General features: G+C 54.3%; 54 protein-coding genes and 1 tRNA gene (2 of these 55 cut by a window edge). 17 read left to right on the plus strand and 38 right to left on the minus strand.

The genetic code is table 11. The features are described 5' to 3' along the window. Both V5T82_RS03560 and V5T82_RS03565 read left to right on the plus strand, forming a co-directional pair. A protein-coding gene (locus V5T82_RS03560; RefSeq protein WP_332894223.1) for a cytochrome b/b6 domain-containing protein crosses the window boundary here: on the plus strand, positions 1-447 show its 3' portion. It extends 234 nt beyond the left edge of the window; the window shows 447 of its 681 coding nt (coding positions 235-681); the start codon falls outside the window, past its left edge; the stop codon is at positions 445-447. Between the two features lie 166 nt (positions 448-613). After that, positions 614-1,768, plus strand: coding sequence for a sensor histidine kinase (locus V5T82_RS03565; RefSeq protein WP_332894224.1), 1,155 nt, complete (start codon positions 614-616; stop codon positions 1,766-1,768). 64 nt (positions 1,769-1,832) lie between these two features. Here V5T82_RS03565 and V5T82_RS03570 read toward each other — a convergent pair whose 3' ends face one another. The 4 genes from V5T82_RS03570 to V5T82_RS03585 all read right to left on the minus strand — a co-directional run bounded on the left by V5T82_RS03570 (position 1,833) and on the right by V5T82_RS03585 (position 4,403). Next, positions 1,833-2,042, minus strand: a complete 210-nt coding sequence (locus V5T82_RS03570) for a hypothetical protein (protein ID WP_332894225.1) — start codon at positions 2,040-2,042, stop codon at positions 1,833-1,835. Between the two features lie 172 nt (positions 2,043-2,214). After that, positions 2,215-2,709, minus strand: a complete 495-nt coding sequence (gene rpsI / locus V5T82_RS03575) for a 30S ribosomal protein S9 (RefSeq protein WP_332894226.1) — start codon at positions 2,707-2,709, stop codon at positions 2,215-2,217. Positions 2,710-2,712: 3 nt separating this feature from the next. Then, positions 2,713-3,177 (minus strand): 50S ribosomal protein L13, encoded by a 465-nt coding sequence (gene rplM, locus V5T82_RS03580; RefSeq protein ID WP_332894227.1) that lies wholly within the window; start codon positions 3,175-3,177, stop codon positions 2,713-2,715. A gap of 266 nt (positions 3,178-3,443) precedes the next feature. After that, positions 3,444-4,403 carry a DUF3137 domain-containing protein gene (locus tag V5T82_RS03585; RefSeq protein ID WP_332894228.1) on the minus strand — a complete coding sequence of 320 codons (960 nt, stop codon included), beginning with the start codon at positions 4,401-4,403 and terminating at the stop codon, positions 3,444-3,446. A 156-nt stretch (positions 4,404-4,559) separates the two neighbouring features. Between V5T82_RS03585 and V5T82_RS03590 the strand changes: the two genes are divergently transcribed. Next, a complete protein-coding gene (locus V5T82_RS03590; protein WP_332894229.1) occupies positions 4,560-5,366 on the plus strand; it encodes an enoyl-CoA hydratase in 807 nt (268 codons plus the stop codon). Then, positions 5,366-5,794, plus strand: coding sequence for a CoA-binding protein (locus tag V5T82_RS03595; RefSeq protein ID WP_332894230.1), 429 nt, complete (start codon positions 5,366-5,368; stop codon positions 5,792-5,794). The genes V5T82_RS03590 and V5T82_RS03595 overlap by 1 nt, the downstream gene beginning before the upstream one ends. On the opposite strand, the gene V5T82_RS03600 is transcribed toward V5T82_RS03595, so the two are convergent. From V5T82_RS03600 to V5T82_RS03620, 5 genes are all read right to left on the minus strand, one after another. Beyond that, positions 5,791-6,093, minus strand: a complete 303-nt coding sequence (locus V5T82_RS03600; RefSeq protein WP_332894231.1) for a hypothetical protein — start codon at positions 6,091-6,093, stop codon at positions 5,791-5,793. The two genes, V5T82_RS03595 and V5T82_RS03600, sit on opposite strands and share 4 nt — an antisense overlap. A gap of 74 nt (positions 6,094-6,167) precedes the next feature. After that, entirely contained in the window at positions 6,168-7,841 is a 1,674-nt protein-coding gene (locus tag V5T82_RS03605) for a methyl-accepting chemotaxis protein (protein ID WP_332894232.1), read from the minus strand. A 234-nt stretch (positions 7,842-8,075) separates the two neighbouring features. Continuing rightward, positions 8,076-10,247 carry a CHASE3 domain-containing protein gene (locus V5T82_RS03610; RefSeq protein WP_332894233.1) on the minus strand — a complete coding sequence of 724 codons (2,172 nt, stop codon included), beginning with the start codon at positions 10,245-10,247 and terminating at the stop codon, positions 8,076-8,078. Positions 10,248-10,458: 211 nt separating this feature from the next. After that, entirely contained in the window at positions 10,459-11,658 is a 1,200-nt protein-coding gene (locus V5T82_RS03615; RefSeq protein ID WP_332894234.1) for an MFS transporter, read from the minus strand. A 22-nt stretch (positions 11,659-11,680) separates the two neighbouring features. Further along, complete coding sequence (locus V5T82_RS03620) at positions 11,681-12,763, minus strand: HD domain-containing phosphohydrolase (protein ID WP_332894235.1); 1,083 nt, start codon at positions 12,761-12,763, stop codon at positions 11,681-11,683. A gap of 240 nt (positions 12,764-13,003) precedes the next feature. On the opposite strand from V5T82_RS03620, the gene V5T82_RS03625 reads away from it, so the two are divergent. The 4 genes from V5T82_RS03625 to V5T82_RS03640 all read left to right on the plus strand — a co-directional run bounded on the left by V5T82_RS03625 (position 13,004) and on the right by V5T82_RS03640 (position 17,796). Further along, positions 13,004-13,438, plus strand: coding sequence for a YbjQ family protein (locus tag V5T82_RS03625; RefSeq protein ID WP_442917189.1), 435 nt, complete (start codon positions 13,004-13,006; stop codon positions 13,436-13,438). A 21-nt stretch (positions 13,439-13,459) separates the two neighbouring features. After that, positions 13,460-15,211: an AAA family ATPase gene (locus V5T82_RS03630; protein ID WP_332894236.1), complete on the plus strand. Its 1,752-nt coding sequence runs from the start codon at positions 13,460-13,462 to the stop codon at positions 15,209-15,211. A 7-nt stretch (positions 15,212-15,218) separates the two neighbouring features. Further along, positions 15,219-16,634 carry a tetratricopeptide repeat protein gene (locus V5T82_RS03635; RefSeq protein WP_332894237.1) on the plus strand — a complete coding sequence of 472 codons (1,416 nt, stop codon included), beginning with the start codon at positions 15,219-15,221 and terminating at the stop codon, positions 16,632-16,634. 124 nt (positions 16,635-16,758) lie between these two features. Then, entirely contained in the window at positions 16,759-17,796 is a 1,038-nt protein-coding gene (locus V5T82_RS03640) for a class 1 fructose-bisphosphatase (RefSeq protein WP_332894238.1), read from the plus strand. Between the two features lie 90 nt (positions 17,797-17,886). Here the strand turns inward: V5T82_RS03640 and V5T82_RS03645 are convergent, their stop codons facing one another. Then, positions 17,887-18,180 carry a hypothetical protein gene (locus V5T82_RS03645; protein ID WP_332894239.1) on the minus strand — a complete coding sequence of 98 codons (294 nt, stop codon included), beginning with the start codon at positions 18,178-18,180 and terminating at the stop codon, positions 17,887-17,889. A gap of 137 nt (positions 18,181-18,317) precedes the next feature. Beyond that, entirely contained in the window at positions 18,318-18,608 is a 291-nt protein-coding gene (locus V5T82_RS03650; protein WP_332894240.1) for a hypothetical protein, read from the minus strand. A 127-nt stretch (positions 18,609-18,735) separates the two neighbouring features. Here V5T82_RS03650 and V5T82_RS03655 point away from each other — a divergent pair, with 127 nt between their 5' ends. Beyond that, complete coding sequence (locus V5T82_RS03655; protein ID WP_332894241.1) at positions 18,736-20,808, plus strand: spermidine synthase; 2,073 nt, start codon at positions 18,736-18,738, stop codon at positions 20,806-20,808. A gap of 1 nt (position 20,809) precedes the next feature. Here the strand turns inward: V5T82_RS03655 and V5T82_RS03660 are convergent, their stop codons facing one another. The 5 genes from V5T82_RS03660 to V5T82_RS03680 all read right to left on the minus strand — a co-directional run bounded on the left by V5T82_RS03660 (position 20,810) and on the right by V5T82_RS03680 (position 26,488). Further along, positions 20,810-22,000, minus strand: coding sequence for a PP2C family protein-serine/threonine phosphatase (locus V5T82_RS03660; RefSeq protein WP_332894242.1), 1,191 nt, complete (start codon positions 21,998-22,000; stop codon positions 20,810-20,812). Beyond that, on the minus strand, positions 21,997-22,743 hold the full coding sequence (locus V5T82_RS03665; RefSeq protein WP_332894243.1) for an ATP-binding protein: 747 nt from the start codon (positions 22,741-22,743) through the stop codon (positions 21,997-21,999). Before V5T82_RS03665 ends, V5T82_RS03660 begins: the two co-directional genes overlap by 4 nt. A gap of 27 nt (positions 22,744-22,770) precedes the next feature. Next, positions 22,771-23,073 carry an STAS domain-containing protein gene (locus V5T82_RS03670; RefSeq protein WP_332894244.1) on the minus strand — a complete coding sequence of 101 codons (303 nt, stop codon included), beginning with the start codon at positions 23,071-23,073 and terminating at the stop codon, positions 22,771-22,773. 47 nt (positions 23,074-23,120) lie between these two features. After that, the gene (locus V5T82_RS03675; protein ID WP_332894245.1) at positions 23,121-25,070 is read right to left on the minus strand and encodes a methyl-accepting chemotaxis protein; all 1,950 of its coding nucleotides are present in this window, start codon (positions 25,068-25,070) and stop codon (positions 23,121-23,123) included. A 350-nt stretch (positions 25,071-25,420) separates the two neighbouring features. Further along, complete coding sequence (locus V5T82_RS03680) at positions 25,421-26,488, minus strand: CNNM domain-containing protein (RefSeq protein ID WP_332894246.1); 1,068 nt, start codon at positions 26,486-26,488, stop codon at positions 25,421-25,423. 136 nt (positions 26,489-26,624) lie between these two features. On the opposite strand from V5T82_RS03680, the gene V5T82_RS03685 reads away from it, so the two are divergent. Together V5T82_RS03685 and V5T82_RS03690 are read left to right on the plus strand one after the other, a co-directional pair. Next, positions 26,625-26,804, plus strand: coding sequence for a DUF1289 domain-containing protein (locus tag V5T82_RS03685; RefSeq protein ID WP_332894247.1), 180 nt, complete (start codon positions 26,625-26,627; stop codon positions 26,802-26,804). 23 nt (positions 26,805-26,827) lie between these two features. Further along, the gene (locus tag V5T82_RS03690; protein ID WP_332894248.1) at positions 26,828-27,217 is read left to right on the plus strand and encodes an SET domain-containing protein; all 390 of its coding nucleotides are present in this window, start codon (positions 26,828-26,830) and stop codon (positions 27,215-27,217) included. A gap of 563 nt (positions 27,218-27,780) precedes the next feature. On the opposite strand, the gene V5T82_RS03695 is transcribed toward V5T82_RS03690, so the two are convergent. Beyond that, positions 27,781-28,698: an Abi family protein gene (locus V5T82_RS03695; protein ID WP_332894249.1), complete on the minus strand. Its 918-nt coding sequence runs from the start codon at positions 28,696-28,698 to the stop codon at positions 27,781-27,783. A gap of 863 nt (positions 28,699-29,561) precedes the next feature. Continuing rightward, positions 29,562-29,637 (minus strand) — tRNA-Glu (locus tag V5T82_RS03700). Between the two features lie 247 nt (positions 29,638-29,884). Here V5T82_RS03700 and V5T82_RS03705 point away from each other — a divergent pair. The 3 genes from V5T82_RS03705 to V5T82_RS03715 all read left to right on the plus strand — a co-directional run bounded on the left by V5T82_RS03705 (position 29,885) and on the right by V5T82_RS03715 (position 32,872). Next, positions 29,885-31,117, plus strand: a complete 1,233-nt coding sequence (locus V5T82_RS03705) for a 6-phosphofructokinase (RefSeq protein WP_332894250.1) — start codon at positions 29,885-29,887, stop codon at positions 31,115-31,117. Between the two features lie 160 nt (positions 31,118-31,277). After that, positions 31,278-31,796, plus strand: coding sequence for a hypothetical protein (locus V5T82_RS03710; RefSeq protein ID WP_332894251.1), 519 nt, complete (start codon positions 31,278-31,280; stop codon positions 31,794-31,796). Between the two features lie 86 nt (positions 31,797-31,882). Further along, the gene (locus V5T82_RS03715) at positions 31,883-32,872 is read left to right on the plus strand and encodes a PDC sensor domain-containing protein (protein WP_332894252.1); all 990 of its coding nucleotides are present in this window, start codon (positions 31,883-31,885) and stop codon (positions 32,870-32,872) included. A 6-nt stretch (positions 32,873-32,878) separates the two neighbouring features. Here V5T82_RS03715 and V5T82_RS03720 read toward each other — a convergent pair whose 3' ends face one another. The 9 genes from V5T82_RS03720 to V5T82_RS03760 all read right to left on the minus strand — a co-directional run bounded on the left by V5T82_RS03720 (position 32,879) and on the right by V5T82_RS03760 (position 43,297). Beyond that, a complete protein-coding gene (locus V5T82_RS03720; protein WP_332894253.1) occupies positions 32,879-33,319 on the minus strand; it encodes a bacteriohemerythrin in 441 nt (146 codons plus the stop codon). Positions 33,320-33,347: 28 nt separating this feature from the next. Then, positions 33,348-33,833, minus strand: coding sequence for a hypothetical protein (locus V5T82_RS03725; RefSeq protein ID WP_332894254.1), 486 nt, complete (start codon positions 33,831-33,833; stop codon positions 33,348-33,350). Positions 33,834-34,191: 358 nt separating this feature from the next. After that, on the minus strand, positions 34,192-35,490 hold the full coding sequence (locus tag V5T82_RS03730) for a cation:proton antiporter (RefSeq protein WP_332894255.1): 1,299 nt from the start codon (positions 35,488-35,490) through the stop codon (positions 34,192-34,194). 38 nt (positions 35,491-35,528) lie between these two features. Continuing rightward, positions 35,529-36,170 carry a DUF3047 domain-containing protein gene (locus V5T82_RS03735; protein WP_332894469.1) on the minus strand — a complete coding sequence of 214 codons (642 nt, stop codon included), beginning with the start codon at positions 36,168-36,170 and terminating at the stop codon, positions 35,529-35,531. After that, entirely contained in the window at positions 36,170-37,990 is a 1,821-nt protein-coding gene (recJ, locus tag V5T82_RS03740) for a single-stranded-DNA-specific exonuclease RecJ (RefSeq protein ID WP_332894256.1), read from the minus strand. The genes V5T82_RS03735 and recJ overlap by 1 nt, the downstream gene beginning before the upstream one ends. Positions 37,991-38,335: 345 nt before the next feature. Then, complete coding sequence (locus V5T82_RS03745; protein WP_332894257.1) at positions 38,336-39,286, minus strand: hypothetical protein; 951 nt, start codon at positions 39,284-39,286, stop codon at positions 38,336-38,338. Between the two features lie 211 nt (positions 39,287-39,497). Then, on the minus strand, positions 39,498-40,790 hold the full coding sequence (locus V5T82_RS03750; protein WP_332894258.1) for a homoserine dehydrogenase: 1,293 nt from the start codon (positions 40,788-40,790) through the stop codon (positions 39,498-39,500). Positions 40,791-40,802: 12 nt separating this feature from the next. Next, positions 40,803-42,026 (minus strand): LL-diaminopimelate aminotransferase, encoded by a 1,224-nt coding sequence (locus V5T82_RS03755; protein ID WP_332894260.1) that lies wholly within the window; start codon positions 42,024-42,026, stop codon positions 40,803-40,805. 146 nt (positions 42,027-42,172) lie between these two features. Then, positions 42,173-43,297 (minus strand): OmpA family protein, encoded by a 1,125-nt coding sequence (locus V5T82_RS03760; protein ID WP_332894261.1) that lies wholly within the window; start codon positions 43,295-43,297, stop codon positions 42,173-42,175. A 215-nt stretch (positions 43,298-43,512) separates the two neighbouring features. On the opposite strand from V5T82_RS03760, the gene phaC reads away from it, so the two are divergent. Continuing rightward, positions 43,513-45,375, plus strand: coding sequence for a class I poly(R)-hydroxyalkanoic acid synthase (gene phaC / locus V5T82_RS03765; protein WP_332894262.1), 1,863 nt, complete (start codon positions 43,513-43,515; stop codon positions 45,373-45,375). Positions 45,376-45,382: 7 nt separating this feature from the next. Beyond that, positions 45,383-45,766 carry a hypothetical protein gene (locus tag V5T82_RS03770; protein ID WP_332894263.1) on the plus strand — a complete coding sequence of 128 codons (384 nt, stop codon included), beginning with the start codon at positions 45,383-45,385 and terminating at the stop codon, positions 45,764-45,766. A gap of 3 nt (positions 45,767-45,769) precedes the next feature. Here V5T82_RS03770 and V5T82_RS03775 read toward each other — a convergent pair whose 3' ends face one another. The 6 genes from V5T82_RS03775 to V5T82_RS03800 all read right to left on the minus strand — a co-directional run bounded on the left by V5T82_RS03775 (position 45,770) and on the right by V5T82_RS03800 (position 51,139). Then, positions 45,770-48,001 (minus strand): ATP-binding protein, encoded by a 2,232-nt coding sequence (locus tag V5T82_RS03775; RefSeq protein ID WP_332894264.1) that lies wholly within the window; start codon positions 47,999-48,001, stop codon positions 45,770-45,772. Between the two features lie 138 nt (positions 48,002-48,139). Further along, positions 48,140-48,355 (minus strand): SlyX family protein, encoded by a 216-nt coding sequence (locus tag V5T82_RS03780; RefSeq protein ID WP_332894265.1) that lies wholly within the window; start codon positions 48,353-48,355, stop codon positions 48,140-48,142. A 4-nt stretch (positions 48,356-48,359) separates the two neighbouring features. Beyond that, on the minus strand, positions 48,360-49,352 hold the full coding sequence (gene meaB / locus V5T82_RS03785; RefSeq protein WP_332894266.1) for a methylmalonyl Co-A mutase-associated GTPase MeaB: 993 nt from the start codon (positions 49,350-49,352) through the stop codon (positions 48,360-48,362). Then, positions 49,349-49,876: a gamma carbonic anhydrase family protein gene (locus V5T82_RS03790; protein WP_332894267.1), complete on the minus strand. Its 528-nt coding sequence runs from the start codon at positions 49,874-49,876 to the stop codon at positions 49,349-49,351. Before V5T82_RS03790 ends, meaB begins: the two co-directional genes overlap by 4 nt. Positions 49,877-49,896: 20 nt before the next feature. Beyond that, entirely contained in the window at positions 49,897-50,595 is a 699-nt protein-coding gene (locus V5T82_RS03795) for an alpha/beta fold hydrolase (protein ID WP_332894268.1), read from the minus strand. 7 nt (positions 50,596-50,602) lie between these two features. Further along, the gene (locus V5T82_RS03800; RefSeq protein ID WP_332894470.1) at positions 50,603-51,139 is read right to left on the minus strand and encodes a hydrolase; all 537 of its coding nucleotides are present in this window, start codon (positions 51,137-51,139) and stop codon (positions 50,603-50,605) included. Between the two features lie 229 nt (positions 51,140-51,368). On the opposite strand from V5T82_RS03800, the gene V5T82_RS03805 reads away from it, so the two are divergent. After that, a complete protein-coding gene (locus V5T82_RS03805) occupies positions 51,369-53,042 on the plus strand; it encodes a DEAD/DEAH box helicase (RefSeq protein ID WP_332894269.1) in 1,674 nt (557 codons plus the stop codon). Between the two features lie 3 nt (positions 53,043-53,045). Here V5T82_RS03805 and V5T82_RS03810 read toward each other — a convergent pair whose 3' ends face one another. The 5 genes from V5T82_RS03810 to V5T82_RS03830 form a co-directional block, all read right to left on the minus strand. After that, positions 53,046-53,978: a diguanylate cyclase gene (locus V5T82_RS03810; protein ID WP_332894270.1), complete on the minus strand. Its 933-nt coding sequence runs from the start codon at positions 53,976-53,978 to the stop codon at positions 53,046-53,048. A gap of 93 nt (positions 53,979-54,071) precedes the next feature. Further along, positions 54,072-55,202, minus strand: coding sequence for a type III PLP-dependent enzyme (locus V5T82_RS03815; RefSeq protein ID WP_332894271.1), 1,131 nt, complete (start codon positions 55,200-55,202; stop codon positions 54,072-54,074). Positions 55,203-55,293: 91 nt separating this feature from the next. Next, positions 55,294-56,325 (minus strand): hypothetical protein, encoded by a 1,032-nt coding sequence (locus tag V5T82_RS03820; protein ID WP_332894272.1) that lies wholly within the window; start codon positions 56,323-56,325, stop codon positions 55,294-55,296. A 71-nt stretch (positions 56,326-56,396) separates the two neighbouring features. Next, positions 56,397-57,020, minus strand: a complete 624-nt coding sequence (locus tag V5T82_RS03825) for a LysE family translocator (RefSeq protein ID WP_332894273.1) — start codon at positions 57,018-57,020, stop codon at positions 56,397-56,399. 13 nt (positions 57,021-57,033) lie between these two features. Beyond that, positions 57,034-57,671, minus strand: partial view of a hypothetical protein gene (locus tag V5T82_RS03830; protein WP_332894274.1) — the 3' portion only. It continues 103 nt past the right edge of the window; 638 of the gene's 741 nt are visible here — the last part of the coding sequence; the start codon falls outside the window, past its right edge; its stop codon occupies positions 57,034-57,036.

The raw sequence follows: 57,671 nt of genomic DNA on the forward strand, positions 1-57,671 counted from the left end.
GTGCTTGGTCCCGGTGCCGTCCTGCGTTACCTCAAATCGCCTACGCAGACCCTAGGGCACAATCCAGTCGGCGCACTGATGGTGCTGGCGCTGCTGTCCTTGATCTTGGTTCAAGGCAGCATGGGCCTGTTCACCACGGACGAAATCCTTGTCGAAGGCCCGCTGGTGCATTTGGTTTCCAGCGATTGGAGCAGCTTGGCCGGAACCATTCACCGCTTAGGATTTTACGTCATCGCCGGGTTCGCCGGCGTGCACGTCTTGGCCGCGTTGTTCTATTTGGTGGTGAAAAAAGAAAACCTGATCGGTGCCATGTTCAGCGGGCGAAAAGTGAACACCCATGTTCCGCCGGGCGAACGACTAAAGCCCGAATCCAGGCTCCGCGCTATTTTCCTGCTGGCCTTCTCTGGCGCACTGGTGTGGTTGAGCGTCAACGTCTGGACGCTCTAGGCCCACCCTATTCTTCCTTGACATCTGGTGCGCTCTCCTTAACTTTTATTAATAAGTAAGACAATAATACGAGAGTGGACCTAATGCATATCAGTCACGCGCTAAGACGCGTCGTTCTTCTTGTGTGCGCCTTCGGCATTGTCTCTCGCTATAAGTTGAGATTTGCATGAACGCAGACACCCTAAACGTCGATACAGAAAAGCTGCTGCAGATTGCCCATGAGCATTCGCCGGACGGCATCACCATTCTACGACCGGTCAGGGACGCACAAGGGGCTGTTGTCGATTTCACCTGGCTCTATCAAAACAAGACCGTTGCCCGCATGAACGGCACCGCCGCCAATAGCGTCATCGGCAAACGTTTGTTGGATCTCTTCCCCGGCCACACGGGCACGATATTTATGGAAAAATACATCCATGTTGCCGAGACCGGAACGACGTGCATCTTTGAAGAGGCCTACGAAGGCGAAAGCATCCCATCAAAAACCTGGTTTCGCATCGTCGTCGTGCCAGCCGATGGCGATATTGCCATCATGGCCCAAGACATAACCCAGCAAAAAGAACTGGAATCCAATCTCACCGAAGCCCTAGCCGAGGCCAAGCGGGCAAACTTAGCAAAGTCCGAGTTTCTCGCCTCCATGAGCCATGATTTCCGTACACCGCTCAATGCGATGATGGGTTTTACCGATATGATGCGCCAACGCGCCTTCGGTCCACTCAACAACGAACACTATGAAGAATATATCGAAGATATACACTCCAGTGGCTCACTGTTGGTGAGCTTGGTCAACGACGTCTTGGATCTCTCCAAGATCGAAGCGGGCAATTATAAGTTAATCGAAGAAAGCGTCAGCCTCAGTGCACTTGTGCAAACGTGTGTGCGCCAAAACACCACCCAGGCACGGCTCAAGACCATCAACTTGGTCGAAGAAATCCCCGACGGGTTCCCGCATCTTCTTGGTGATGAACGGGCTTTGGTTCAGATCTGCAATAACCTGATCTCAAACGCCGTGCGTCACACCCCCAACAGCGGGATGGTCTCAATCTCAGCGAACTTACGACAAGACCAAAGCATCATCTTGCGTATTGTCGACACCGGAAGCGGCATGACACCAGATGAGCTTGAAGATGCGCTCAACCCTTTTGAGCCTGACAAAAGCAAAATCTCCAGACCCAACAAACAAACTGGATTGGGCCTGACCATCTGCAACCATTTGATGGACTTGTTCGGCGGTAAGATGAGCATCAACAGCACCCCAGATAAAGGCACGTCGGTCTGGCTGCGTTTCCCGGCGGATCGCACGTTGGTGGCGGCGGGCTGAATCTCAAAAGTCCGTCTTGCAGCCCCCCGCTCCCAAGGGGAGAAGGAAGCACCCTTGCCTAGGGTTATTCCAAACGGTCTTTGTTTTCATTCACATAGGCATGAAACTCACCGTGCTTAAGCCTAGTCTTATCCAGCTTAGCTTTTAGCTCATCACCCATTTTTTTGAGTTCATCACGATTGGCTTCTGTCTGACGTTTACCAACTTTGCCTAAGTGATAATTCAATTCATGGTCTTCAGAAAAATTGACATATTCATGATCAGAAATGCTCACTGTTTTATCTCCTCTTGAAGCATGGAGTGAGCATGATAGCGTTAGCCTGGATCAAAAATCAACTAAAAGTTGTTTATTGAGAGATATACCCTTAATGGGTTTTTGTGCTTTGTTCAGCAACAAAAAAAGGCCGCTCCGAAGAGCGGCCTTTTTGTCTGTTCGATAAACGCTCTTAACGTTTGGAGAACTGGAAGGAACGACGTGCTTTGGCACGACCGTATTTCTTACGTTCAACAACACGGCTATCACGGGTCAGGAAGCCGCCGGACTTGAGCACGCCGCGCAGGACCGGCTCGTAGTACGTCAAAGCTTTGGAGATGCCGTGACGCACAGCGCCAGCTTGGCCGGACAGGCCGCCACCGGTGACGGTTGCGACGACGTCGTATTGACCTTCGCGCTCGGCCACTTGGAACGGTTGGTTCATCAGCATGCGCAGCACCGGACGAGCAAAGTAGGTTTCTTGCTCGCGACCGTTGACGGTCACTTTGCCGGAGCCCGGCTTGATCCAAACGCGAGCAATGGCGTTTTTACGTTTGCCCGTTGCATAAGCACGGCCCTGAGCGTCAATTTTCGGCTCAGCGGCAACCGGAGCGTCTTCAGCGCCAGCAGCTGCAGTTGCAACTTCGCCGCCTTCGACCAGATCTTTAAGATCAGACAGATCAGCCATGGGTTACGCGCTCCTCTTGTTTTTCGGGTTCATCGCGGCAATGTCCAGAACTTCCGGGTTCTGTGCGCCGTGCGGGTGGTCGGCACCGGCGTAGACATGCAGCTTTTTCATTTGCTGGCGGCCCAGCGGAGAACGGGAGACCATACGCTCAACAGCTTTGATCACGACGCGTTCCGGGTGCTCACCTTCAAGGATCTGGCCCATGGTGCGTTCTTTAAGACCGCCCGGGTGGCCAGTGTGCCAGAAGAATTTTTCGTTTGCGGCTTTGCGGCCCGTCAGCTTCACTTTTTCAGCGTTGATGACGATGATGTTGTCGCCGCAGTCGATGTTCGGGGTGAACATCGGCTTGTGCTTACCGCGCAGACGCATGGCGATTTGGCTGGCCATACGACCCAAGACAACGTCTTGAGCATCGATGACATACCATTTCTTTTCCACGTCGGCGGGAGTAGCGGAATAGGTTTTCATATTCGGCTCCGTCTTGCCTTGTGCAGGTGTAACCTGCGGGCTTGCCTTGTGCAGGCCTGGCCTGCGGGGCGGAAGAGTGCGAGGCAGGCCCCACACAGGGTTCAAAAATCGGGTCACGCATAGGCCATAAGCCCCAAAAGCGTGAGGAAGCCGCGTTTTAAGACACTAACGCCCCCCTGTCAAACGTTTTGTTTGGGGAGTTGAGTGAAATCTACAACAATTTCAATGACTTATTTTTGAGGTATTATTATACCGCACTTTTCAACTTATTCAGAGAGCGGCAAAGTCTGGATCAGGTTCTGAAAGCGCAAGATATCTAAAACCATTTGCACCGTGTAGGTCTCAAACGACGCAGATGCCCCCGACGTGCGCATTTCCATCCATTGGTTTTGGCGGTGAACCGTAAACCAGACCGCCGCATCCTGAAACGCAAAGGCTAAGGGGGTATTGAATTTGTCATTCAGGGCGAGCAAGCCCCGACGCCATGCGGGGGACAAAATTCGCCGCGCTTCTGGCAGAGACGTGGAATGAACTTCGAACACAGCATCGAAATCGGGATCATGGGTTTCCATCAGCTCCCCGTCAAAGGGTTGCTCTGTCCAGCGTTCCAGCCGATTTTTGCGAAAACTCACGATTGTCGTTGCGGTCATGGGGTGATGGTAATCCACAACACCAATCAAACCGTGAAAAACATCGCTCGTGCGCCGAAAGGGGACGCGGGCATACAATGGGGAGAATTTCATGTCCGCAATGAGGTTTTCTTGAACGACAAAGCGTCTGCCATCAATCGTCCCGGAAATTTCATCTTCCACCAGCCTGCCTTCATAGCGGGCAGCCAATCCCAAACGGGCGAATTTGTGGCTTAATGATGTGCTTGGCTTTTCCCGGTAATCATAACCAAAGACGGCGCAAACGCTCGTCGCTAAGGTGATTTTGGCTTGGCGTTTGGAATCCAGCAAACGCACCCAACCAAACCCAAACATGCCCAACGCCAACGCGGTGCCTGCAACGCTGAGCGACACAAACTCTGGTGGTAAGTTTTTTTCGTCCGCCATCAACATCAAACTCAAGCCCATGGGCAAAAGCGACGACATCATGGCCCATACAGCGACGCCGCGTTGTCGTTTCAAACGCTTTACAACGCCCAAAGACGCATCGTGCAAGGTTTGAGACAGCCCGCGAAGGGCTGGCACAGTGTGTTCAATTTCTTCAAGTGACGGGAGCATGGCTGCACAACGATATTGGTAAATACATACACTACCTAAAATTGTTTCCAATGGCACGATAAATACCATACGAAGATCCGTTGCATGACTGGACATTGGGGGCACAAAAGACCAACATGACACAAATCGAATTTAAGCTACTAGGAACCGCAGCCGATGACCGACCTCCCCGCATCCTCTGAGCCCCTTGTCACCCGTGAAGACAAAGACGGTGTGGCTTGGCTCACGCTCAACAGCCCCAAAAAGCTCAATGCCCTGTCGGCCGCCACCATTGCCGCGATGAGTGAGACCTTGGACGCCATTGGCGCTGACACCTCTGTGCGCGTGGTCGTGATCTCGGGCGCGGGCGGGAAAGCGTTTTCGGCGGGGCACGACCTCAAAGAGATGATGGCCCACCCCGATCAAGAGCCCTGTGAGGTTCTGTTTGGCGCGTGTGCAGAAATGATGCTCAAAATTCACCATCTGCCCCAACCGGTCATCGCCAAGGTGGACGGCATCGCCACCGCTGCGGGCTGTCAACTGGTGGCTCAGTGCGATTTGGCGATTGCGTCAGATCATTCACGGTTCGCCACGTCGGGCATCAATTTGGGCCTGTTTTGCGCCACACCATCGGTTCCCGTCAGCCGCGCCATTGGCCGCAAAGCGACGGCGGAGCTGCTCTATACCGGTAAGTTCTTGAGCGCCGAAGACGCCGAGCGCTTGGGCCTCATCAATCGTGCGGTTGGCCAAGAAGTTTTGGACGCCGAAGTCGAAAACCTCGCCCTCGAAATCGCGTCCAAGTCCCCAGCCGCCATCACGCATGGCAAGAAGCTTTTGATGAACCAGGTGGAAATGACGTTGGAAGACGCTTACGCCTTTGCCGCCAAGACCATGGCGTGCAACATGCAAGAAACCGATACGCGTGAAGGCATTCAGGCCTTCATCGATAAACAACCCATGCCGAAATGGAAAGATCGCCCCTGATGAGCAAATCCGACACCGCCGACATGATTTTGGGTATTTTGGAAACCGTGAACACCATTGCCTTGGTGGGCGCGTCCAACAAGCCTGCACGTCCGTCCTATCAAGTCATGGAATACATGCAGTCCAAAGGCTACAAGGTCATCCCCATCAACCCCGGTCAAGCGGGGAACGAAATTTTGGGCGAAACGGTCTATGCCAGCCTAGAAGACGCCCCCGGCCCCATCGACATGGTGGACATCTTCCGCCCGTCAGAAGCTGCTGGCGACGTGGTGCGTGAGGCTATTCGTTTGTCGGACGACAAAGGCATCACGGTGGCGTGGATGCAGCTGCAGATCACCAACGACAAAGCCAAAAAAGAAGCCGAAGAGGCCGGCCTGGTGGTGGTGCAAAACCGCTGCCCGAAGATTGAGCTGCAAAAGCTAGACTAGTGACGGGAATTCCGCTTGAGGCGGTCGCGTTCTTCAATCATGTCCTCAAGCGTGCCCAACTCACACGCTTGCGAACAGTCTTGGGCATAGCTTAGAGTTTCATCCAGGCGCGACATGTGCGCGCCAAGGCAATGGATAAACATCTGGTGATGCGCCTCCATGGCTTTGATGCCTTGTTCAACCTGGGTGTACTTTTCTTTCAGCTTATGAATGCCCGACACGGCATCATCGGAGCACCGACAAAAATCGCGGAGATTTTTAATCGCATAGTGGGTCTGAAAATCATAGACAGTAACCACTGCTCAACACCCGTTTCATCTATGGACAGTATACCACAGCCCCCCTGGTTGGACCTGGGGGGGCTGCATGGTCTTTAGACCGCACGCACGTCGGACAGGAACTTATCAACAATGCCTTTCAAGGTCTCGGTTTGCGACGACAAGTCTTGAGCGGCCTCTTGAACGGTGCCGGCGGCTTGCCCAGTGTCCTGTGCGGCTTGCGTCACACTGACAATGTTGGACGAAACCTCGGACGTGCCTGTGGCCGCTTCTTCAACGTTACGGGCAATTTCTTGCGTCGCGGCACCTTGTTCTTCAACTGCAGAAGCGATGGTCGAAGAAATCTCGCTCATTTGATTGATAATGCCACCAATGGATTCAATCGCATGCACAGCGCCTTGCGTCGCCCCTTGAATACCACCGATTTGGTTCGAAATCTCTTCCGTTGCCTTGGCGGTCTGATTGGCTAGGTTTTTCACCTCAGACGCCACAACGGCAAAGCCCTTACCCGCCTCACCCGCGCGCGCGGCCTCAATGGTCGCGTTCAAAGCCAGCAAGTTGGTTTGATCGGCAATGTCCGTGATCAAGGCGACAACCTCACCGATTTTTTGAGAAGCTTCGGCCAGTCCCTTCACTTGATCATTGGCGTCATTGACTTCTTGAACAGCCGTGGAGGAAATCTGCGTCGATTGCGCCACTTGACGAGAAATCTCTGAAATAGAGCTCGACAACTCTTCAGAGGCACTGGCCACGGTTTGAACGTTTGCGGAAGCTTGCTCCGAAGCCGAAGCAACCATAGTGGCCTGGCTTGAGGTTTCCTCAGCCGTCCCCGCCATTGACGTTGCCGTCGCATCCATCTCCGTCGCCGCAGCCGCCACACTTTCGATCACACCGCCCACATCCGAATCAAATTCGTGGGTCAGGTTTTCAACGGCTTCGGCACGTTTTTCGCGTTGGGCTTGGGCCGCTTCTTGTTCTGCGGCGAGTTGTTCAGCTTTAATCATATTCTCTTTAAAGACCTGAACGGCATCTGCCATTTCGCCGATTTCATCTTGCTGGCCGACACTGGGGATTTCGGTGGTTTTATCACCACCCGCCAACGCACCCATGGCGTCGGTCATGCCCGATAGAGCACTCGTGACGGAGCTGATAATGACGTACAGCAAGCCACCCAAGAGCAAGATCGCAATGATGGAGGCACTGATCATGAGATATTTGGCGAGGTTCAGCGCGTCGTGCATGTGCTCAACGGCTTCGTCCATTTCTTCGTGAACGGATGCTGCAAACACGCCCAGCTCTTCATCCAGGCCAATGCCGTTGGCATCCAAAACATCATCCAACGCGCCAAATTCTTCATCCGACGCGCCGCGTTCCAGCAGGGACTGCATGTCCACCAAAACACCCTGTTCCAAGCCGTCGATTTTGGCGCTGAGTCCTTCAGCGATGGTGCGTTCTTCTTGGGTGTCGGAATCTTCAATCAGCTTTTGCACGTTTTCGCGCAGCATGGCGAGGTTCTTTTCGATTGCCTCACGACGGTCGGGCAGGATTGTGCCTTCATCCTTGTCCACCAAGCTGTCCATGGCGGCGAGCATGATCTCTAACGTCTCACGGCGCATTTCGTTGACGTTTTCAAGCTGGACTTGGCGCAGTTCGTTTTCTTCGGTCGCAGCTTCGACTTGGGCTTCGGAAAAAATGCCAATGCTTGCCAAAATGATCAGAGCGACAATAGATACCGCACCAACGGAAATGAGTTTTTGTTTGATGGTCACGAGTTGGGCCTCCTCTAAATTCGGGAATACACGAACGATAGCGCTTGCAAGACACAATCATCAAGCATTCCACGATTCCCACCTGAGAATTATAGGAAGAGGTTGCAAAAATCCAAACTGTTCAAAAGGATTAGATATTCACATTACATCATATTGATAAAAAGATCGAATTCCCCAAAACAAAGGCCTGAGCAATCGCCCAGGCCTCCATTCCCTCAAAACGTTCCCAATCGTTTAAACCGCGCGCACGTCGCCCAAGAACTTCTCGACAATGCCGCGCAGGGTTTCGGTCTGCGACGACAAGTCTTGTGAGGCTTCGCGCACGGTGCCAGCCGCTTGCCCCGTTTCTTGGGCCGCCTGGGTCACGTTGGCGACGTTGGTGGAAACTTCCGCCGTACCGGTGGAGGCTTCTTCGACGTTGCGCGCAATCTCAGACGTGGCAGCACCCTGCTCTTCCACGGCAGAGGCGATGGTCGACGAAATCTCGCTCATCTTATTGATGATGCCGCCGATAGACCCGATGGCGTGCACGGCGTCTTGCGTTGCCCCCTGGATCCCACCGATTTGGGACGAGATTTCTTCCGTCGCCTTGGCCGTTTGGTTGGCGAGGTTTTTGACCTCAGACGCCACAACCGCAAAGCCCTTACCAGCCTCACCGGCACGTGCGGCCTCAATAGTGGCGTTCAAAGCCAGCAAGTTGGTTTGGTCCGCAATGTCCGTGATCAAAGCCACGACCTCGCCAATTTTGTTGGCGGAGTTCGCCAAGCCTTGGACTTGGTCGTTGGCGTCTTCGACTTCCTGCACCGCCGTGTTGGCAATGGTGGTGGATTCAGCCACTTGACGCGAAATCTCACCGATGGAACTGGACAGTTCTTCCGCCGCACTCGCCACGGTTTGAACGTTGGCCGAAGCCTGTTCCGCCGCACCGGCGGCCATGGTGGCTTGGCCAGAGGTTTGATCGGCGGTGTTGGACATGGCAGATGCCGTGGAATCCATTTCCGTGGCAGAAGCCGCAACACTTTCGATCACACCACCCACATCGGTGTCGAAGTTATGGGTCAGGTTTTCCACCGCTTGGGCCCGTTGTTCACGTGCAGCCTGGGCTTCTTCCTGTTCGGCGGCCAAGTTGTCGGCCTTGATCATGTTGTCTTTGAACACTTGAACGGCTTCGGCCATGTCGCCGATTTCGTCCCCGCGTCCGGTGCCGGGGATTTCGATTTCCTTGTTGCCGTTGGCCAAGTCGTTCATGGACGAGGTCATTTTGGAAATCGGATTGGCGATGGCGGAACCGATGACGAAGGCCAAGCCCGCACCGATGACGATGGCCGCCAAAATGCAAATGGCGATCATGGTGTACGCAAACGTCACCATGCTTTCGTTTTCACCCTTGCGTACAACCATCAATCCGGCTTCTTCGGCTTGGAAGTCACCCATCAATTGGCGGAACTTGTCGAAGTAGACTTTGCCCCGCGCTTCACCAACCAAGTCGGCCATGTCATCCATGGTTTTGGCGTCACCGATATCGCGGCGCAATTGGATGGTGGGTTCCGTCACATCCTTGACCCAGGCGTGGATGTTTTCGGAAATCTCATCCATCAATTGAACTTGGGCCGGGTTGTCGGATACGGTTTGTTTCATTTCGGCGACCAGTTCATCGAACTTGGCCATGCCGCCTTTGTAAGGATCGAGAAACTCTTCCTTACCGGCCAAAAGATAACCGCGCATACCCGTTTCCATATCCACGGCGGCGGCAAGAATGTCATTGGCCTTGCCGATGACTTTATAGGTGTGTGTTACCCAGCCGACGTTTTTCTTGGCGGTTGCCGAGTCCATAGAGGGCGACAGCAAAAGCTGTTGAAAATCTTTTTCGCGCTGAACCAACAAGGTGGCTTCGCGCCCGATAAAGGTGGCGATTTGGCCGCGGAACTTGTCGAAATAGACTTTGCCCTTGGCTTCACCGACCAAAGCCGCCATGTCGTTCATGGTTTTGGCGTCACCGATTTGGCGGCGCAGGCCAATGGTGGGTTCCGTGACGTTATCTTGCCAGCCCTTCAAGGTTTCGCGCACTTCGTCCAGACGCGCCATCTGGCCGGGGTTGTCCGAAACCGTTTGCTGCAATTCATCAATGGTTGCGTAAGTGGACTTTTCACCGCCCTTGTAGGGGTCGAGAAACTCTTCTTTACCGGCCAGCAGATAACCGCGCATACCGGTTTCCATATCGACCGCAGACGCCACAATGGAGGCCGCTTCTTCGAGGACGTTATAGGTGTGTGCGACCATATGTTCGGTCTTCACCAAAGAGCTGATGCTGTAAACCGCAATCCCGCCCAATGCCAATAACAAAACAAGGGGTGCCAAAACGCCCATGAGAATTTTGGGCTTCGTCTTAATATCGTGAAATGCCATGAGCACCTCCCAGGTCCCGAGGCCCTGGAAGTATGGGAACTCCCAAAGCCTCACGCGCCGAAATCAAGCGCAGAGCTTTTTTACATCCCCATCCAAGGAAAGATCATATTATATATTTTCAAGCTTGGTAAGCAGAAAGGACTTCCACCATGTATATAAGACAAGGCTAAACTGATTTTGACTAACTATTTGTATTATAAGGGAAATTCACTTATTCCGCGGTCTGAGCCTTGGGCTCGGATGGCAGCAACCAACCCGAGACAAACCCCACCGCCGCAATGCAGGCGAGCACCACGAACATCCAATAAAACCCGCCAGTCAAATCGTAGAGCTGGCCTTCCAACAACGCGCCTAAGCCGCTGATGCCGAACGCCAAGATGAACTTGAGCCCGAATGCCAGAGCACGCCAGTCCTTCGGCGCATATTTCGCCACCATGGTGTTTTCCACGGGCAAGGCCGATTGGTTCGCCGACACCATGACCAAGGCAATCAGCAGAAAGCTCCCCCCGGCCAGTTGAGCCGCAAGGACCATCACCGGGACTTGCACCACAAACGCGATGATATAGAGGGTTTTTAAGGGGTATTTGTCGCACATGCGCCCAACGATCAACTGCGCCGCACCCGCCACCACATAAACCAGCGCCACCATCACACCGACGCCAAACACACCTCCTTCTGCAACCAAGTCGCCCAAACGTTCGGAAAAGACCTTGGGCAATGCAGGAGATGTGGTTTGATAGATCAGCCCCGTACACAGCATGGTCACCGCCAAGACGAGGATGATGCGCATAACCTCCCCTTTTGCGGGCTTATGATCTTCGTGGGTTGACGTTTCGGTGTCGTGGATGATGCCGCGGGCACGCAAAACCCAAAACGCGATGCCTGTTAGCACGATGACTGCTCCCGGCACAATGAACGCCGCACGCCAGCTGATCAGATCGGTGAGAACACCTGCCGTGATCGCGGCGATCGAGGGCCCGATGGTACCGAACACCCCGTTCAGCCCCAGCGCCGCACCCCGCTTTTCCACCTGGCTCACCAACCAGGCAAAGCCCACGGGATGATAGATTGATCCGAACAACCCGGTCAGCGACAACGTGATCAACAACTGCACCGGGCCTTGGGTGAGGCCCGTTAAGATCATGCCCACGCCGACACCGATGAAATACACCCCGATCATGCCACTGGCCGACCAGCGGTCTGAGATCCACCCCGCCACAGGCGCGCCGACACCAAACAAGATGTTGCCGACCACGATCAAAGAGATCACTTCGCCGTGAGAGAGGTTAAACTCGGCTTCCAACAACAGTGCGACGACGAAGAAAATCGGCGCAAACAGGTGGGAATACGTGTGCCCCACGCACGAAAAGCCCAACGACCAGCGGGCTGAGACTTGAGTTTCACCACTCATGAATGGAATTCCTGGGGGAAGTTTAAGTGTCCGGTTCGTCCCGGTATTTGTCACGAATATTCACGACGTCGTCAATCAGTTCGACGAATTTCTCCACCACTGTTGGGTCGAAGTGCTGTCCGGCTTGGCTTTTGATGAACGCAACCGCCTCGTCAACGGGCCAAGCTTTTTTGTAGGGACGCTCCGACGTCAGGGCATCAAAAACGTCCGCCACCGCCGTAATGCGCCCGACCAGGGGAATTCCTTCACCCGCGAGGCCTTCAGGATAACCCGATCCATCCCACTTTTCATGGTGCGTCGCGGCAACGACACGGGCCATTTCCATCAACGGCGACGGGTGGTCGCCCAAGATCTCTGCACCGATGTCGACGTGGGTTTTCATGATCTCCCACTCATCCGGGTCCAGTTTACCCGGTTTCAGCAAAACACTGTCGACAATGCCGATTTTGCCGATGTCGTGCATGGGGCTGGCGTGCAACAGCATGGTGGCTTCGCGGTCATCCATGCCCAAGGCGCGGCCAAGAAGCTCCGCGATTTTGCTCATACGCACGACGTGCATGCCGGTTTCGTTGTCTTTGTATTCTGCAGCGCGGCCCAACCGACGCACGACTTCAAGGCGGGTATCTTCCAGCTCTTGCGTGCGTTCTTGAACCTTTTGTTCCAAAATCTCGTTTTGTTGGCGGACCTGTTTGTGCAGCAAGTGCACTTCAACCATATTGCGGATGCGGGTCAAAGCCTCAACCCGGTCAAACGGTTTGTGCAGGAAGTCCTGCGCCCCTGCCTCCAAGGCTTTGAGCTTGGTATCCATGTCAGTTTGTGCGGTCAAAACCATGATCGGCGGCACCAGATCCGCCGGAAGATTCTTGAGCGCGGCCATGACCTCATAACCATCTAGATGCGGCATGCGGATGTCCAGGAGGATCAAATCCACCCCGTCTTCATCAAATTTGGCCAACACTTCGCGAGGGTCCGTAATGCCTTCAACATTGGAATACCCTTCGGCCTCCAGAAGTTTTTGCAGCAAGACAACATTGGTTAGGTTGTCGTCCACCACCAAAATTCGGGCTCTGCGGATCAAATCGGAATTGCGTTCAGCGTCAGGCATGGCTCTTTTAGATCATAGGCTTATTACTAATTATGCAATCATTGTTCCCAACATAACGCACCTCTGTCAATGGTTTTGGCGCGCGAGCAACATCAAAGAAACGCTTGCGGAACAGCTTTTTGCGCCAATAGCACGATGAATCCATCAAAGCATGTGCATAACCCATTGAACTGATTATAATGCCAAAACGTTTTAAAGGGCCCGGCCAAATCTTTCGCCAACCATTTGAGAGGAAATAATATGTTTGGATTGTTCGGCAAGGACGAAAAGGAAATCCAAGAACTCATCGACAACAAACAATTCGATGAATTGCCCACCGACGTGATCGACGAGATTGCCAAGGATTTGATTTTGACGACCGAATTCGCCATGCCTGAATACCGCATCACCCAGCGCCTGGAAATCATCACGGCGGAATGCGTGTTTGGCATGAATATGTTCCGCGACATGTTTGCCTCCATCCGTGACATCGTCGGTGGACGCTCCAGCGCCTCGCAAAAGGTTCTGCGCGACGCCCGGCGCACGTGTTTGACGGAACTGCGCCGCGAAGCCTTGATATCCGGTGCTGACGCGGTGATCGGCGTTGATCTGGACTATTCCGAAGTTTCAGGCGACGGCAAATCCATGCTGATGGTTGTCGCCAGCGGGACCGCTGTCACAATTCAACCGAGCTAGGCCCAGACATATAGCCCGCCCATGACCCAGTCCATGTACCAAGACCACTTCGGGATTTCGGAAAACCCGTTTTCCATCATTCCCGATCCCCGTTACTTGTACATGAGCCAACGCCACCAAGACGCGTTGGCGCACTTGGTCTATGGGGTCAGTGAAAGCGGCGGGTTCGTTTTGCTGACCGGTGAAGTCGGCACCGGCAAGACGACGCTGTGCCGGGCGCTGATGGAAAAGACCCCCGACAACACGGATTTGGCGCTGATCCTGAACCCCAAGCTGAATGAAGCCGAGCTCATGGCGACGATTTGCGATGAAATGCGCATTTCGTACCCGCTGGGCACCAGCAGCCTGAAATCCTTTTTCGATTATCTCACCCATCACCTGCTGCACGCGCATGCCCGGGGGCGCAATCCGGTATTGTTGATCGACGAAGCGCAAAACCTGACCCCGGCGGTGTTGGAGCTGATCCGCCTGCTCACCAACTTGGAAACGGCGGACAAGAAGCTGTTGCAGATCGTCTTGGTGGGCCAGCCGGAACTCAACGCCATCTTGTCGCGCGACGACATGCGCCAGACCAACCAGCGCATCACCGCGCGCTATCACTTAGAGCCCTTAGGGCTGTCGGAAACGCAATCTTACATTCAACACCGCCTGAAGGTCGCGGGCTTGGATGAACAAGTCCTCAGTGCCGCCTCCATCAAGGCCGTCTTTGACATTTCCGGCGGCATTCCGCGCCTGATCAATTCGGTGTGTGATCGCGCACTGTTGGGCGCTTATGTCGAAGGCAAGATGCACGTTGACGTCGACATCATTCGCCGCGCCGCCAAAGAGGTTCTGGGCTATGACGACATGGCACAAAATCGCAATTGGTGGGGAAGCGCGATCCTCGCCATCGTGTTGGCCGGCAGCATCGCCTTTTTGAGCGTCGATCCCTATGGCTTGCGCATTTTGGATAAGGCTTCGACCTTCATTGATGCACATATGGCGCCCAGCGCGCCTATCATCGAGCCGCAAAACAAACCGGAGCCGGAGCCGCAACCAAAACCAAAACCAGCCCCTAAGCCGGAACCGGAACCGACCCCAGACCCGGAGCCCGTTCTACCGGATGCGCCGCTGTCCATCGTTCCGGCCGAAGACGCCCTGATCGGCGACCTGGCCCAAGCGGGCAGCCAAGATCGTGCGTTCGTCAAATTATTCAAGCTGTGGAAACTGGATTATCTCAAACTCAACGGCACCACGCCGTGCGAAAAGGCCACTGCGGCAAAGCTGTCTTGCTTGCAGGGCCGAACCGACCTTCAAGGTTTAAAGGCCATCAACCGCCCAACCGCCGTTTCGTTCTCCACCGTTGCGGATGAACGCATTTACGGTGTGCTGCGCTCCATTGAAACGGGTGTTGAAACCGAAACCACTGAAATCGATTTTATCGAACGCAGAATCTCCGTCCCGCTTGAGACCTTCGCCTTGCGTTGGCCGGGAGACTTCATGGTGTTGTGGATGCCACACGACATCATCAACCGCCCTCTTCAGTTGGGCAATCAAGGTGCAGACGTGGTTGAGCTGCGCCGTATCCTCGTCAAAGCCGGTTTGTTGCCGACGACGGAGGCAGAGGACCCAATCTTTGACGCCCAACTGCGCGACAGCGTGCGCGCCGTTCAAGTGGACCACGGACTGGAGCCCACGGGCATTTTGGATCCCATCACCTTGATGCGGCTGAGCGGTTTGGTGGACGAAACTTACAATCCGCCCATGACGTCTACAGCTCCGAAAGAGCCATGAGGTCGCCATGTCTTATATTCTCGAAGCGCTGAAAAAGTCCGATGCAGAACGCCAAGCAGGCCCTCATACACCACAAGATGCGCCAGCCCCCACACCCGAAGCCGCGCCCATAGGTGAACCAGAACCCGAGACGACTTCTGAGTTTGAATATGAGACGGTTGAACAAATCCCCCCGTCACTGGCACGCACGCCCTTGCCCGTCACCACCACACCAGCCCCCAAAGGCTTGGCTGTAGGTTGGACGATTACGGGTGTACTCGGGCTCGCTGCCGCAGGTCTTGGCGCTGTCTATCTGATGCGCGCAGAGCCGGCTCCCGCCCCCCTCCAGACGAGCATGACCATTGAGCAGGCTAAAGTGACGCCCCCTGCTCCACCACAGCCCACACCATTGCCCACGCCATTGCCAAAGACAACACCAGAGCCCGTTGCTCCAATGCCCGAAGTCATGGCTGAGCCTGAGCCCACCCCTGAACATGCCCCTAAACCCGCTCCTAAGCCTATCGGTGAAACCATCGCGCCCCCCTCACCTGAATTTAAGCCCGTCACCAAGCCGGAGCTTTCTGTTGTTGATGAGCTTCCGCCACAGGCCAAAGCTGCACTGAAGAAATCCAACACCTTGGCCGTTGCGAAACCCCGGTCCGGCACGGCGCCTGCCATTGAACGTCCGCCGTCCAAGCCGGTCATCATTACCGCGCCGAAAATCAACCCGAAGAAAAAGACAAAAGCTCAACGGGCCAACGAAGATGCGCAAAAATCCTTGCGCCAAGTCAATCTTGCCTGGAGTGCGATTAAACGGGGACAGTACAACCAGGCCATTCGTGAACTGGACACAGCCGTCAAGTTGGTGCCCAACAATGCCGATGCTTGGTTCGCACGGGGTTGGGCGAACGAAAAGTCGGGTAAAGAGCTCAGCGCCATTGGGGATTATGCCCGCGCCATAAAATCCAAGCCCAACCACCTGTTTGCGCTGTTTAGTCGGGGGTATCTCAACCTCTATGTCGGCAGTCCGCAAGACGCGATCACAGACTTCGTGCGCGCAAGTGGCGTGACGGAAGAACCCGCGTTTAAGCTCTACACCCACTTGTGGCTGCATCTCAGCCGTATGCGTGTGATCAAAAGTGGGAATGTTGAATTCAACGATGAAGTGGAACGCGAAAATCTTGGCAATTGGCCTGGACCGTTGATCCGCTACGCCCAAGGGAAGCTGTCCGAAGACGCAGTTTTGTCCACCATCGAACGCGGCACGGACGCCCAGGTCCGCGAACAACGCTGCACGGGCTTTTTCTTCTTAGGCATTCAAGCCCTGGAAGCTGGCAACGAGAAAAAGGCCCGCAGCTATTTCGAGCGCGCGCTTGCCACCGGCGCCGTGCAATTTCGCCAATACGACGCCGCCAAACGTGAGCTGGAACGCTTGAAGCTTTAAAACCCGACTTTTTTCTCTTTAATTACCCCAACGGGTAGTTCGGCCACCCCGCCTGGGTGTTCTCCTATCTATCAGTTTTCTGTAATTTAGAAAAACCTAATAAATAAAAAGAGAGACACTCCCCATGCAAACGGCCACTGAGACGGATCGCATCACCATTACCCACTTTTTGATCGAGACCATGCGCGAAAAGCAAGGTCACGGCAATTTGACGCAGCTTCTCAACGACGTGGTGACGGCGTGTAAAGTCATATCGGATCAAGTCAACCACGGCGCGTTGGTGGGTGCTCTGGGCAGTGCGGGTTCTGAAAACGTTCAGGGCGAAGTGCAGAAGAAACTGGACATCCTGTCCAACGAAGTGTTCTTGCGCTTTAACTCCATCGGCGGTCACTTGGCCGGTATGGCGTCGGAAGAAATGGACGATCCCTACCCCATCCCCGAAGGCACACCGCGCGGCAAATACCTGTTGGTGTTCGATCCGCTGGACGGCTCTTCGAACATTGACGTGAACGTGTCGGTGGGCACGATCTTTTCCATCTTGAAGTGCCCTTCGGACGGCAAAGGTACACCCGATGTCAAAAACTTCTTGCGTCCGGGCACCGAACAGGTCTGCGCAGGCTACGCCTTGTATGGACCGTCCACCATGCTGGTGTTGACCACGGGCGAAGGCGTGAACGGGTTTACGCTGGATCAAAACATTGGTGAGTTCATTTTGACCCACCCCAACATGACCATCCCCCAAGACACCCGCGAGTTCGCCATCAACGCGTCGAACATGCGCTATTGGGAAGCACCGGTGAAACGCTATGTGGATGAATGTTTGGCCGGTGAAGACGGCCCGCGCGGTGAAAACTTCAACATGCGCTGGATTGCCTCCATGGTCGCTGAAGTGCACCGCATCCTGACCCGTGGCGGCATCTTCATGTATCCCATGGACGAACGCATTCGCAAACAAGGCGGCAAGCTGCGCTTAATGTACGAAGCCAACCCCATGGGATTTATTGTCGAACAGGCCGGCGGGGCGTGTTCAACCGGGCGCGAACGCATCATGTCCCTACAACCCGAACGCCTGCACCAACGCGTGCCAGTGATTTTGGGATCCAAAAACGAAGTCGACCGTGTGGTGAGCTATCACACCGACAAAGCCCAGGCTGCGGAATAAGCCCCCCAAAGTCCTCCGAGACGCAAGTACGCGCCGGGCATAAGAAAGCACCGCTTCACCTTAGGTAAGCGGTGCTTTTCTTTGAGAGAATCAGAGCGTGTGCATTTCCTGTGCGCCAACGCGATCCGTGACGATTTCAACGATCTTGGGAAGCTCTTGGTTCTGATAACAGTCAAGCGAACCTTCTGGGATGGAGAGGATTCCTGCATTCACCAATGTATAAATAGCGTCATGCAGGCGATTGCGCATATCCGGCTTCATGGTATCGGCGGGAAATGCCAATTGGTAAGCGCGTAAAACCTGTTCTAAATTCAAACGCGGGCCGCCCATATCGCGGAGGATATCCAAAAACGTTTGTGAAAATGCTGGTGATGATGAGCCCATCGGTCGTCTCCCAATATTGAGATTGTCGTCCGATCTCAGCACCGTTAAAGCTGAAACCTCTTTGTCAAAAAAGTGTATTTTGAAATCATTCTAAAAACAATCATACTTAAGAGGTACGCCTTAAGGTTGGGGTGCAGCTAACCGCCACCCTTTTGAAAAACTTGATCAAATTTGTGAATGAAGGCTTTCGTATCGCCCTCATCCATACCTTCGAAGCTAAACTCAACCTGGCAGCGCGGCAAAACGATCATGGCGATTCTGCGTGGTTCGAGTTCTTTCAGCTCAATCACGACCTTCTGAGGGCCTTGCTCCCCCTCAGCCCCGTTTGGCGTCATCCGCCAACGAAACCCCGCCACGTCTTTGGACAAGCGCTTTTCAAATTCGGGCCGCGTCAGCTGCATATCTTTTGAGAACGTTCCAAACGGCACAGCGCCCCCTTACATTTCTCGAGCTTTTCACGATAATGTTCATATAAGCTTTTCTGAACGGCTTCGCACACCCTTTTCAAGATTTTGGCCTTAATACTTTATGCCTATGACTTCACCGATACCCTCGATGCTTAACCGGTTTCACGTCGCTGTTTTCATGGCGACGCTGATGACGTCGGCGGGGTTGTTGTTTTGGCTGCAGCCTATGATCGCCAAGTTCATTCTGCCCAAACTGGGCGGCGCGCCTGCGGTGTGGAATACGGCGATGATGTTTTTTCAAGCCGCTCTTTTGGCGGGCTACCTCTATGCGCACCTGCTCAGCCACCGCGCAGGGCTCAAGGCGCAAGTGGGCGTTCACACAACCCTTCTGCTGATGTGCGTCTTGTGGCTGCCCATTAGTGTTGACCCAGACCTTGCGCCCAGCCGAGACGGCAATCCCAGTTGGTGGGTTTTGTCCGCCTTAACCATCAGCGTCGGCGCGCCGTTTGTGGTGATTGCAGGCTCCGCCCCTCTGTTGCAAAGCTGGTTTGGCTTGAGCGCACACAAAGACGCGCACAATCCCTACTTTCTCTACGCTGCCAGCAATGTGGGTTCAATGGCGGCGCTGTTTTGTTATCCGTTGGTGGCCGAGCCCCTCTTGGACTTAGGCGGACAAAGTTGGGCGTGGAGCCTGGCGTTTGTGGCTTTGATCGTCCTAACGGTTTTGAGCGGAGCGATCAGTTTCAAAACAGCGGTCGCTTCGCATCAAGCCCCGGCGAAAGCCCCGCTCGACCACCGCCCCCCAGCCCTGCACAAGTTTTTCTGGTTCATGCTGGTGATGGCGTCCACCAGTTTAATGTTGGGGGTGACGACGCATCTCACCACCGACGTGGCCGCCGTGCCGTTGCTGTGGGTGGTGCCGTTGGCCCTTTATCTACTGACTTATATTATCGTGTTCGCCCGCAAACCCCTCTTGGGCACAGAGCGTGCCTTACAGGTCTTGTTCGTGAGCCTTGTGGGCTTTGGCGTTTTGTGGGGGCTAGAGATCGCCTCGAGCCAATGGGTGCTTTGGGCGCTGGCGCTTGTCTTGGTGTTCTTTTTCACCGTTCTCTCTGTTCACAGTCAGCTCGCGCAGCTTCGCCCGCACAAAGCGTGGCTGACCGAGTTTTATTTGTGGATCGCAGCGGGCGGCGTGGCCGGTGGCATGTTCAATGCGCTGCTTGCCCCGCAAATGTTTAAAAGTGCCACGGAGTTTCCCCTGATGATGGGACTTTCGGTGTGCTTGATCTTGGCCAGCCGCCGGGTCTTTGAAAAGCGCCCCACCGCACCCATGTTGGGTTTGGCTGGCGTATGTTTTGTGCTGCCGGTTGGATTAGAGATGGCCGGACAGCTCACACCTTCGAACGTAGTGGCCCGTGAACGCAACTTCTTTGGCATCTTAAGCGTGGTCGAAGACCGCACGCATCAGTTCCGCGCCTTAAAATACGGCACCACGGCACATGGCATGCGCGACTTAAAGCCTGGACAAGACTTAGAGCCCGTGGGCTATTATGGCCGCACCTCCCCCTTAGGCGACGTGATGCCGGCCATCGCTGCACGTGCGAAAACCGGGAACATCGCAGCCATTGGACTGGGGGTTGGCTCGGTTGCGTGTTATCCGCTGGGCGGGCGCACGCTCGACATCTTTGAAATCAATCCTGCCGTCACAGCGTTTGCGGAGCACCCGGAATATTTCAATTTCCTCAAAGGCTGCAAAAACCCATACACCGTTGAACATGGCGATGGACGCCTCGGCATCCAAGACAAGCCAGATGGTGCGTACGACCTGATCTTTTTGGATGCGTTCACATCCGACAGCATTCCCGTGCACTTGCTCACCCGTGAAGCGTTTGAGGTGTATGTGCACAAGCTCAGCCCGCACGGTGTCATCTTGGCGCACATTTCCAACAACCATTTGGACTTGGCCCCAGTGCTGGGGGGCATCGCAGGTGACCTTGGTCTCGCGGCATTTGAACGCCTGCGTCAACACAACACGTCTCCCGAAGAACATGACCGCGTGGTCAATGCACAAGCCCACATGGTGGCCATTGCCCGCACATCTGGAGACCTGTTTGACGTCAAAAACAAACCAGAGTGGCAAGCCCTTGAACCGCAGACGAACATGAGAGTTTGGACGGACGCTTACAGCAATATTTTGGGAGCATTGCGCGCCCTGAAATAGGTTAGCGCGACACCATCACCAGCGTCAGGTCATCGCCTAAGGGCCCCACACTTCGCGCCTCAAACGCAGCACGCAAAGCATCGATGACGGGGATACCTTCGCGGTCTTTCACAGCATCTTCAACCATTCTCAACAGCTGTGTTTCATTGATCACATCACCAAATTCATCCGCCGTTTCAATTAAGGCATCGCTGTACAAAAACAAGAAGTCGCCTGCACGGAAAGGCAATTGATAGGTATCGTACTGAGAACCTTGTTTCATGCCCAACGGCACACCGCGGGTGGTGTGGTACGCGACGCCGGAACCATCCAACTTGCCCATGATGACACTGGGCGCCGCTGCTGCCGAATAGGTTAAGGTATCGCTGTTGGTGTCGATCACCGCATAAAACATTGTGGCGTATTGGCCCAACGGCAGCAGCTCATTCAAATCATTGTTCAAGTCTGCCAAATACCCTGACACGTCAGCATTCAAAGGACGCATGTGGCTCATCAGCGCATGCAAACGGAAGGTGTTGAGCGACGCACCAACGCCGTGCCCAGAAAAGTCCACACTATAGACACCGGTCATACCGTCACCCAAAATATGTGTCCCCCAAATATCCCCACCCAGCTCGGAAGACGTCTCAAAATGTGCATCAATCGCCACGCGGCGCTCGGTACGGATTTCATCCAACAAGGTTTGCGGCGGCAACAAGGCCTCTTGCATGCGCCTAGCCGCACCAAGCTCAGCTTCTAAGCGCATCTGGTCTTGATAGACTTGTGCCAAGTGGCGTAGCTCCAGGTGCGTGCGCACACGGGTGATCAATTCTGCGGTGTTGATGGGCTTGGACAGCATGTCCGTTGCGCCACTGGCGTAAATCTTGTTGCGCTCTTCCGGGCTGTTGAGCGCCGTTTGCACCAAAATCGGCACCGTGCCTTGCTCGGTACTCGAGCGCAGGATTTGCATGAATTCCATACCGTCCATGCGCGGCATCATGATGTCGAGAACGATCAGGTCGGGACTGAAGCTTTCAACCTTGTCCAAAGCATCGATGCCGTCCACCGCCGTTTCTTGGTTGTTGACACCAGCCGCCGTCAAAAGTGCACCGATCAGCATCCGGTTGCGTTCATTGTCGTCAACAATCAACACCCGGGCTTGGGAGAGAAATTCATCTAAAGAGTGTGCGTGGGCCGCTTGTGGTTCTGTCACCTCTCAAACCGCATGGTCATCATACGGCCTCCTTCGGTAATGGCGATGCCTGAGGTCAGGCTTTCGATCAAATTCAACCCCCAGCCCGTCACGCTTTGTTCAACCGGCGCTTCGACGTCGAAGCCCGCACCGTGATCCAAGATGGAGACACTGAGCGCCTCAGCCCCCCACTTAGCCCAAACTTCAATACGCTTTTGCCCAGCCTCGACGCTTTCGAGCTTGTCTTGAACCGTGTCTGCGTACGAGCCTAAGTCATGAAAGCTGTCTGGCAGTGTTTTGTTCAGCCCCATGTTGCCGTGGATCAAGCCGTTGGCCAGCGCCTCTTGCAAGGCCAACTCCAGTTTCATCTTCAAGTCTTCACTCAGGGCGATTTTTGCATCAATCCAGCGATAAAAGTGCAGGGCCACTTCGTTTTTATAAGCGCTTGCCGTGGTCAAAGAAAGATAGACATCGTTGTCTTCAATGCGCCTCACAACACCGTCATCAAATCCGCAAAAGCTGGGGGTTGCCTCAACGCAGGCGCACACCGAAGGGATCATGACCAGATCCAAACCATGTTCAGTGACCTCAGAGGCCACAAACACGCACCCACCTCCGTTGGATGCGACGGCAGAGATATGACTGTGACCTCCACCGCCGTCAGCTCCACTCTCGCCCACAGAAACTTGAGTTGTGGATAGGCCTTTCGTTTGCGCGAACGCCGCCACGCTGGGCGGCAACATCGCCCCATACAGCAGATTCAAACTGGAAGCCCCCCCGTTCATGGCGGCTTAGTTGATGTCGATCAATTCGTTGAACTTGGTAATGTCCAACATCTTTGCGACTTGGTCGCTAGCCCCGGTCAATGAAATGGAAAGGCTATTTTCTTGGGCCGCTTCTTTCACCAACAGCAAAAGCCCCAAACCTGCGGAATCGATAAATTCCAAGTCAGATAAGTTGACCGAGCAAGTCGAAGGCCCCGGCTCGCTTAACGACTGAGTGATTTCACGAAACACGTCGTGATCGGAAAAGGTCAAGCGGCCTTTTAGATTCACCGTGCGCTGAGAGCTGTCAGAATTGATTGTATATTCCATTATACCTTCTCCAAGGATTGCCTTCCCGAGGGATTTACCCCAATTTTTTATGATCTTACCGTTTTCAGGAACGATCCGACAACTTGATTTAATTCTTGCGTCGGTTTGTTCAGGTCTTGACCTTTCCACAGCACCCGAATGGCGGAGCTATAAGACGAGGCCGAAGACCGGCTGACGTCGGCGACCGCACTCGATACCAACTGAGCATCGTCATTGACATCACGCATGTTGCGCGCGATTTCCTGGGTCGATGCCCCCTGCTCTTCCACCGCTGCGGCGGTCGCTGACGAGGCTTCGCTGATTTGTTCGATGGTTTTGCCGAACTCACGAATAGACTGAGCGGAATCTTCCGTCGCATTTTGAATACCGGTGATCTGGATGCTGATTTCATCCGTGGCTTTGGCCGTTTGGTTGGCCAAGTTTTTGACCTCACTCGCCACAACAGCAAAGCCTTTCCCGGCTTCACCCGCCCGCGCGGCTTCAATGGTTGCATTCAGCGCCAACAAGTTGGTTTGGTCCGCAATGTCGGTGATCAACTCGACCACTTCACCAATTTTCAGTGCCGCGTCGGACAGCCCTTGAACCTTGGCAATGGTGCGTTCGGCTTCTTGCGTTGCCGCATTGGCCATTTGCGAACCACGCGCCACTTGGCTGCTGATTTCCGAGATCGATGACGAGAGTTCTTCCGCAGCCGCAGAAACCGTTGCCACGTTTGCCGTGGTGCGCCCGGACGCTTCCGCAACGTCCAAAGACCGACTGGTGGATTGATCGATCTTTGAGCCCATTTTCTCCGCAATCTTGATAATGTCACGGGAATCGTCGGTCACAGCCGTCAAGATCGCCGTGACCTGCTGATCGAAGTCCTTGATCGCCACGTCCATCTCTTCCGAACGGCGCGCTTTTTCTTCGTGTTCTTGTTGTTGTTGAAGCGCCAGCTTTTCTGCCTGGATCATGTTGTCTTTAAAGACCCCCAGCGCATCGGCCATGACGCCGATTTCATTGGTGCGGTCTTGATGCGGAATTTCGGTGTCGGTATTGTTTTCCGCAAGCGCGTGCATAACGTCCGTCATCCGTCCGATGGGACGGCTGATCTGTCCACCAATCACCAATGCCTGAATACCGATCAAAACCGCCATAATCAAAAGCGCGAACAAGATCGTGTAAAACGAGCTCGACAACGTATCGTTGGCATCTTGTGAGGCCATTGTCCGTGCGGCAAAGGTTTGGGACATCAACTCATCAAACAGCGGCGTAACCTCAGCAAACATCGTGCTGAGAGATTCTTTTTGTGGAATGAGATCAAGAAGCAAAGGTGCCAATTGATTGAAGGATGCATGGTAATCTTTCATCAAGGTGATGAGCTCTTCACGATCGTCCTTAGGCACGGAAGACCATGCCATCTGGAACACGAATTCACCTAAACGGGCCTTCATCTCTTCAATGTATTGAGGGTCCTGGAGAAGCAAAAAGTCCTTCTCATGTCCGCGCATCAACTGGAGCTTCACCAACAACGTTTGGTCACTGATGATTTCAAGCTCACCCGTGATATTGTCGACAGCCTCAGCCATCTCACCGCGCAAGCCCGTATCCGGCGTTAAACCGAACGCATTATATATAGCTTGCACATAATCGAATTGCTCTTGATAAGCGTCGAACTTTTCGCGGACCTGTTCGACCAATACAGCCATATCCGTGCCCGCATGCAATTCGCTCAGCTGATCCAGACCGACCTGGATGTTTTGACTGGTTTGTTCGTGCTTTTCGACATATGCGTTGTCGAGCTCCAGCAAGAAATCTTTCTCATGCCTGCGGGCATTGAGGAATTGATATTTCACATCTTCTGTGAGGAGCAGACCATTAACAGCTTTCGCTTCAACGTCAATGGCATGCTCTAACTGTGAGTTGCTGGTCAAATAGATCACGCCCACGATCACGAAGCCGACAACGGCCGCAATCGCGATAATCACCGTCTGTAGACGGATCGGTAAGTTTTTCATTTTTATCCCCATAGTCAACAAGCGCCCTGCCACTCCTATAAGAACGCTTGCTCTGGCTTTTTTGATTGACGTCACGCTTACCCCCCGAAAACGTCAATCGATTTGGGTCCCCCGACCCAAAAGTCTTCTTGTATGCATCACTTTAATGGAGTTCTTTTCCTTTTGGTAAACAAAAACAGTGCAAAAGGATTAGTTCCCGCAATGCAACATTACGTGTCTCTTATGCAACCGCATGAGACACACCAAGCCAGTTCTTTATGCGCTCTTTGGACACAACATTATAAGCACATTTGCGCCAAGTATCTGGGGCTCAAAAGTATTATCAGCTTGGTAATAAGGATAATCTCGAGCTAATCAGAGTTTGAGCGAGCCGTCGTCACGTCTTGCCCCATACCTTCCATGCGCTTGTGCCAGCGCTCACGGGCCAAAGCCTGCATGTCTTCGACTTTGTCCAGTTCGTCGGTAATCTCCAACCCTATAAGGGTCTCGACCACGTCTTCCAACGTCACCACACCTTGCACGGCACCGTACTCATCAACAACCAGCGCGATATGGGCCTTGTCGCGCATCAGCCGATCGTAGGTATCCGACGCGCTTGCGCTGTCTGCAATCACGATAAAATCGCGTTTGAAATCGTGCAGCATGCGTTCAAACTCGTCGCGTGCTTGGGCGATCAACAAATCCGTTTTCAGCACGTAGCCTTGAATATCGTCGCTGCTGTCGACAAAAACGGGAATGCGCGAAAACGGTGTTTGGGCGTGGTTGGAAAAGAAGACCTCCACCGACATGTTGCCAGACACGGAAAAGATCACCGGGCGCGGCGTCATAATGTCGCGCACGGACAGCTTTCTCAGCTTGATCAGGTTGGACGCGATTGAGTGTTCCTTGTCATCCAACACGCCTTCGTCACGACCGATCTGCAGCATCGCTTTCATTTCTTCACGGCTGTAGGTGTGCGCCGTCGCATCCGCAGGCGAGATTAAGCGGGTGAGTTTTTCCGAAGCCCAGACAATGGGGTGCAGAGCAATGGCCATGGCCTGAATGGTCCGCGCCACAATGGGGGCCAGCCCCTGCCAATACGTCGCGCCCAAGGTCTTGGGGATGATTTCGGAAAACACCAAAATCAAAAACGTCAACACGCCCGACGTAATGCCCAAATACTCATTGCCGAACACCACCGTCGCCTGCGCGCCCACGCCCGCCGCACCAACTGTGTGGGCAATAGTGTTCGCGGTTAAGATCGCCGCCAAAGGTCTGTCGATGTTATCGCGCAACTTCGCCAAAAGCTGCGCCGTGCGGGTTTCGGGATCAAGCGAAGCAACGTAAGACGGCCGAATGGATAGCAACACCGCTTCGGACACGGAGCAAATGAACGACACGCCGATGGCGAGCATGAGATACAAAAACAATAAAGTCACAGCGCAGATCCCTTAATATGTCGAGACGTGTGGTGTGCAGGCTACAGAGCAATGCCTGTTGGGACAATCGTTTTTGGTAGACGAATCCGACACCTCGCGTCAAACTACGAACCTCAAAGCATCCAGGACTTATTCATTGAGCCACACGCCTCCCAAAGAGCCCATCGCAAGCCCCTGCATTGGCATGTGCACATTGAACGATCAAGACATCTGTATCGGCTGCTGCAGAACCCTCAACGAAATCAAGGCATGGGGCGATGCGGATGACAGCGCGCGCCGGGCTATACTTGAGCGTGTCTCTAAACGCCCCCCTTGAAGCCAAACAAACGAGAGCATTCCATGAAAAATGCCAAACACCTGAAAGTCTTTGATGCGAAAACCGGGCAAGGCCTGAAGGCCTTAAAATCCTTCACCGCAGGCGAAGAGCTGATTGAGTACCTGGGCCCCAGAATTCACAGCGATGAAGCCAATGAAAACCCCAACCCCTACCTCTTTGGCCTCAATGAAGACTACTGCATCGACGGCTCATCCCTGTCCAACCTGGCACGCTACATCAATCATTCCTGCACGCCCAACGCACAAGCCGTGTTAAGCCATGACGAGCTCAGCATCACCATTGAAGCCATAAAGCCCATTGAGGTCGGCGATGAAATCCTGATCGATTACGGCGAAGAATATTTCGAAGCCTACATCGCTCCGATTGGGTGTAAATGTTCAAAGTGTGACTAGGCAGAATTTCTCTTTACCCCCTGCCCCGAGCCTCAGGTGAGAAAAATCTTATACACGGCGATCCCGATCCCAACGATCCACAATGATGCAAGAATCAGCTTCTCAGTGTTCATATCCGTCTGCCTTTGCTTATAGAGTCGGGCGTACTTTATCATGTTGGATGGTCCTGAGCTACCAGCACACGCGGTCGACACCGGGAGGGGAAAAGCGCCAGGCGCAAGCAAGCTGTCACCATCTAACCAATGGAGAAACAATTTATTCCGACCGCATTGATGCTGCAACTTCGCCAGCAACTTCACCGTCCGAGTTTCTGGATCGAGCGAGGTTATGAAAGACGACCGTATCAACAACAATACCGCTGCGGACACGGAACAGAAGAACGATATACAGATGGCGAGAAGAATCTGCTAAATGAAAAAAGCTTAATATGTCCCTGGCTTATCATGTGGTCTATTCAACTAGCGACAAAGTAATGAGAGACGGTACAACAAAAATTGCAAGAGCCAATTAAGATCAACCTACATTACAAACACGCCGCACACACAGGACCTCAACCACCCACATCACTCTTCCATAGGCGGCAACGGACCACGCCAAAAAGGTAATTCATCCCAATCACGAGGGAACCCCATTCGTGACTGCATACCAAATTGAAACCTGTAGATCAGCGGTTTAAAACGTGCGTACCAAGTTGTGGTCTCTGATATCCGGTTCAACAACAAGTGCATTGCCGCGCAGGTCACATACAACCCCTGTTTCGGTAAGGCATCCTGCAATTGACTGGGATCAGCCAACATTTCCTTTGTTATATCTTGGTAGATTTCGGGGTAATACTCCCTGGGAAACACCATTGTTTTTGGGCTCCTGAACCAAATCGGTTCATGGTGAGCACAAGCATTTCTTACCTCAATCAAAGTACTCAGCACAGAACGAAGGGGTCGCGTATGAAAGCCAAACTCCTGCGAAATAGCATCGGCATATTTTTGGTGAAGAATGTTAAAGATGTTGACGAGAACTCCAAAAGAAATTCGGTGCATAATGTGGTAAGGTGAATACTCATTTATCACATCTGCGATTTTGTCTACGTCTTTCAATTTTTGGAGCTCCTCCAAATCAGACTGAAGACCTTTCTTTGCATCTTCATTTTTCTCGCTTCGAATCGCATCCTTCAAATAAGCGACGACTTCACCTCGACCTTTATGAACAATATTATTGTAGAGCCGCTTGTTTCGGTTGTTAGTTAAGTTGTAATGGTGACGGGCAAACAGTTTGATTGTTTGAAACCCCTCATCACCCCTATCCGAGTTGTTTCCAATGTGCGAAATGATCTTTCCACGTAAAGCAATTTCAATTTTTTCGACGGGGCCCAATAAAAACAATCGCAACTCACGGTCCAACACATACAAGTTAATGATATCGTTGAAGCTCGTCCCCTGCTCAAAGACCTCCTCAACCGCCTGTTTACCATCTGCGGTGGTCAATATTTTGCCGTGCTCGTCTATTTTTTTTGGTAGTACGGGAAGACATATGCCCTCAACCGATGGTAGCCAATGACATTTAAATAATGACGTGCTCGATCATCGTCGCCGATGAATAGCCCCCGTCCTCTCATGAGTGAAATGAGTTCAGCGTCTTTCAGGAATGTCGAACGTTGGTTAATATCTTCCCATGGCTTCATGATGGATGTTCCCAAAAAAAAGGGCCTCCCCAGTTGCGCTATGCCAACACTCGCGTGCCGACTTAAGAAGCTGGGTAAGGCCTAATTCGCAATCTATATAACAGGGCCGATTCGCTTGAACAAGCAAAAAAAACACTAATCTTGTATTTTTCGCAAGATGCTCGCCCAACAAATAACCTTCTAAAATCAGTTCATTAGATCACCCGTAGACACGATGAACGGAATTGTTTGACTTACGCACGACAAGTACACAAGATGTCGTTGATCGGCCCGCCACGCCCCTCAAGATATTGCCTTTAAGGCTTGATCTGGGGGCGCAACTGGCGGGTCTTTTTTTCGTTCAAATCGTAAAGTTTCCATCGAAATGTTAAGGAAACACCAACGGGCAAATCATTGGGGGTGGAGCAAATGAATTTCCCTCCAAACCTCGTTCGCTCCCTGCAAGTCCGCCCTTGATGTGTGAGCCTTCGCCAAGGGCACTCAAATTCGAACGCCAACGTCGCGCTCTCTCAACCTTACGAATTGAACCCCAATGTCGAGACAAACCACCGCGCACATGCGTAACCGGACATCAACTAACGCATGTATCCGCACAAAAACTGCGTCGAAAAGTTACCTCATTTTGGGAATGGCTCCAGCAGGCAAAACATAAGCTCTTGAAAAGCTTGGCGACCCCTACGGGATTCGAACCCGTGTTGCCGCCGTGAAAGGGCGGTGTCCTAGGCCTCTAGACGAAGGGGTCTCGCTGGAAGCCCGCGTTTTCTAAACGCTCGTCTGACACAAATCAACCCCTATAAATGCAAAAAATCACTTTTTCTGACAGATTGGTGACAAAGGCCTGATTTTCCAGACATTCAGCCCAAAAAGGTATACATAAACTACCTGTATGGGGAGCTGTATAGAGGCCGTTTCGGGGCTAAAATACGCTCAGGAGTGAAACCAAATCACAAAATTAAATCTCTATTTGACGAACAAGGGGGAGTATTTCCATGCTCAAAGGTAAAGTCCTGATCGCTCAGGGCGGCGGTCCGACGGCTGTTATCAACCAATCTCTGGTTGGCGCAATCCTCGAATCGCGCAAATTCCCGGGTGTCGAGCACGTCTATGGCGCGCTGCACGGGGTTTCCGGTATTATCAACGAAGATTTCCTCGACCTCACCAAGGAAACCACCGCAAACTTGGAAGCCGTGGCGGCGACGCCCTGCTCCGCGCTGGGCTCCACCCGCGACAAGCCGGATCTCAAATACTGCCAAGAAATCTCCAAGGTTTTGAAGGCCCACGACATCGGCACGTTCTTTTACATCGGCGGCAACGATTCGTCCGACGCCGCACGTTTGGTTGCGGAATACGCAGAAAAGTCCGGCCATGACCTGACCTGTATCCACATTCCCAAAACCATCGACAACGACCTGATGGTCAACGATCACACCCCGGGCTTCCCGTCTGCGGCGAAATTCGTGGCTTCTGCATTTGCGGGCATCAACCAAGACAACGCGGCGCTGAAAGGCGTTTACGTCGGTGTCGTCATGGGCCGCCACGCAGGCTTCCTGACCGCGGCCTCCGCCGGTGCGCGCTTGTATGATGGGGATGCACCGCATCTGATCTACTTGCCTGAAAGCACGTTCAACATGACCAACTTCGTCAAGGACGTGAAGAAGACCTACGACAAATACGGTCGTTGCGTCATCGCCGTATCCGAAGGCATCCACGATGCCAAAGGCACGCCGATCATTACCAAGCTGATGAAGAACGTCGAAAAGGACGCCCACGGCAACGTGCAGCTGTCCGGCACTGGCGCGCTGGCCGATTTGCTCTGCGATCAGATCAAAGACAAAACCGGCATCACCCGCGTGCGCGGCGATACGTTCGGTTACTTGCAACGCTCATTCCTGGGCTGCGTGTCCGACGTGGACGCCATCGAAGCGCGTGAAGTGGGTGAGAAAGCGGTGCAGTTCGCGCACTTCTCCGGCAAAAAGCACGGCACGGTGACCATCCACCGCACCGGCGACTACGCCATCGAATACAAGTTGTCGAAAGTGACCGATGTGGCGGCCCTGACCAAAGTCATGGCGCCCAACATGATCAACAAAGCCGGCAACGACGTGACCGACAAATTCATGAAGTACCTGACGCCCCTGTTGGGCTCGGACGGTCTTCCGGTCGTATCACGCTTGGACCGTTCCAACACGGTGGCGAAAATCTTGTCGAAGAAAAAGAAATAAGCTTTTTCCACCGACCACATCAAAGGCCGCTCCATACCGGGGCGGCCTTTTGTTTTGCCCCCCTTTGGCCCATGCATGGCAGGTGTGTGAAATTAAGTCATGAAGTCTCAACATTCATCTTTTAGAATGTGACTCCCTTCCCCAGAAAGCGACCGTCACCATGTCCCTCTCCTTCGACCCCCAAGACTATTACGACATCAACAAATCGGTGATCATTTGCGGCGGAAAACCGCCCGAAGACCCCATCGAGCTCATCATGTACGAGATGAGCGCGTTCGCGAAGTCTTTGGAAATCGAGGGCATGAAGGTCGACGTGCAAGACGTTGTGTCCGGCGGCTTGTTCCACAAAAAGTCCCGCACCAAGTGTCACATTGTCGAAATCGAACACAATGAGCACACCATGCGCATGCTCACCTCGGCGACCATTATCGGCAAGGTGGTGAGCATCTATTCGTATGAAAGCATTTCACCGCTGCCGGGCAGTCTGGAACTGGATTACGCCGGCGGGCCCATGGTAGACGCCATCACGTCCAGCCTCAAGCGTCTGGAAGACGTCGAGTTTTTCCTCACCATGGATCAAGTGTTCGACTTCATTCACGACCACGGCGTGGAATTTATCCGCAACTGCTCCCTTTCGTCTGTGCATACCACATCCGTGCCCATGGGCCGTGTCGGATAAGGTTGGGATAGAGCGCTTTTCCCCTCCCCCGGATCGCGCTAAGTTGGGGAAACGGATTCTCCCCAGGATCAAAGATTGGAGGGGACGTGACCCAGTCCACCGAAGCCACAGATATGACAGAGCAAGACCCGTCCGACATCCGCTCGGTCATCTTCAAACAGCGCGAAATGCTGACGTCGATGATTTCGCGCGCCATGCGGAAATTGTCCCATGACTGCGTCGATTTGATGCATGACCGCGAAGGTCTGGAGGCGCGCCTCAACACGGCGCTCGACGAGATTAAATATTGTAAGCACCTCTACGTCATGAACGCCGACGGCGTACAGATTTGCGACAACATCACGCGCAAGGGCGCTGATCACGCCCACTATGGACGGGACCGCTCCAACCGGCCTTATATGCTGGGTGTGTTGGCTTCGGGCAACTTCCGCTTGTCGGAAGCCTATATCTCCAAAAACTCAAAGCGTCCGTCGCTCACCGCTGTGCGTGTGATCCGCGACCCCAATGCCAAGCACGTGGGCTTTTTGGGCGCAGACTATGACTTGCGCGAACTGCCCGCGACCCAAGGTCTGTACGAAGAAAAACACGATTGGCAACAGATCAAGGGCGATCCGTCGATCCGCACGCACCTGTTTGAACAACAACGCGTCGAAAGCCGATTGGATAAACGTTTAGAGGATGCCATTCCGCTGTTGGCTGAGCTGATGACGCACCACGGGGTCTATCACTCCAAACTGCATTTTTCGTCGAGCCGCGCAACCGTTTGGCAGGTGGACAATCCCTATACCTACCGCTTGCTCAGCTGCGAAGACTTAATTGATCCCAGCACATGCTTGGCCTATCCGCACCATGAATACATGGACAAAGCGATTGTGCCGACCGACGCCATTGCACCCATCTTTGAAATGTTTCGCGAGCTTCGCTTTGCGGATGAGAACATCTATCTGCGTTCCGGCTCACTCAACATCGTCAACGGCATGGTCGCCTTGAACTTTTCATGCGACGGCTCACATTACATCCGTTATGACGAGTTTTTGAAAAATGGCCTGGAGTTTTGGTTTGGTCACGTCGGCTAGGTCGCATTAGTGCGGGTCAAAGATTTCTATCTCCAAAAGGGCTTGGTTGATTTCCAGTTCCCGCCCACGGGCATAGGTCATCGATTCACTATCTTCTTCAATAATATGATCCAGCCAAATGCTGTGCAGAAGGTTTTGCAGCTTGTGTAAGTTTTCGACGGTGCGTTCTTTGCGCCAGTCCTCATCCAACTTTCTCACTTTGTTTTTCACAAAGTCATGTAGCTCGCAATGGCGTTCTTTGTCGGGATAGCCGCAAATGTCCATCACCACTTCTTCACGGCGATAGTGGTATTGCGTATAACTGATCAGTTGTTCGACGACACGGCGCAGCTCTTCTTCGGTCAGATGTTCGTGATCCAACTTGTTCATCAAATGGACGATGTGTTGATGATCGTGATCGATGGCTTCGATGCCGATATGGGGTATCCCCCATATCGGCTTGTACAAAGCGCCCATAAAGGGCAAAGTTTAGAAACTAGGCTCTCCTCATAACTGGAGGGAACTTGGGTCTCACGTCAGCTTCGTTTTTGGCTTGAATGATTTGGCGCTGTGCACGGTCCCGATCGATGAATTTTTGCTGCAATTCTTCGGAGGTCATCAAGACCTGCCCCGTTAGAGCTTTGAGCATCTTCACCACAGCAAAAGAACCGACCGCAATCATCATAACGATCAGACCGGCAAACAGCCATAAAGACTGGCGGGCATCGGCGTAAAGGCTGTCCGTGGTTTGCGTTTCCACCTGCATCCACCCCGTGCCGTTCAGCTTTGCAGAGATCACCGCGCGTTCTTGCCCATCGTTTCCGTTCACAACGATGAAGCGGCCTTCACTTCCCTTGATGTCGCCCACACTCACCCAAGGGAAAGGTGCGCTTTGCATCGTCATCTCATGGTTTTCAGGAAAGACGCCAAAAGCAATGGGGGCACCACCGATATCCATCACCAAAAACGACAAGTTTTCCATCTGTGTCTACAGGACCAAACAAAGAGCGTGTCGTGGCCCGGGACGCTGCAATCTCCCAGACAACAGCCGGCGGCGCCGTGCCAACAATGGAGACAGGCTGCAGCCCCGGGTCGAGGCGCACCAACCCCAGCGCCCCGGGGCTTCTTTGAGAGCGTCACTCAGGCGAGGATTGGAAAACGCACGCACGTTTTCATAATCGACTTCACCTGTGTTGTATTGAATTAAACGTTTACGAATTTGGGTGCGGCTGACAATTTTGCCCTGCAGCTCTTGAATAGTCGGTGTGTGCATAGTCTGGTCTTAGCCCCTATAGTGTAGGCATTGTTACACACTCATTAGCAGATCGGTAAATAAAAAATCAGGGCGATTCGTCTAACTTTTTCTCATCATCCCACTCATCTCCCTCGTCTTCTTCTCCCCCGTGTGTTGCTGTTAAAATGAACCGCAAGCTCACCGATGTAACGACCGTTGTCACGATCGCCATGACCACAACAGCCGAGAATATATTGGCCACCACAGGGTCGGAAGCATTGGCCCCGACAGCCGTTGTGAACAGTCCGGCTTTAAGCGCGATATCGGCGATGACCAACTCGACCGCACCCCGCGCACTCATCCCCACACCAACGGCTAAGCTTTCGCGATTGTCAAACCGTCTGCGCAGGCGAGCCATGGCTCCCGCGCCGACGATCTTACCAACGAATGCAGCAACGATGAGCAACGCCAAAAACACGGGCACTTCTGTGAAAGCACTCACTTCCAGGTTCAGCCCAACCGATGCGAAGAATACAGGCGCTAAGAACCCCAACGTTGTGGCACTGATTTTCGACTTAACAGCCATATAGGTGCTTTTGTCCAACACCCGCCGTCCAACGAACATGCCCGCGACGAAGGGGCCTAAGATGAAGTGCAACCCCATGAGTTCAGCCAGCACGGCAAACGCAAATGCGGCGATGAGGATCAGGGAAAAATCGAGCTCTTTTTCGCGGATGTGTTTGAGCAACACCGCCCCTTTGGGAAAGCCGTATATGCCCAACAAAATCGTGATGGCGAAGAAGCTGATAATGTCGAGGCCCAGCCCCATCATCTCTTGCGGTGTGCTTGCACCGTTGCCCGACACCATGCCCGTCAAGAACGCCAGCAACAGCAGGCTCAACACGTCGTCGAATACCGCAGCTGTCACGATGACTTGACCGACCGGCGTATTGAGCTTGCCTAAATCCATCAACACGCGCACGGATGCCGGAACCGCGGTGATGGCCAACGCCGTCCCTAAGAAGAAGCTTTGGGCAATTTTTAGCGGGCCTTCGGGCAAAAACATCCAGCCCAAACCAAAGCCCAATGCCAGCGGCAACACGAGACCACCCAGCGCCACCAAAAAGGCGGTGATGGAATACTTCATGATTTTGTGCGGCTGCATTTCTATGCCGGCCAACAGCATCAAGAAAAACATGCCTAAGTTGGTCAGTGCGATGAAGATATCGTTGTGTCTGAGATCCCCGATAAACGGGTGGGATGGCGCCATGGCTGCACCGATGACACCTAAAGCGATGCCCGCAACCAGTTCGCCAATCAATGCGGGCTGGCCCAGTCTTTCTACTGCGATGCCGAAGGTGCGCGTAACAACCAACAGCACCAAGAGGACATAAAACAGTTCCATAATCTTAAGTTTAGACCCTTCACATGTTCGGGTCCATCTTAGTCGCACGACGTGAGGAAAATATCTCCATAGTACGCCGTGGCACTCAGGCCGCTGTCGTCCGTGTCCGACATCAGGGCAACGGCGTCCACCGTGGTCATGTCCTCACCGACAAAGCGCTGAACATCGGCCAAGACATTTCGGGTTTCAAGAACCCACTGCCCGGCCCTTGCATTCCCGCTTTGCATGGCCACCATCGTGGCCTTGTCGGTATAAGCGTTCGGCCACACATCCCCCACCGGGCGAGAGCCTGACCAGACATAGCTGATGGCGCGGGTTTGCCAGAAAAACGGTCCCGTTGAAACCACCACATAAACCCGCGCCGCATAATCGTCTCCGGCTTTTATGGTTTCGTTCAAACCTTGCAGGGTTCCGTCAACTTTCCACCGCCATTTCAAACACGGGGTTTGGCTGAGATCTATTTTGATTTTTTTAAACAGACCCGACGCACTGGCATTGGCTTCGGCCTTCAGCACCGTTCCCGCCTCACCCTCAACCAGAGCGTAGCCAGTCTCAGCGTTAAACACTTCCGTTTCCCAGCCCGACAAATCGCCTTGAGAAAATGCACCAACCGTTACATCGTTCGCCACCGCAAAGCCTGGCACCGCTACCGCCAACACGAGGGCAAAAGTAGCCCTCATCACGACCAAGCCTTCACCGCATCGTCCACCATCAACTGAACGCTTTCGTAGCCGTTCCACACATTGACGCGCAGGCGGCCGACGAAGTGGAACGGTGCGCCGCCGTGGTTGATGAGCGCTTTGCCCAAATCCGTGTCGAACGCTCGAAACGCAATGCCTTTTAAACGCCCCGCCCCGCCCGGGTCGGTGAGGATCAAGCTCACATGGCTTTGGTCCGCGCCCACCGGCGTGGCTTTGGCGATGATGGCATCGCGGATGCAAAAGCGTGGTTCTGGATTGCCGACGCCAAACGGGCCGATTTGGTCCAAGGTTTTGACCAAGTGCATGTTGGCACCGGACGCGGCCATAACGCTGTCGATGTAAAGCCCCGGGGGTGGAGGCGTGCCACCCACGGCTTTGGATATGCGTTCGGACAGAAACTCTTCCAGCTCTGCGAGCTTGCCCTTCTCCAACGAAAAGCCTGCCGCCATGGCGTGCCCGCCGCCCTTGAGCAAGAGCCCCATTTGGCGCGCGGCAATCACGGCAGAGCCCAAGTCCACACCGCTCACAGACCGGCCTGAGGCGGTACCGAGGCTGCCCTCATCATCGCCGTCAAAGCTGATGACGCACGCGGGGCGGTTATAGCGTTCTTTCAAGCGCGAGGCCACGATGCCCACCACGCCCGGATGCCAGCCCATGCCGTGTGCGATGATCACAGGGCCCGGTTCGCCGTCCCCAATGCGGGTGTCCACTTGCAAAACTGCTTCGTCCAGCACTGCCGCTTCGATGTCTTGGCGGTCGGCGTTGAAGTCGTTCAAGCGCTGGGCCAGCGCGAAGGCTTCGCTTTCGTCCGGCGTGGACAGCAAGCGTGTGCCCAAATCCGATTGGCCGACACGTCCGCCTGCGTTGATGCGCGGGCCAAGAACAAAGCCCAAGTGATACGCACCGGGTTTCTCATTGATGCCCGCCACGTCGCCCAGCATGCGCAGACCTGGGTTGGTGCGCTGGGCCAAGACTTTAAGCCCTTGGGCCACCAGCGCGCGGTTCACACCCGTCAACGGCACCACGTCGCACACGGTGCCAAGGGCAACGATGTCGAGCCACCCCATCAGATTGGGGGCCGGGCGGTCTTTGTACCAATCCCTGTCTTTGAGTTCGCGATTGACCGCCACAGCGACCAAAAACGCCACCCCCACCGCCGCCATTTGGCCGTGAGGGCTGTCATCGTCGATGCGATTGGGGTTGACCACAGCATGCGCCTTGGGCAGGTGCGGCTCACCTGCGTGATGGTCCACCACGACGATGTCGAGACCCGCGTCCGTGCCCACCTCCAACGCCTCAAACGCCGTCTGTCCGCAGTCCACCGTAACCACAACCGCGTTGCCTTGGTCTTTGAGCTTAATCAGTGCCGGCGCATTGGGGCCGTAGCCTTCTTCAAGCCTGTCGGGGATATAAACCGTGACCTTTGCGCCCACGGCCTCTAAAAAGCGTTTTAAGAGCGCTGAGGACGTTGCGCCGTCCACGTCGTAGTCGCCGAAGATGGCGATGCCCTCACCCGCCTCTACGGCGTCGGCGATGCGTGTAGCGGCTTTGTTCATGTCTTTGAGGTGCGAAGGGTCCGGCAGGTCGGTTTTGAGCTTGGGCTCCAAAAACGTCGGCGCCGTGTCCACATCGTAGCCGCGCGACGCCAACACCCGCCCCACCACTTCAGGCACACGCAGACGCTGAGACAGCGCCAACCCCTGACGCTCATCCGCAGACTTCACCAACCAGCGTTTCCCGGTCAGCGAAAGCTGCTCCTCTTTCAAAAATTCAGAAACGGTCGCGTGTTGAGAATCCATGGCCCCAGCATACGCTAAAATCAGCTGTGATTGCGAGAAGCGAAGACGCCAAAACCGCCGTCATGCCCGGGCTTGACCCGGGTATCCACGTCTTTGCATGCAATTTGAAAGAAAGGCGTGGATGGCCGGATCAAGTCCGGCCATGACGATGTGATGGTTTGAATGTGGCAGTCGTGCCTTAAGCGCCTTCGATGCGGATCATGCAGGGTTTGTCTTCTTCGCGGCTGCTGTTGCTTCAAGTCCGGACATAAAACCAATGATGTGTACAGGTCCGAGTTTACCCAGAAGCTGGCATCATTATCCCCGTTTTCATAAATGTTCATAAGGGGCGTTATGGCAAAGCGGTTACTTGCCAGCACCACTCCCACCAGCACCACTCCCACCCGAAGAACTGCCGCCACTATCACCACCACCCGAACCGCTGCCGCCATCGCCACTGTCCGATGCGCCGCCCGCCGATGCGCCTACGCCCGCAGCACCGCCAATGGCGGCTGCTACGGATGATACGGTGCCTTCGGTGGCCCCTTCCGCCGCCACGCTCATATCGTTTGCCGCACCCGCACCCACATCCACACCACCTGTCACGGCACCGGATGCCAGTGCCAGTTGGATGGCTTCGGTTGATGCGACTTGAATACCGCTTTGGGGGATGAAGGCTTGGGCACCCACGGATGGTGCGTTGCCAATATAAAGGGAGGGTTTCAGAAGTTCCCGGCCTGTGTAATAGCGCGTGGCTTCAGCCATCTTCTCCGGATCATCGGTCACGTATCTGCCGTTGGTGCCTTTGTGGATGCTGTAGAGCAAGTCCAAGGCGGCTTTTTTCTGTGTGTCCGTGGCATTCGCCAAAGCCCAACCGCCGATCTCTTCGCGGCCCAGTTCTCGGTCCGTCAAGGTCAGCAGGAAGTGATGGGTGTATTCTTCAGGCGTGTAACTGTCTTTGAGACTGGAAAAGAACCCAAGCCCCTCATTGCGTTTCTCAATATCAACAATGCCATACCGCTTCACGTCGCGTTGAAACAGCGTTCCCGTGCGGCCCAACCACACGTTCTTGCTGGGCGGGCGATACGGCGTTCGGGATGTTTTGCCGGAGAGGATTTCTGGGTTGGTTTCGGCGAAGGTTTTGACGAACTCGACCTTGCCCGTGGCCCGGTTCACAAACGCAACGTGGAGGTTTTGGAGGGTTTCGAGTTTGGTCGCGTTCTCTTCGGCCCAAGCCACACCCGCCAGCACCAAGCCGCCTGCGGTGCCCAGACCAGCTTTGAGTAACTGACGACGGTTCAATTTGATGGTCGTCATGACGTCCCCCCTAAACAAATGCCCGTGTTCGTTGAGGGGAAGTCTAGGAAATCTACTGGAGGCAATCAAGTTGTATGCTAGGACGATATACTGGAATCTGCGTCATGCCCGGGCTAGCCCCGGGTATCCACGTCTTTGGCTGCAATTTGAAAGAAAGACGTGGATGGCCGGATCAAGTCCGGCCATGACACGTGATGGGTCTGAAGTGGCCTTAAGCGCCTTCGATGCGGATCATGCAGGGTTTGTCGACGACGCGGTCCAAGGCTTCGATAGCGGCCAAAGCTTTGACCATGTCGGCTTCCTTGGTTTCGTGGGTCGTCATCACCACCGGAACCGGTTTGCCTTCTTCGCGGCCGCGTTGGATCATGGATTCCATGGACACGTTGTTGTCACGCAACGCAGCGGCCACGTCGGCGAACACACCCGGCTCGTCCGTCAGGCTGAGGCGCACGTAGTAAGCACCCACATGTTCGGCCATGTCGCGCGTCGGAACCTTTTCCAGATCGCTGACCGGAACTGAGAACGTCGGCACAGACAGCCCACGGGCAATGTCGCAGATGTCGCCCACGACGGCAGACGCCGTCGGCAATTCACCGGCACCACGGCCCACCAGGACCACCGTGTCCACCGCGTCACCATCGATGACGACGGAGTTGAACACACCTTCGACTTGAGAAATCGGCGCGCTCAGCGGCACCATGGTCGGGTGCACGCGCTGTTCCACCGTGCCGTTGCGACGCTCAGCCACGCCCAACAGCTTGATGCGATAGCCCAGTTCTTCGGCAAATTCGATATCCACGGCGGAGACATGCGTGATGCCTTCGACGTGCACGTCTTTGAAGTTGATTTCCACCCCAAACGCGACGGAGGCCAGGATGGCGAGCTTGTGCGCGGCGTCGATGCCTTCAATGTCGAACGTTGGGTCCGCTTCGGCGTAGCCCAGCTCTTGCGCGTCTTTTAACACGTCAGAGAAATCGCTGCCTTCGACACGCATGGTCGTGAGGATGTAGTTGCACGTGCCGTTCAAGATGCCTTGCACCTTGTTGATCGTGTTGCCCGCCAAGCTTTCGCGGATGGACTTGATCACCGGAATACCACCGGCCACAGCCGCTTCATAATTCAAGCTGACACCGCTGGCTTCGGCCATGCCGTCCAGGGCCGCACCGTGGTGCGCCACCAGGGCTTTGTTGGCCGTGACCACGTGCTTGCCCGCCTGAAGCGCGGCTTCGACGATTTTTTTAGCGATACCGTCTGACCCGCCGATCAGCTCAACCACCATATCGGCGTCAGAGTTGGTCGCCATGTCCAGGGCGTCGGAATACCAGTCATAGCCTTCGACATCGAAGTCCAGGCCTTCTTTCGTCAGCGCACTGACGGCGCTTACCACCACCGGACGACCGCAGCGTTTGGCGATGACGTCCTTGTGGTCTTCCAGAACTTTAACCGTTCCGCCGCCGACCGTTCCAAGACCGGCGATAGCAACCTTAAAAGGTTCGTTGCTCATTTTAATTGCCTCTTACTTTGCTTGGGCGCGCTTTTTTTCCGCGTTCTCAAGAATGTTTTGATGGTTGTCCATAAACTGTTTGATGGACCGAATAGCTTGGCGCGTGCGGTGTTTGTTTTCCACCACGGCCAAGCGCACAAAATCGTCTCCGTGTTCGCCGAACCCAATGCCCGGAGCGACCGCCACTTGGGCTTCGCTCAACAGCAACTTGGAAAACTCCAACGAGCCCAAGTGCTTGTATTCATCGGGCAACGGTGCCCAGGCGAACATCGTCGCGTCGGGGCTCGGCACATGCCAGCCTGCATCGGCTAATCCGCCGATCAAGACGTCGCGGCGTTCCTTGTACATGGCGCGGATGCCGTCCACACAGTCTTGCGGACCGTTCAGAGCCGCCGCAGCGGCCACCTGGATGGGCGTGAACGCACCATAGTCCAGATACGACTTGATCCGTGTGAGTGCCGAAATCAGATGGGGGTTCCCCGCTGCAAAGCCGATGCGCCAGCCGGGCATGTTGTAGGTCTTGGACATGGACGTGAATTCCACACAAATGTCCTTGGCCCCTTTCACTTGCAACATGCTGGGCGGCAACGTATCGCCGTAATAGATTTCCGAATAGGCCAAGTCCGACAGAACGTAGATTTCGTGGTGGCGGCAGAAATCGACGACCGCTTCGTAGAAATCCAAATCGCAAACCGTGGCCGTAGGGTTGTTGGGATAGTTGATCACCAAAAGCGACGGCTTGGGCACCGAGTGCTGAACAGCGCTTTTCAGCGATTCAAAAAATTCAGGCCCCGTGGAGACCGGAATGTTGCGCACCGCTGCACCGGCAATGATGAACCCGAACTGGTGGATCGGATAGCTGGGGTTGGGCACCAAGATCACGTCACCCGGGCTGGTCATGGCAGACGCCAAGTTGGCCAAACCCTCTTTGGAACCCAGCGTCACGATGGCTTCCGTTTCCGGGTCAATGGACACGTCCCAACGGCGCTCATAATACGCCGACAGCGCTTTGCGCAGGCCCGGAATACCGCGCGAGTTCGAATACCCGTGCGTGCGTGGATTGTTGGCCGTTTCGCACAGTTTATCGACGATATGCTGCGGCGTTGGCTGGTCGGGGTTGCCCATACCGAAGTCGATGATGTCTTCTCCGGCGGCGCGCGCATGGGCCTTCATCCGATTGACTTCAGCGAAGACATAGGGTGGTAGGCGACGAATGCGGTGAAATTCTTGTTCCATGGTGGTCGTTTCTGCCAGAAGGTTGAGGTTCAAACAAGTGAATTTGTTAGGTTTTCAGTGGTTTTTTCAAAGCCAGATGCACACGAAAATGCCGCCGCCCCGGTGTGGGACGGCGGCACCGGAAGAACCGGTTCGTCGTCCCGTATCTAAGTGGCCGCACCCGCGAGGTAAATTTCGACGCGGCGATTGCCCGCCTCACCCGAAGGCATGACTTCCAGATACATCGGCTGGCTGTCGGCAACGGCTTGAATTTCCAGGGCATTTGCATCCAAGCCCAAGGCTTGAAGTTGCGCACCGATGGAAGAGGCGCGATGCATGGAAATTTCAAAGTTCACCATTTGGTGCTTGATATAGTCCATATCCCTGGTGCGTGAGCTGGCATGCCCGATAACCACCACACGGCCACCGCGTTCACGATGCAACTGGATCACAGCGCCCAGGATCGAACGGTCACGGTGGTCCAAGCTGGCGGAGTTGTTGGCAAAGTTGATGGTCGCCACACGCAACATGCCGTGAACCATTTCCGCTCCGGAAAAGCTGTTGGTGGTCGTGCCCGGCTGCGGGAACATGGCGCCGGACGGGGCTTCGGCCACCTGTTCGATCATTTGCGGGCGGGCCGGAGCCACGCTTGACATGCCGTCGGCGGAAATCACAACGGTTTCAAACTGATCTGCGCCATAAGGCGTGCTGGACGTCACCGGCGGAAATTCAAACGGTTTGGGCGGCGACGGGAAGGCAGAAGCCATTTCCGCTTCGCTCGGCGGGGTCAACATCGTCGTACCCGGCATACTGGGGGCCGCAGGCGGCTGAGCGCCCGCTACGACCGGCGATGGCATCGGGGATGCAGGCATCACAGGAGAAACGGGCTGCGCGCTCGGCACAGGCGGAGCCGACGGGTCCGACTGCGGAGCCAATACGTTAGAGGCTTGGCCTTGGCGAGCAATGGGCGGAGATGCGTAGTTGCCCTGTTGCGTCTGATCAGCCGAAAGACCGCCAGAAGCTTCAGCAACTTGTTGAGACGGCACAGGAGCCGGCGGCGGAGCGGCAGGATCGGCGGATAAGCCCTGATTTCCGCCAGCAGCCGTTTGCGCGCCTGGTTGTGACGTTTCAGCCGCCTGATTGTCGCCGGAGAAGAAATCCGTCGTCTTGTCGTACCAAGACACCGGGTTGATGGCATCGGGTACGGATTCACAAGCGCTGAGCGCAACGCTCATCACCAGCGCGGATGCAGCCATGCGAAACGTTCCTGATTGGATCCGGATTTTAGCCATTTTGAGCCCCGTTTTCTTCCCGGTTGAGCGGGCATCCCAAAAGGGCTTCCCGCAAATAACTGAATTCATGAACATTAATGCCACATTCACATAAGTTTGTTAAGGATATATCGCAGGTAAAATTGTGACGGGCCTACAACTTATAACACTTCGTTTTTGCGGTATAACCTGTTACTACTAAAGTGCCAGAAGATTTGTAATAAAAGGGCCAGCCCATGACTGACAACCGTTCAACGGGACATAAATCGCCTTTAACCGAGGCCCCAATTGAACATATCGAAGAATTGCCTGCGATTTTGGCTGATGTCGCCACCAAGTCCCAGGACATGATCCGTGAATTCAACGAACGGCACGCCCTGGGCGATCCGGAATGGCAGCAAACCGCACGTTCGGAAATGAGCCTGACGGAAGTCGTCGGCCTTCCGGAAATCTTCGGTGAGCTTACTCGCCAAATGATCAATGAGCCTGAGCACTTGGCCCAAGCGCAGATGAAGTATTGGGAAAACGGGTTGAAACTGTTGGGTTACCTCAACGCACGCATGGCCGGCAAAGAGCCAGAGCCTGTGATTCAACCTTCGCCCGGCGACAAACGTTTCAAAGACGACGACTGGACCCAAGAGGTCTATTTCGACTTTCTCAAGCAACAATACCTGCTATTTTCCCAATGGGTGCAAGACTTGGTCGGTGCAGCCGGTGGCTTGGACCCGCACGAGCGGCGCAAGGCGGAATTTTTCACCAAACGCGTCACGGACGCCATGTCGCCCACAAACTTTTTGCTGACCAACCCGATTGCCCTTCACGAAACCATCGAAACCAAAGGCCAAAACCTCTTGCGTGGCTTGGAGCTGGCAATCGAGGATATGGAACGCGGCCACGGACGTTTTGCCGTGCGCCAAACCCCGGACAACGCCTTTACCATGGGCGAAGACATTGCCGCCACGCCGGGCAAGGTCGTGTTCCGCAATGATTTGATGGAACTGATCCAATACACACCGACCACGGACAAAGTGCGCAAAACACCTTTGTTGATCGTGCCGCCCTGGATTAACAAGTTCTATATCTTGGACTTGGACGAAGAAAAGTCCTTCATGCATTGGGCGGTTTCCGAAGGCCACACGGTGTTCGTCATTTCCTGGGTTAATCCGGGCGAAAGCCTCAAGGACAAAGCCTTTGAAGATTATTTGAACGAAGGCCCCCTGGCCGCGCTCGACGCTATTGAAAAAGCCACGGGCGAAAAAGAAGTCAACGCGATTGGGTATTGCATCGGCGGCACCCTGTTGGCCACCACTCTGGCTTATCTGGCCGCAACCAAACAAAAGAAACGTATCAAAGCGGCAACGTTCTTCACCACCCTGTTGGATTTCTCCGACGTGGGCGAGCTGGCCATCTTCACCGATGCGGGCATGGTCCAGCGCTTGGAAGAGCACATGAAGGACAATGGCATTTTGTACGGTCACGAAATGGCATCGACCTTCTCGCAGCTGCGTGCAAACGATTTGATCTGGAACTTTGCCATCAACAATTATCTATTGGGCAAGGAACCGCGTCCGTTCGATATTTTGTATTGGAACTCCGACAGCACCAATATGCCGGCGGCCATGCATGCGTATTATCTGCGCAACATGTATTTGGAAAACCGCCTGCGGCTCAAAGGCGGCATCGACATCATGGGTGTTCCCATTGATCTGTCGAAAGTCAAAACGCCAAGCTATTTCTTGGCGACCAAGGACGATCATATCGCACCGTGGAAAACCGTTTATGAAAGTGCAACGCTGTTTAGCGGTTCAACCAAGTATGTACTAGGCGGATCGGGGCACGTGGCGGGCGTTATCAACCCGCCGGGTCGCAACAAGTACGGCTATATGACCCGCTCCAAAGGCGGCAAAGAACGCCCAAACAGCCCCGAAGATTGGTTCAATTTGGCCGAGCAACATGACGGTTCGTGGATGCACGATTGGAAAAAATGGATTGCCCGCCACGCTGGAAAAAAAGACCTAGAACCGAGGGTCCCCGGCGAAGGCAAACTCAAAGCCTTGTGCGAAGCTCCCGGCACCTACGTTAAAATGAGAGGCGAATAAAGCCAAAATGTCTCAGCCAGACACCTATGACTACAAAGAACTCCTGCGCGGTGCGGAGACGCATATCGTCTCTCTCCAGCAGGAGAACGAAGCGCTGAAGGAAGACCTCAACAATATGATTGAGGCCCAAGCCCTTGAAACTGAGCAAATGGTGCAAATGTCCGAACAGTTGTGGAAGCTTGAAGAAGCATTGATGTCCGCGACCGAAGAAAAGGATGTTGCTTTGATGCTGCTCAACAGTCTCAAAGACAATGTTGAGCGTATTAAGTCTTTCGCAGAAACGACTTTGGGTGCGGTCAAAGAAAACAAAGCCTCTCGCCTGTCCATGGCCGCGCACGTTTACGAAATCAAATCCATGGTCGACACCTTAAGGATTGAGAAAAAAGGCTAAACCTTATACGCCAAGCATTTCCGCCTCGTTGGCGGTGACTTGACCGGCGAGCGTGCGTTCGGCCGGAAAAACCATTGACACAGTGGTGCCCTCACCCAGTTGACTGTCGATTTCCAACTTACCGCCATGGAGCTCCATAAGCTGCTCAGCCAAGGGCAACCCTAGTCCTGTCCCTTCATAGCGTTTTGACAAATGTTGCCCGTCAACTTGCCCGAAGGGGCTCAGCGCCGTTTTGATGTCTTCTTGTGACATGCCGATGCCCGTGTCTTTCACCCGAATGACTATGGAGCCGTCAACCACACAGCCTTGCAAAGTCACCTCACCCGATTGGGTAAATTTTGCCGCATTGCCCAACAGGTTCAAGAGAACTTGTTTGATCCGCAAGCGATCGCCAAGCAAAATATAAGACCCGGTTTCATCGAATTCTTCAATCAAGGCGTTGTCCCCAGCCGTCACTTGGCTGCGCACCATGTCCATGACTTCTTCGACTTCCTTGCGCACGTTTACCGGTCCGTCATCCAACGTCAACATGCCTGCTTCGATCTTGGACAAGTCCAAAATGTCGTTGATGATGTTGAGAAGATGATGGCCGCTTTGGGCGATGAATTGCGTGTATTCGGACAATTGATCCGGCAGCTTGGCAATCACACCCGACGACATCATTTCCGAAAAGCCGATAATCGAATTCAACGGTGTGCGCAGCTCGTGGCTCATATTCGCCATGAAGTTGGATTTCGCCATATTGGCCGCGCGTGCTTCCATCATCGCCAGCTCCAACGACCGTTCGACGGCTTTGCGATCCGTCAAATCCAAACCCACGGCCTGAAAGTGGGTGATTTTGCCTTCATCGTCGAAGAACGCCTGGTTATTCCAGCGCAGCCAGCGTTCCTCGCCCTTTTGGTTTTTAACCATGTGCTCGAAAACGTAATTGGGATCTTGCGGCGTGCGCGACGACAAAAAGCGTTCCACATTCGTCACTTCGTCCGGATTGATGTAATCCTTCCACCGTTTGCCGACCCAACTGTCGGGTGTGCCGCCAAAGAAGTCCGCAAGCGCTTGATTGACGAAGACTTCTGTTGTGTCAGGCCAGAAGCGGTGAATCAACTGTTCGTCATTTTCGACAAGTTCGCGGTAGTGTGCTTCCGATATTTGTAGCGCCTTGGTGTGCGTTTGCAAACCTGCGACCATTTGGTCGTAAGCACGGGCGAGACGGCCCAGTTCTCCGTCTTCGTAGTTTTGGTTTGATCGCACACTGAAGTCGCCCATCTCAACCTTATGCGCCAGATCCGTCAAACGTCTGATGGGTTTGATCACAAGTGCTTGGGCACCAATCCAACCGCCCACCAGCGATATTCCAGCAAGACCGAAGATCAAAGCCAGTTGCCAAGCAAGCTCTTTGCGCACTTGGACTGCCAAAGGGGCTAGCGGCGCCAAAGCTACGACTTTTGCGTCCCCGGGCACGCCCGACACACGCTCAGTGCTGATCATAAAGTCTTCACCTTCAGCATTGGTGAAATGACGCCCCTCCTCATTTTCACCCATCAGCGCATGTCCAAGGGGGGTTGAGGCGATGGACACCCCCACCTCAAAGCGCCCTTGCGGATAGGACGCCATGACAGTGCCTTCGCCGTTGACGAGCAACATTTCCTGCCCCGTCGTCGAGACCAACGTCGCAAAGTAATCCCCCAACCACGTCAAACTCAGCCCGTTGTTCACGGTTCCCGCGACCGAACCATCGCCTGCGAACAGCGGCATGGAAAAGACCAACACGGGCTTGCCCGTCAGAACACCGAACTTAAAAGGGCTGACAGCAAAAGACCGGGTTTCAAAGGCTTCGACGATGTTTGGCGACTTGCCCACAAACTTCGGCTGCACAAGCGTGCCGGAACTGCACACAATGTATTTGTCCGCGTTCACCACGGAAAAGTTTGTGTACTTGGTGAACTTGGCCTGGACTTGACGCAACACCCGCATGCACGAAAACACGTTACGTCCTAAAACGGCATCGGTCACAGCCAAGCCCGACAACAACTCTTCGGACGCGGAGATCAAATCGTCGATTTTAACTTGGGCTTCTTGGGTGGAACGATCCAGCAAGCGATACGCATCAAACGTGCGTCGTTCCATAGTTTGGGAGGCCGTGTAAATTTGGAACAACGACAAAGGCACGACAACGACGAGGATCAAAATTATGATCCGCGCACGAATGGTCCGCTTGGTTTTGGGTTTGTCCACCAAATTCCCCAGAATTCCCTACCAACGCAGCCTCTCTGCGCCAGCCTCTTCCCTCGGGACCGTATCGTATACCCCGGCTTGAGGTTAATTCAAGATGGAATTGTCTGACAAAGCCAATGCGTGCATTCTCGTCGCTGATTACCAGTGGGGTGGTTTTTGATCTGCGGCAGGGCCTTCACCCACTTCGTCTTCCAAAGTGATAATGCGGTCTTTGGTTTGAGAAAGCTCACGTTTGAGCTCTTCGATCTTGGTCCATTGCTGGGTCACCATATCGGACAAGTCCTGAAAGTCTTGATCGCGGTGCGCCAATTGCTCTTCCAAAACTTGAACGCGAGCTTCGAGATCATCTGCCATTTGCTTATTCCCCACCGGCTTCATCTTGCGTCACAGCACCCAACAGATCGCGGGCCGCGCGCCGCACGTCCATATCGCGTTTGTAGGCCCGGTCCAAAAGACCTTGCAGCTTGCCACCGCGTTCCGACATCAAGCGTTCGCGCAGCATATCTTCGGCGGTTTTGATGATGCGCATTTCCAGAATTTGGCGTTTGCGCACTTCCATTTCGCCGCTGCTTTCCAAGTGATCGTAATGTTCGATGACTTTTTCGGCCAGCTCTTCCATACCCTCGCCCGTTTCCGCACTGGTGGGGATCACGGGGATGGTCCATTGCTTGTCGCCTTTTCCGGGGCGCCCCAAGTGCAGCATGCCTTTTAGGTCCTGCACCGTGCGCGGTGCATCAGGCTTGTCGCATTTGCTGACCACGTGGATGTCGGCGATTTCCAACACCCCGGCCTTGATCGCCTGGATTTCGTCGCCGAGCCCGGGGGCCGAGACCACCAAGACAGAATGCGCAGCTTGCACAATGTCGACCTCGTCTTGGCCCACGCCAACCGTTTCGATCAAGACAATGTCAAAGCCCGCCGCGTCCAGCACGTCCACCGTGTCCAAAGACGCCCGCGCCAAGCCGCCCAGCGCACCGCGCGTTGCCATAGAGCGGATAAACACACCTTCGTCTTCGGCAAATCCTGTCATGCGCACCCGGTCACCCAAAATCGCACCGCCGGAAAACGGGCTGGAGGGATCAATGGCGATGATGCCCACGGTTTTGCCCAGCTTGCGAAAGGCCCGTGTCAATGACGCCACCATGGTGGACTTGCCCGCACCCGGAACCCCGGTCAGGCCGACGATGTGCGCATTGCCGGCATGGCGGTGAAGTTCAGCCATCAGGCTTTCCGCGTCCGTCGAGCGCCCCTCTGCCAACGACATGGCGCGCGCGACAGAACGGGCCTTTCCCGTCAAAACCTCATCGACGAGTTTTTTGATGTGGACTTGCGCTTCGGTCGCGTCGCTCATGAATGTTCGCTTTCGATGTCTTTGTATTCCTGGGCCAGCTTTTCATAGTTGGGTTGGATGTAGCCCATCATTTCCCGGTCTTTATCGTTCACGTCGCGCAGATACTTCGCCGGCGAGCCTGCCCACATTTGACCGGCCCCAACACGCTTGCCCGGCGTCACCAAAGCGCCAGCCGCAACCAAGGCGCCCTTTTCCACCACAGCCCCGTCCATGACGCAAGCCTTCATGCCGACGAAGCTGCCTTCTTCTAACGTACAGGCGTGGATCAAGGCCATATGGCCGATGGTGACGTTGTCTTCGATGATCGTCGCATACGGACGCGAGACATGCACGACGGTGCCGTCTTGGATGTTCACGCCCTTACCAATGCGGATGTTATTGACGTCGCCGCGCAACACGCAGCCGTACCAGATCCCGGTTTTTGCGCCGATCTCCACATCGCCCGTAACCACAGCGGTTTCAGCAACAAAGGCCTGACCGTCGATTTTCGGCGTCACCCCGCCGTAGGGAAGTATCGTCGCCATTTGGGGAAGTCCTTCTTCAATCAGCGCGCAAACCAAGTACGGAACGCATCGGTGACGGCCTCGGGTTTTTCCAAGGGGCTGAGATGGCCGCAGTGTTCGATCACCACCAGCTCAGCATTGGCGCCGATGCCGTCAGCCATTTCTTCGTGCACTTTCACAGGTGTCAAGGCGTCGTCTTCGCCGCACAAAATCAACGTCGGGCAGTTGATGGCGGCTAAATCGTCTCGCCCGTCAATGCGGTCCATAATGGCCGTTTGCTGACGCACAAAGGCCTCGGCCCCCACCCGCTCGGCCATTTCGCCAAAGATTTTGCCCGCCGTGTCCATATGGTCGGGATGAACCAAGTTCGGGACCATTTCTTGAACGATGGTGTCGAGCTTGCCCTCGTCGGCGATGTTCATGGTGCGTTTGCGGTTTTCCGTTTGCTCCGGCAAATCTGCACGTGCGTTGGTGTCGACCAACGCCAAGTGCGTGATGCGTTCGGGGCATTGGCGCATGACTTCTTGCGCCACGTAGCCGCCCATGCTCAACCCTGCCAAGGCAAAGGGGCCATGGGCCAAGCCCTGCAAGCGCATGGCAATGACTTCCATGCTGTCATTCTGGCTGGCATCAGCAACGCGGACATCGTAGGCGTCCGACAACGCTTCAATTTGCGGTTCCCACAGCGCCCGGTCGCACAGCAGGCCCGGAACCACGATCAGGACGGGTTTATGTTCCATATTTCACCTATTTGATCAGCTGGCTGATGTGTTTGAACTCAGCCGTGCCGGATTTTTTCAACCATTCGAACAGCACGCTTTCAACCACCACCACTTGGCCCCCGTGTTGACGGATGCGTTCCAGCCCCGCCCGGTGGTTCTCCGGCGTACGGGATGCGGTGGCGTCTTCGACGACAAAGACCTCATAACCGGCCTCTAACAAATTCAGCGCGGTCTGCAGCACACAGATGTGAGCCTCAATCCCGCACAAAATGGCCTGCGTTGCGCCAGTAGCTTTAAACCGCGCCATGAACTCAGCATTGGCGCAGCACGAAAACGTGTCTTTTTCCAAGGGACTGCCTTCAGGCATGAAGTCTTGCAAGTCGTCCACGGTGGGCCCGACACCCTTAGAGTATTGTTCTGTCACCATCGCGGGAATGTTCAAGATATCGGCGCCCAGCAGCAATTTAGCCGCTCCCTGGGGCGCGCGCCCTTCGTCGAACATCACCGGATTGAGCTTGGATTGGATATCAATCACCACCAAGCACGATTGTTTTGCGTCCATCAACACGTTCAGAAACCTCTTTGTCTTTCATTGGGCCATAAGTTACCCCCGAGCTCCAAGATGTGCAATGCAGCAACACATGTAGGCTGAAATGCTTGTTTTCCAGGGTTTACATTGACATATGGGCCCAAACATGTTGAATTCCGGGCCTTCGAGCGCCAAAGCGGGCGCACCCAGCGGGTCCATGGGGACCTCTGAAACAAAAACAAACAGAAAGCGCCCTACATTTATGAGTTTTGCCGATACCGGACTGAGTGAAGACGTCCTGCGAGCCGTAGCCGATTCCGGCTATGACACCCCTACGCCCATCCAAGAGAAAGCCATCCCCATCGTCCTTATGGGCCGTGACATCTTGGGCTGTGCACAAACAGGTACGGGCAAAACCGCATCCTTTACCTTGCCGATGATCGACATCTTGGCCCATGGCCGCGCAAAAATGCGCATGCCGCGCTCGCTGATTTTGGAGCCCACCCGCGAACTGGCGACCCAAGTTGCGGAAAACTTCGACAAATACGGCAAGTATCACAAGCTCAACAAAGCTTTGCTCATCGGCGGCACCGACATGAAAGCCCAGTCCAAAGTCTTGGACGGCGGCGCGGACGTCTTGATCGCAACGCCGGGCCGTTTGCTCGACATGTTTGAACGCGGGCACCTGTTGATGCGCGACGTCAAAATCTTGGTGATCGACGAAGCCGACCGCATGCTGGATATGGGCTTTATTCCCGACATCGAAAAAATCGTGTCCATGCTGCCGTTCAACCGCCAGACCTTATTCTTCTCCGCCACCATGGCGCCGGAAATCAAAAAACTGGCCGACAAGTTTTTGATGAACCCGAAAGAGATCACCACCTCGGCCCCCGCCACCACGGCGGCGACCGTGACCCAAGGTCTCTTGATCGTGAAGCCCGGCGCACAGCACCGGGGTCAGGACGGGAAGAAGAAGCTCAAACGTGACGCCTTGCGCGCCATGATCGGCCACGAAGACGTGCGCGACGCGATTGTCTTTTGCAACCGCAAATCCGACGTCAACATCGTTTATAAATCCCTGTCCAAGCACGGCCTCAAAGTTGGCCAGCTCCACGGGGATATGAGCCAACCGGCCCGCACAGAAACCCTGCAACAGTTCAAAGCCAAAGAGTTCAACATTTTGGTGTGTTCCGATGTGGCGGCCCGCGGCCTCGACATTCCGAACTTGAGCCACGTGTTCAACTTTGACGTCCCCATCAACGCCGAAGATTACGTGCACCGCATTGGCCGCACCGGGCGTGCCGGGAACGAAGGCCACGCCTATTCCATCGCGTTGCCCGAAGACGGCAAATTCGTCAAACAAATCGAAGCCCTGACATCGAACGAAATTCCTCGCCTCAACATCGAAGGTTTTGACGGTGGTGAGTTGAGCGAAAAGGACGATCGCGGTGGACGCGGTCGTGGTCGTGGCGGCGAGCGCAATGAAGGTCGCAGTGAAGGTCGGGGCCGAGGTCGTGGACGCGGTCGCGATAAACGCGATGACAAACCCGCTGAGCCAAAAGCCGAAGCCCCCGCACCTGAAGCGCCAGCAACCGAAACGCCAGCCCCTAAAGCGGACGCGCCTGCTGCGGATAAGCCCGCGCAGGCTACAAAACCGGAAAAAAGAGAAAAACGCGAACGCGCCCCGCGCAAACGCGAAGGGACGCGAGATCGCTCCCGTGGTCGTCACAAAAAATCGACCGAGCGACGCATTCGCGAAATCCACAACGAGATTTGCGACGGCCACATGCCCGCATTCCTGATGAACCCGTTGGACATTTCCGACGACAAATCGGAAACGTCGGAAGCCAAGCCGGAAAAGAAAAAGGCGGCTCCGCGTCGCCGCCCGCGCCGCAAATCAGCTGCAAAGAAAGCTCCGGCGAAAGCTGAGGACTAAGGTTTAGTCTTCAGCCGGCATCCAAGCTTTTACAGCGTTACGTCCATTTTTCTTGATGTCGTACAGCGCCATGTCGGCCCGCTCGATGGTGTCGACGATGTGCTCTTTCACATTGATCACAGCAACACCAAACGAAGCGGTGACGTGAAGTTCTGCCTGGTCATTGCCTTCGCCCGCCATCACCACTTCGCGCTCAATCGTGGCGCGCAGGCGTTCAAGTACATGCATGGCCGTATCCAGTTCGGTGTTGGGCAGACACAACAAGAACTCTTCCCCACCATAACGAAACACCATGTCGTAAGGGCGCAGCTGTTCCACCAACAGACCTGAGAGATGACGCAACACCACGTCACCCACCACGTGGCCGTAGGTGTCGTTGATGGTTTTGAAGTGATCCAGGTCAACCATGCAAATTGTGGAGGGCAAATTGGTGCGCCGGGCGCGTTCACGCTCCGCATCCAGCTCGACCATCATCTCATGACGGTTGCGCACACCCGTGAGCGGATCCATTTTGGTCAGCCCGCGCCACGCATCGTTTTGCATGTGCTGGACCAGCATATTGAGCTCCAGCAAGGCATGCGTGAAACGGCTGTAATCATCAATGGGATGGGGCTCGCCGTTTTCGGTCCCGCGCAAAAACGCCTGGACCTGCTCCAGCACGTCCGCGAGCTTCTGGCCTAACGTCAAATAATCCGGATTGTTGCGAAAGGCTTGGGATTCAGGACCTAGATACCAAGCCCCCAAGGGAAAATCCCCAATCGCTTCAATACGAAAGCCCGATGTGTCGTGATTCACCACGACCTGTTCGTGCCAGTTCTTAAACCATTCCGTTTGTTCGGCAATTGCCCGTTCGACCGACCCGATGCCCGCGATTACCGTTTCCGGTAAAACCACAGCCGGACGGCCAGCAGCTTCTACACGTTTCGTGCTATCCACGCCCGTTTCCCTTATCCCTGTTGAGACACGCGCGTACCCCCACGCTCATGCCCTCAGAACACTATGCTCTTCATTTCTGATTCTAGAACTATTCTATATATAATATTCGTCCATGGGAAGGAAGCCGTTAAAACCTACGGATGCGTAAGTCGTCGTATATGCGCCTGCGGGCTCGATCAGGACCCGGTCTCCGGTCTTCAGCGCCAAAGGCAACTGCACTAAGGTTTGTTCATAGAGGATGTCCGCACCATCACACGTGGGCCCAGCAATGGCTACGGGCCCCATATCCCCCCCATCGTGCGGCGTGATGAAGTTGTATTTGATCGCCTCGCCCATGGTTTCGGCCAAACCACCGAACATGCCAACGTCCAGGTAGACCCAACGCCTAGGCGCGTCTTCGCGTTTTTTGGAGACCAGAACGACTTCGGACATCAACACGCCCGCTTCGGCGACGATGGCGCGTCCGGGCTCGATCATCAACGCCGGCACGTTTTCGCCGAAGTGCTCCACCAACGCAGCGTTGATGGTTTCAGCAAATTTGACGAACGGGTCGATCATGTCGCGATACTGAGCCGGAAAGCCCCCGCCCATGTTCAGGACCTGAAGTTCTACGCCCTTTTCAAACAAGCGCTGGAACACATCCGCCGCATGGTTGATAGCCCAGCCCCACTGGTGCGGGTCGGGCTGTTGCGAGCCCACGTGGAAAGACAAACCAAACGCCACCAAACCTTTGCCCGGTGCTGAGGCCAGCAAATCCACCGCCATGTCCGGCACACAGCCGAACTTGCGCGACAGCGGCCATTCGGCGTTGCCGTTTTCGGTCAGGATGCGGCAATACACTTTTGCGCCCGGCGCATGCTCAGCGATTTTGTCCAGCTCCCCTTCGCTATCGAAGGCAAACAGGGTAATGCCCAGCTCATGGGCCGCCTGAATGGCATCAGCTTTTTTGAGCGTGTTGCCATACGAAATATCGTCCGGTGTTGCCCCCGCATCCAAGCACATCTGAATTTCGTTGAGCGACGCGGCGTCAAACTTGGCTCCCAGCTTCACCAAGCGCTGTAAGATTTGCGGGGCCGGGTTGGCTTTAACGGCGTAATAGATGTCGGCATCCGCCATGCCCTGGTCGAGACTGACGTACTGACCTTCGATCACATCCATATCCACCACCAAGCACGGGGCTTGAGGGGCGTTTTGTGCCAGAAATTTTTCAATTTTTGGTGTCATGAGCGCATTCCCAACTCGCAAAGGGGCCGCGCGTTATAGGCTCTTTTTCAAACGTAGAAAAGAAAAATCGTACGCCTTGAACAATCCTACCCTAGCCGACAATGCCTGGCAAAATGCTCGACGCCGATCCCATCAACACAGGCGATAAGATCGCAACCAACTGCCCCATCTGTTCGGGCAGCGATATCTTGAACTCTTTTTTATCCAGCCACCCACGGATCGCCGAAAGCGTGTCGGGCTGTTTCATCTTGACCAATTCTTCACGCGCAATCGCACGCGCACGTGCGATAAAAATCACATAAGGAATACCAAACATGACGCCCAACAGCACGACGTAGACCATGCTTTGGTAGAGAACCACCGCATCCACGTGGGCCAGATACTCCGCACGCATCGCGCTTTCAGCCACTTCGCCTTTGGGCCGTTCTGTGACGAAATGTTGCGGCCAATAAAAGAAATTGCGCAAAGACATAAGCCCGCTCACCAGCCCCAGCGCACCGAGGTACAAATAGCTTCGCAATTCCAAGATGTTGCTTTTGATAACATCTAAGTCGTATTTGCGTTTGTCATTTTGTTCAAAGGTTAAAAACGCCACGCCGACAGATATCGCAAAGCCTGCAATAATCACGATATATTCGACATAGCTTACCAGATCGTAAAGGGTTAAGGGCGAATCATAAAGGATAGAGGACAGCTTTTTCATCAACTCCGTACTGCCGATTGTGTTGTGAAAAAGCTCATTGGAAACGCACTGAAACGTTTTCTGTTCGCCGATCACTGCATGCGCATACAACAGTCCACACACACCGGCTAAGACAATTGCATGAGTGGTCAGAAACAAGGACCAAGATTTTCGCGAAACAATGCGGATCACGAAATAGACAACCGCCAGAAGACAAATGGCTGCCATAATGAATACGGAAGATAGCCACGTATACCGTCCTGCAGCTTCTGCAGCCTTCTGTGCCCCACTGGCCCCGGAATAGCATGTGTACTGATATGATATGTCACAGACCGAGAAGGCCACCAAACCACCTTTGCCGATGACGAATACCCCGATCGGGGCGGCCACACACAGCAGCACCAAGCCCCAAGCTTTCCAATTCTCGGTCAGGATTTTCACCGCCTCGCCCCTCCAACCATGAAGGGTGTGATTATTGCATACAGCAACCAAGCGGTGTCAACTTTGTTAGCTTAACGCATCCCCGAAGCTAACGCTGCGCCAAACGCAATGAACAGTGCCCCGGAGATTTTATTGAGCTTGCCGGAAATGGCCTTTTTGCCGCGTGCGACGAGCCGACTGGATAGCGTCGCAAACACCATCAAAGCGCTAAATGACAGCACCATCAACGTCACGCCCAAAATCATGAACTGCGGCGCAATGGCGGCTTCGACGTTGATAAATTGCGGGAACAAAGCACCAATCAGCAAGATTGCTTTGGGGTTGGACATGGCAACGGCAATGCCTTGCATATAGGCCTTGCGACGGCTGGGCATGGTCGCGCGGACTGTGCCCGTATCCATATCCAGCTTCGGTTTGGTGCGCAGCAGTTTAATGCCGAGGTAGATCAAGTATCCCCCGCCCACAATGCGCAACCAGAAAAACACGTCCGCCGATGCACCCAAAATGGCCCCAAGGCCAAAGGCCGTCAGCGTGATCAAAATCGCCAAGCCAGAGATGTTGCCCAAAATCGCATACATGGCGCGCAAAGGCCCCGACTGAGCCCCATGGGTCAGCGCCAACAGCACAGCAGGCCCCGGCGACAACACCGCCGCACAGACAACCAAGACAAAGGAGAGCCAGACATCGATTGTCATCAAACTCGATCCTTTAAGGTGACTGACGCCATTTCGGTGTCTTGGATATTTTTAAGATAGACTTTTGCAATCTGGCCTTTTCCACTTCTTGCAACCAATCAAATACCTCGAGACCGAAGAATACCGCAGATTGCACCTGCTCCTCGGTAAATGGAGGAGATACATCCTTGCCTGTGCCTCTAGCATAATGAAACAAAGACCGTGCACGAAGGTCAAATTCAAGCAAAAATCGTAATGGCGACATTATATCATTTCTACTCACAGCTCTACTATGGTCATTGATGCGCAAATATACATTCTCCTGACGAGCAGAATATATTTGATGACAATGCAACAAATCTACTAACCGCAATGCCTCATCTCCGTCCTCAAATTCGATTATGTCACGCAATCGAAGAAGGATATCTTTATCAAGTTCTGGCAGAGGTGGAGCTTGGTTTAATGCAGAAGGATTTTCAACAACATACACCCACTGCTTTAAGACTAGCGCACATTGTTTTGTATAGGAGCAAATCGCGCTCAAATCTGATGCTAAAATAGCACGTGCTGCGAGCAGTTTCCTGCGATTCTGCTCCTTTGCCTTCCGCGTAGACAACAGAGTAGCACCAATGACTGTTACAGCTGCACCGCCAATAGCCCCGGCAAACGACC

The organism is Magnetovibrio sp. PR-2 (assembly GCF_036689815.1).
In the GTDB taxonomy this organism is placed as follows: Bacteria; Pseudomonadota; Alphaproteobacteria; order Rhodospirillales; family Magnetovibrionaceae; genus Magnetovibrio.

Coding starts and splice junctions, on each gene's coding strand:
- V5T82_RS03565 (WP_332894224.1), top strand. CDS start 614: ATGAACGCAGACACCCTAAACGTCGATACAGAAAAGCTGCTGCAGATT.
- rpsI (WP_332894226.1), bottom strand. CDS start 2,709: ATGGCTGATCTGTCTGATCTTAAAGATCTGGTCGAAGGCGGCGAAGTT.
- rplM (WP_332894227.1), bottom strand. CDS start 3,177: ATGAAAACCTATTCCGCTACTCCCGCCGACGTGGAAAAGAAATGGTAT.
- V5T82_RS03585 (WP_332894228.1), bottom strand. CDS start 4,403: ATGCTCCCGTCACTTGAAGAAATTGAACACACTGTGCCAGCCCTTCGC.
- V5T82_RS03590 (WP_332894229.1), top strand. CDS start 4,560: ATGACCGACCTCCCCGCATCCTCTGAGCCCCTTGTCACCCGTGAAGAC.
- V5T82_RS03595 (WP_332894230.1), top strand. CDS start 5,366: ATGAGCAAATCCGACACCGCCGACATGATTTTGGGTATTTTGGAAACC.
- V5T82_RS03610 (WP_332894233.1), bottom strand. CDS start 10,247: ATGGCATTTCACGATATTAAGACGAAGCCCAAAATTCTCATGGGCGTT.
- V5T82_RS03615 (WP_332894234.1), bottom strand. CDS start 11,658: ATGAGTGGTGAAACTCAAGTCTCAGCCCGCTGGTCGTTGGGCTTTTCG.
- V5T82_RS03620 (WP_332894235.1), bottom strand. CDS start 12,763: ATGCCTGACGCTGAACGCAATTCCGATTTGATCCGCAGAGCCCGAATT.
- V5T82_RS03625 (WP_442917189.1), top strand. CDS start 13,004: ATGTTTGGATTGTTCGGCAAGGACGAAAAGGAAATCCAAGAACTCATC.
- V5T82_RS03630 (WP_332894236.1), top strand. CDS start 13,460: ATGACCCAGTCCATGTACCAAGACCACTTCGGGATTTCGGAAAACCCG.
- V5T82_RS03635 (WP_332894237.1), top strand. CDS start 15,219: ATGTCTTATATTCTCGAAGCGCTGAAAAAGTCCGATGCAGAACGCCAA.
- V5T82_RS03640 (WP_332894238.1), top strand. CDS start 16,759: ATGCAAACGGCCACTGAGACGGATCGCATCACCATTACCCACTTTTTG.
- V5T82_RS03645 (WP_332894239.1), bottom strand. CDS start 18,180: ATGGGCTCATCATCACCAGCATTTTCACAAACGTTTTTGGATATCCTC.
- V5T82_RS03655 (WP_332894241.1), top strand. CDS start 18,736: ATGCTTAACCGGTTTCACGTCGCTGTTTTCATGGCGACGCTGATGACG.
- V5T82_RS03670 (WP_332894244.1), bottom strand. CDS start 23,073: ATGGAATATACAATCAATTCTGACAGCTCTCAGCGCACGGTGAATCTA.
- V5T82_RS03675 (WP_332894245.1), bottom strand. CDS start 25,070: ATGAAAAACTTACCGATCCGTCTACAGACGGTGATTATCGCGATTGCG.
- V5T82_RS03690 (WP_332894248.1), top strand. CDS start 26,828: ATGAAAAATGCCAAACACCTGAAAGTCTTTGATGCGAAAACCGGGCAA.
- V5T82_RS03705 (WP_332894250.1), top strand. CDS start 29,885: ATGCTCAAAGGTAAAGTCCTGATCGCTCAGGGCGGCGGTCCGACGGCT.
- V5T82_RS03710 (WP_332894251.1), top strand. CDS start 31,278: ATGTCCCTCTCCTTCGACCCCCAAGACTATTACGACATCAACAAATCG.
- V5T82_RS03725 (WP_332894254.1), bottom strand. CDS start 33,833: ATGGAAAACTTGTCGTTTTTGGTGATGGATATCGGTGGTGCCCCCATT.
- V5T82_RS03730 (WP_332894255.1), bottom strand. CDS start 35,490: ATGGAACTGTTTTATGTCCTCTTGGTGCTGTTGGTTGTTACGCGCACC.
- V5T82_RS03735 (WP_332894469.1), bottom strand. CDS start 36,170: ATGAGGGCTACTTTTGCCCTCGTGTTGGCGGTAGCGGTGCCAGGCTTT.
- recJ (WP_332894256.1), bottom strand. CDS start 37,990: ATGGATTCTCAACACGCGACCGTTTCTGAATTTTTGAAAGAGGAGCAG.
- V5T82_RS03745 (WP_332894257.1), bottom strand. CDS start 39,286: ATGACGACCATCAAATTGAACCGTCGTCAGTTACTCAAAGCTGGTCTG.
- V5T82_RS03750 (WP_332894258.1), bottom strand. CDS start 40,790: ATGAGCAACGAACCTTTTAAGGTTGCTATCGCCGGTCTTGGAACGGTC.
- V5T82_RS03755 (WP_332894260.1), bottom strand. CDS start 42,026: ATGGAACAAGAATTTCACCGCATTCGTCGCCTACCACCCTATGTCTTC.
- V5T82_RS03760 (WP_332894261.1), bottom strand. CDS start 43,297: ATGGCTAAAATCCGGATCCAATCAGGAACGTTTCGCATGGCTGCATCC.
- phaC (WP_332894262.1), top strand. CDS start 43,513: ATGACTGACAACCGTTCAACGGGACATAAATCGCCTTTAACCGAGGCC.
- V5T82_RS03770 (WP_332894263.1), top strand. CDS start 45,383: ATGTCTCAGCCAGACACCTATGACTACAAAGAACTCCTGCGCGGTGCG.
- V5T82_RS03780 (WP_332894265.1), bottom strand. CDS start 48,355: ATGGCAGATGATCTCGAAGCTCGCGTTCAAGTTTTGGAAGAGCAATTG.
- meaB (WP_332894266.1), bottom strand. CDS start 49,352: ATGAGCGACGCGACCGAAGCGCAAGTCCACATCAAAAAACTCGTCGAT.
- V5T82_RS03790 (WP_332894267.1), bottom strand. CDS start 49,876: ATGGCGACGATACTTCCCTACGGCGGGGTGACGCCGAAAATCGACGGT.
- V5T82_RS03795 (WP_332894268.1), bottom strand. CDS start 50,595: ATGGAACATAAACCCGTCCTGATCGTGGTTCCGGGCCTGCTGTGCGAC.
- V5T82_RS03800 (WP_332894470.1), bottom strand. CDS start 51,139: ATGGACGCAAAACAATCGTGCTTGGTGGTGATTGATATCCAATCCAAG.
- V5T82_RS03805 (WP_332894269.1), top strand. CDS start 51,369: ATGAGTTTTGCCGATACCGGACTGAGTGAAGACGTCCTGCGAGCCGTA.
- V5T82_RS03815 (WP_332894271.1), bottom strand. CDS start 55,202: ATGACACCAAAAATTGAAAAATTTCTGGCACAAAACGCCCCTCAAGCC.
- V5T82_RS03825 (WP_332894273.1), bottom strand. CDS start 57,020: ATGACAATCGATGTCTGGCTCTCCTTTGTCTTGGTTGTCTGTGCGGCG.